Source organism: Novosphingobium sp. BL-52-GroH, from assembly GCF_044813085.1.
Classification (GTDB): Bacteria; Pseudomonadota; Alphaproteobacteria; order Sphingomonadales; family Sphingomonadaceae; genus Novosphingobium.
In genome coordinates this window covers 839,972-895,709 of the sequence record NZ_CP171152.1, presented here as the reverse complement: position 1 = coordinate 895,709, position 55,738 = coordinate 839,972, and the positions used below count along the sequence as shown (strand labels likewise).

The window sequence follows — 55,738 nt, the reverse complement described above, 5'->3', positions numbered from 1 at the left end:
GCTGTGGATGGCGATCCCGGTGATCGTCACGTTCTTCCTGGTCGATGGCGCCTACTTCGCCGCGAACGCCACCAAGGTGCCCGATGGCGGCTGGTTCCCGCTGCTGATCGGCGGCGTCGCCTTCACTTTGCTGACGACCTGGAACAAGGGGCGCCGCCTCATGCGCGACCGGATGACCGAGGCCGCGCTGCCGCTCAACGTCTTCGCCAAGAGCGCCCACGGCAGCGCCACCCGCGTTCCCGGCACGGCGATCTTCATGGCGTCGAGCAACATGGGCGTGCCCTCCGCGCTGCTGCACAACATCAAGCACAACAAGGTGTTGCACGAGCGGGTCGTGGTGCTGACGGTGGAAGTGCAGGACGGACCCTACGTCGAGCCGCAGGATCGCTTCACGGTGGTGGAACTGGGCCAGGGCTTCTACCGATTGACGCTGCGCTACGGTTTCATGGAAGAGACCGACATCCCCGCCGCGCTCGCCCATGCGCCGATGTGCGGCGGGCCGTTCGAGATGATGAAGACCAGCTTCTTCCTCTCGCGCCAGACGCTGGTGCCGTCCGAGAAGCCGGGCATGATGATCTGGCGCGAAAAGCTCTTCGCTTGGATGATGCGCAATGCGGCCAGCGCGATGGAGTTCTTCCGCCTGCCGACCAACCGCGTGGTCGAACTGGGCAGCCAGTTGGAGATCTGAGGTTGCGTACCGGCCGGGGGTCGGTGCGCGACGGACGAAAAGTAAAAGTGCTGTTAGAGAGGGGCGGAGACGGCCGGGAGACGGTTGCCCGGCGTCGCATTGGATCGTACGCGTTGGCCCGAGCCCGAGCCCGAGCCCGAGCGCGAGGGTACGAATGACTCCACCGTACTTCCAGCAGATCATGGATGGCGAGAGGCGTGCCATCATCGCCGAGATGACGGCGGCGACCGCGCATCAGCCGTTCGGCGCCGTGGTCGACATCGCTACCGTTCGCGACAAGCCCACGCTGTTCCGGGCCAGGCATCCGGTGAACCTGGAGGCCCTGGGCGATGGTTCGTTCGTTCAGGTGACGCCCACGATCGAGGCGAAAGTGCTCTGGGTGCGCACCGACAACGACAAGTACCGCGAAAGCTACGGGCAGTTTCTCGCGCTTTTTCATCCGGGCGGTCCGGGGGCCATCCCGTCAGACCTGCATGTGGACCATCTCTACAACCGCGAGCGCGCCAGGACTTTCGCGCTCAACTATATCCGGATGGGGCTGGTCCCCGGTTCGCCCAATACCTCGCACGGAGCTGGATACGAGAAGAAGCGGACCCACGGCGTAGGAAGGGTGGGGCGTGACCGATCGATCGACACCGTGATGATGCTCAAGGCGCTCGGTTTCCGTTCCCCGCCGATGCGCGGGACGGTTACGGGCGAGATGCGCGCTTTTGCGGCGTTGCTCGGGCCGCAGATCGGCATCGAACCCGGGCAACTGCTACAGGAAATCGCCAATCTCGTCGAGGTGGCGAACTTCGAGCCTTCCGACTGAGCCGTCGGCCCGCCTCAGTCGTGGGGCGGGTTCTCGATCAGTTCTTCCTTCGCCTCCTCGCCCATGCCGTGCTTGAGCACCATGGGTAGCTGCGAGAAGGTGAAGAGGAACGACAGCACCGTGAAGCCCCAGAGCTTGGCCTGCATCCAGGTGTCGAAGCTGACGGTATAGACCAGCGCCGTGTTCAGCACCGCGAGCACCAGGAAGAACCACGCCCAGTTGCGCGAAAGCTTCATCCAGCCTTCCTCGTTCAGCCCCTCGAAGGCGGACTGGAGCAGGTACTTGAGCATCGGCTTGCCTTTCAGCAGCCCGACGAACAGCACCACCGAGAACAGCAGGTAGACGGCGGTGGGCTTGATCTGGACGTAGAACGGATCGCGGAAGATCACGGTCAGCGCGCCGAAGCCAAGGATCAGCACCGTCGTCAGCCACAGCATCGGCGAGATGTGCCCCAGCCGCCATTTCGACACGGCCAGCGCGATCACGGTAGCGACCATGAAGGCCACCGTGCCCTTGATGACCGCGGTAACGGTGCCGACCATGTTGTTCTCGTCGGTCGGCGCGAAGTGGCGGTAGGCGAGGAAGAAGACGAGCAGGGGCCCGAAATCGACGACGAGATTGACCCAGGAACTCTTGGGCTTGCTCGGGGGCTTACTCGGGCTCGGGGCTTTAACCGTTTCAGTCATCACGCGATTCCGGCGATCACCCGCGCGAGCAGGTCGGGATTGAAGGGGCGCAGGTCGTCGATCTTCTCGCCCACGCCGATGGCGTGGATCGGCAAGCCGTACTGTTCGGCCGCCGCGACGAGGACGCCGCCGCGCGCGGTGCCGTCGAGCTTGGTCATGATGAGGCCGGAGACGCCGGCGACTTCCTTGAATATCTCGATCTGCGAGAGCGCGTTCTGGCCGTTGGTGGCATCGAGCACCAGTACCACGTCGTGCGGCGCCTCGGGGTTGAGACGGCCCAGGACGCGGCGGATCTTGGCCAGCTCGTCCATCAGCTCGCGCTTGTTCTGGAGGCGCCCGGCGGTGTCGACGATCAGCGCGTCGATGCCGGTGTCGGTCGCCGCCTTGACCGCGTCGAACACCACCGAGGCGGGATCGCCGCCCTCGGGGCCGGTAACGATGGGGATCGACAGGCGGTCGGCCCAGACCTTGAGCTGGCCGATCGCGGCGGCGCGGAAGGTGTCGCCCGCCGCCAGCATGACCGAATAGTCCTGCTCCTGGAACAGGTGCGCCAGCTTGGCGATGGTGGTGGTCTTGCCCGAACCGTTGACGCCGATCACCAGGATCACCTGCGGACGCGGGAAGGCGACCACGTCGAGCGGCTTGGCGACGGGGCGCAGGATCTCGGCGATCTCGCGCGCGACGACTTCCATGATCGCGCGCTCGTCGGCCCCCTGAGCACCTGCGCGCTCGAAGCGTTCGTCCGCGAGGCGGGCGCGGATGCGGGCGGCGGCGCGGGGCCCCAGGTCCGACATGATGAGCGCATCCTCGAGGTGGTCGAGCTGCGCGTCGGTCAGGCGGGTGGCGCCGACGATGCCGGCCAGGTTGCCGGCAAGCCGTTCCGAGGTCTTGCGAAAGCCTCCGAAGAGGCGCTCGGACCAGTCGTTGCCGGTTTCGGGAGCCCCCGCGTCGCTCTGGGGTCCGTCGGTACTCATGCTTCCAGTATTCCTTCGACTACCCTTGCGGGCGTAACGCTGACCAGCGTGCCGGGCTGCGTGTCCGGGGGCACGCGGACGGGGGCGAAGTCCGGGGCATGGCCGGTCCCGCCTCGCTCGGCGAGCACCCATAGCGGCTTGCCCAGATGCGCGGCAAGCCAGGATGCCCGCACTTTCGCGACAGTTTCGCGCAACTGCGATGCGCGCGCCCGGATCGCGGCATGTTCCACTTGCGGCATCCGCGCCGCCGGAGTGCCGGGGCGCGGCGAATAGGGAAAGACGTGGCCGTGGACGACGCCCAGTTCCTCGACGATCGAGAGGTTCGCGGCGTGGGCCGCCTCGTCCTCGGTCGGGAAGCCGGCGATGAGGTCGGCGCCGATGGCGATGTCCGGGCGGCGGGCGCGCAGGGCAGCCACCAGCGAAAGCGCGTCTGCGCGGCTGTGGCGGCGCTTCATGCGCTTAAGAACGAGGTCGTGGCCATGCTGGAGCGAGAGGTGGACGTGCGGCATGACCCGCGCCTCGCCGGCGAGCAGGTCGAACAGCGTCTCGTCCACCTCGGCGCCATCGATGGAGGAAAGACGCAGCCGCCCGAGGCCCCCGAAGTGCGCGAGGATCGCCTCGCACAGGGCGCCGAGGCGCGGTTCGCCCGGGAGGTCGCCGCCCCAGGACGTGAGGTCCACGCCGGTCAGTACGATCTCGCCCGCGCCCGCGTCGAGATGCAGGGCGACGTCGGCCAGCACTTGCGCCACGCTGCGCGAGCGGCTGGGGCCGCGTCCCTGCGGGATGACGCAGAACGTGCAGGCGTGGTCGCAGCCGTTCTGGACCTGGACGAAGCCGCGCGTGTGCCGGCGCGGGGCGGGTGCGGCCGTGGCGACCGGCACGTTCCAGGCACGCGGGTCGAGCTTGGCGGTATTGGCGATCAGGCCGTCGACCTCGGGCATCGCCGCCAGCGCCTCGCGCTCCACTTCGGCAGCGCAGCCGGTGACGAGCAGGCGCGCGTCGGGACGGGCCCTGCGGGCGCGGCGGATCGCCTGGCGGGTCTGACGCACCGCTTCGGCCGTGACGGCGCAGGAATTGATGACGACGAGGTCCTGCGCGTCCCCGAGCAGTCCGCGCAGGGTTTCGCTTTCGGCGAGGTTGAGCCGGCAGCCGAGGGAATGGACCTCGACGGTCAAGCGATGATCCCGAAGTCCGCCGGATCGAAGCTGCCGCGGAATGCCTCGGTGGCGGGGCCGGTCATGACGATCGCGCCGTCTTCACGCCACTCGATCACCAGCGGCCCGCCGGGCAGGGTGACGGTCACCCGCCGGTCGACGAGGCCGCGCTTCATCGCCCCGATCGCGGTGGCGCAGGCGCCCGTCCCGCAGGCGCGGGTAAGGCCGGCACCGCGCTCCCACACGCGCAGGGTCATCGCATCCCGTGCGGTCACGGCGGCGACGTTGACGTTGATGCGCTCGGGAAACAGCGGGTCGGTCTCGATCATCGGCCCCAGGCGCGCCATGTCGATGGCGTAGGGATCGGGCACGAAGAAGATGACGTGCGGATTGCCGACGTTGACCGCGATCGGATTGACCAGCTCTTCCCAGGCGACGGGCATCGCGTGGGTGTCCATCGCGTAGCCGAGCGGAATCGCGTCCCAGTCGAACCGGGGCCGGCCCATGTCGACGCTGATGCCAGCCTCGGCGGGGGTGGCGCTGAGCAGGCCGCCGAGCGTCTCGATCCGGGCAGGGCGGCCGTGCAGCAGCCCGACCGCGCGCGTGGCGTTGCCGCAGGCTTCCACCTCGCTGCCGTCGGCATTGAAGATGCGCATGCGAAAATCGGCGGTGTCGGACGGCTCGAGCAGGATGAGCTGGTCGCAGCCGATGCCGGTATGGCGATCGGCGAGCGCTGCGGCAAAGCCGGCGTCGATCGCGGGCAGGGGCCGCTCGCGCGCGTCGAGCACGACGAAATCGTTGCCCAGGCCATGCATCTTGGTGAATTCGATCCGCATGGCGCGCGATCTAGGAGTTGCGGGGGCCAAGGTCCAGTGTTGTCGTGAGAACGGGTCCAGCCCGTCGTCCCGGACTTGATCCGGGAGCGGGGTGTACCCTTGAGGCGAGACCCTGCCATGGGCCACGGCGGCGTGGCGCCCTGACGCCCGGGCGTGATGTGGACTCGGCCTCGCCCATGGTCCCGGATCAGGTCCGGGACGACGGGTTCAGGCTCTGCGTGCCTCGGTTTCCGGTTTGATCCCCTGGCCCGCATCCAGCCACTCGCCCAGTTCGCTGGCCGGGCGCGGGCGGCCGTAGAGGTAGCCCTGGCCGGTGATCTCGCCGTACTGGCGCAAGTGGTCGAGCACGTCCTGTGTCTCGATGCCCTCGGCGGTGACCGGCAGGTGCAGGCCCTGGCCGAGCGTGGCGACGGCGTGCACGATCGCGGCGCTGTCCTTGTCGTCGATCAGGCTGGAGACGAAGCTGCGGTCGATCTTGATGCGGTCGAAGGGCAACTGGCGCAGCTGGCCGATCGAGCTGTAGCCCGTGCCGAAATCGTCGAGGCTGACGCGGATGCCCTGGTTCTTCAGGCTGGCGATGAGAGTGCGGACTTGCGTGAGGTTCTCATGCAGGCAGCTTTCGGTGATCTCGACCTCCAGCCGCCCGGCCGGAAAGTTCGCCTCCACCAGCATGCGCAGCAGCTTTTGGGCGAACCACGGGTCGCGCAGTTGGATCGGCGAGATGTTGACTGCCAGCGTCAGGTGCGGGTCCCACAGCTTGGCATCTTCCAGCGCCTGCCCGATCACGCTGTGCGACAGATCGGCGATGGCGCCGATGTCCTCCGCGACGGGGATGAAGATGTCGGGCGCGACGATGCCGAACTGCGGCGAATCCCAGCGGGCGAGCATTTCGAAGCCGGTCAGCTCGCCGGTCCGCAAGTCCACCTGCTGCTCGTAGAAAGGCACGAACTCGCCGCGCGGGATGCCCTGGCGGATACCGTTCTCCAGTTCGGCGCGGAAGCGCATTTCATCGGCCATGTGCGGCTCGAACCAAGAGAAGCCGTTCCGGCCGCGGCGCTTGGAGTGGTACATCGCGATGTCCGCCATTTCCAGCAAGCCTTGCGCATGGGCATCGACCGAATGGAGGGCCGAATCGAGGCGGTCCGACCGCGCGAGGCCGATCGAGGCGGTCACCTCGATGCTGATTGCATTGACCCGGGCACTTTCACCGATGGCATGGACGAGGATCTGGGCGATCCGGTCGACGGCTTCGGGGCGCTGGCCTTCGAAAGGAAGGGCGACGGCGAACTCGTCGCCGCCGATCCGCCCGACGAGGGCGCTGGGCGGCAGACTGGCCGAGATGCGCGAGGCGCATTCGCACAGCAGCAGGTCGCCGACGGAGTGACCGTTGTGGTCGTTGACCTGCTTGAAGTTGTCGAGGTCGATCATCATCAACGCGACGGCGCCGCCCTGGTCGCCGAAGGTGTCGATCATCGCATCGAGACCGGCGTGGAAGCTGCGGCGGTTGAGGAAGCCGGTGAGCGGGTCGGTCTCGGCAAGGCGGCGGGCCGCGCGCTCGGCGGCCTTGCGCAACACGATCTCCTCGCAAAGCTGGCGATAGCGGCTCCAGCCGAAGATGATGATCGCGATGTTGAGCAGGAAGGCGACGAGGATGAAGGTGTCCGGCCTCCGGGGGCTGCCCGAAAGGGAACGCACCACGTCGGGGCCGATCTCGCTGCCGGTGGCGACGAACAGGATGATCGCGGCGGTGACGATGCCGAGCGCGACGATATCCACCGGGCCGCCCGCGTCGTCGTCGTCACTCCCGGAAATCTGAAAATTCGCTGCGTGCAAAGCAGTGCCCCCTTGGGGTGTCGTCCTAAGGGGGAACCACTAAGTAAACGCTCTGAAATATTGGTTAATGCACGGAAAGGGGCCGGGCGAGCCGGGGCCGATCCTACTTTTTCAGCCCGATCTCGCGCAGGCGCTCCTGCAGGTAGTCGTCGGCGGTGATGGTTTCGGGATAGCGGTCGGGGTTCGTCTCGCTCACGCATTCGGGCAGGGTGACGAAACGGAAGTCGCTGCGCAGATGCAGGAAGAAGGGCATCGAGTAGCGGCTGTGCCCCGCCCTCTCGCCTTCCGGGTTGCGCACGCGGTGGGTGGTGGAGGGTAGGACGTGGTTGGTCAGGCGCTGCAGCATGTCGCCGATGTTGACCACCACCGCGCCTTCGGGCGGTGCGATCGAGAGCCAGCGCCCGTCCTTGCCGAGCAGTTCGAGGCCCGCTTCCTGCGCGCCGAGCAGCAGGGTGATGAGGTTGATGTCCTCGTGCGCGCCGGCGCGGATGGCGCCACCGGCACCATCGCCGACGGGCGGATAGTGCAGCAGGCGCATGACCGAGTTGCCGTCGTCGATCGCGGGATCGAACCAGTGGGCATCGAGGCCGAGGTCGATGGCGATGGCGGAGAGGACCTTGGCGCCGGCCTCGTCGAACTGCGCGTAGAGTTCGGTGAAGGTCTCCCGGAAGCCGGGGATTTCGCTGGGCCAGACGTTGGGCGGCATCGAGGCGGCGAGCGGCGAATCGGCAGGAACGTCGCGGCCGACGTGCCAGAACTCCTTGAGGTCCTTCTCGCTCGCGCCCTTGGCGACTTCGGTGCGGAACGGCGTGTAGCCGCGCGCCCCGCCCTGGCCGGGGATGAAATACGTCTGCTTGGTCTCGACCGGGAGGGCGAAGAACTGCGCGGTCAGGTCCCACGCGCGGTCTATCAGGGACTGGTCGATGCCATGGTCGCGAATCATCGCGAACCCGAAGGTGCGGAAGCTCTCACCGAGGCGGGCGGGCAGGTCCGCGCGGTCGGCATCGAGGCTGAGGACGGGGATTTCGGCTAGGTCCATGGTAGTGCAGTCCGTGATGAATCGGTATGCCGCCCCTTTAAGGGCTTGCGGGCCGGACACGAAACGGAAAGGCGATCGATGGCGAAAAGCTACTGGCTGATGAAGTCCGAGCCCGACGCATATGGCTGGGACGATCTCGTGGCCGAGGGCGAGGGCACCTGGGACGGCGTGCGCAACCACCGCGCCGCCAACAACCTGCGCGCCATGCAGGTGGGTGACGAGGCGTTCTTCTACCATTCCAACATCGGCAAGGAGATCGTCGGCATCGCCACCATCAGCCAGGCGGGCCTCACCGATCCGAGCGATCCGGAAGGCAAATGGGCAGCGGTGAAGCTCAAGCCCGTGCGCAAGCTGAAGCGGCCGGTTACGCTCAAGGAGGTCAAGGCCGATCCGAAGCTGGCCGAGATGGAACTGGTGAAGTTCTCGCGCCTGTCGGTGGCGACGGTAACTCACGAGGAGTGGGATTACATCCTGACGCTGGCGGGTGGGTGATTCGCGAGCATCCGAAAGCCCCGGGGCGACGAACCGTTGCAACCTTTGGCGATGCTCTGGCGTTGGTATTGCTGAAGACGGCGGATGGTTTCGTCGCCGGAAAATCAAGGAGATAACGCCATGGGTAAGCTCAAGGATACCGTGAAGGGTCTCGCCAACGAAGTCGCCGGTAACGCCAAGCAGGTGGCCGGCGATGTCCGCAACGACCCGGCCCAGAAGGCCGAAGGCGTGGCCCAGGAGAAGAAGGGCGAGCTGCAACAGGCCGCCGGAAAGGTGAAGGGCGCCTTGGGCGACCGCGTCTGACCCTCGCATCCTGAAGATCAGGGCCGAAAACGATCAAGGGCTGCCTTCGGGCGGCCCTTTTTCGTTCGTTTTCCGCCGCTTGACAGGGGTTAAATGAACGATGGCGTCCCGTTTCGGGAAGTGTGGGATCACCCGCTTTACGGAATGGTAAACAAATCGTTAAGACGTGCATTATGCGAAGCATGACACGTCGCGCACTCGTCCTCACGCAGGAGTCGGCCAGGCACTGGTTCCGCCGCTCGCTGCCGCCCCACGTCCTCGCCGACCCGCTCCCCGCGGACGCGGAGAACGTCGAGGCCGAACGTCGGTGGCGCCTGAGTGGCGGGGACTGGCGGGGCTTCCTGTCGGCTTACTGCGCCAGCGTGGTCGCGATCGGGCTGTTCATCGCCTGAGATTGGCGCGGTAGCCCGCTCAGCCCGGGACCGCGGCCTTTTCGGCGCGAAACAGCAGGTGGCCGAGCCAGGCGGAGGCCAGGCAACTCAGCGAGACCACCAGCAGTTGTTGCGCCACGGCGACGCCCATGAAGGTCATCGCACCGGTGGCCAGCGAACCCACCACCATCGCGCCCGAATTGACTATGTTGTTCGCCGCGATCGTGCGTGCGGTCTGGCTCTTTTCCACGAAAGTGGTGAGGAACGCGTAAAGCGGCACCACGAACATGCCGCCGCACACCGCTATCCCTAGCAGCGTCAGCATCAACGGAACCGCCAGCGGCTGGACCACGAAAGTCGAGACGTCCATCATCACGTCCGGCCCGCTGTGCGGCGGCCAGATGCGGCAGACCTGCTGGAACGCGACGAGGAACGCGCCCATGCCGATCACCGAGATCGGCGACCAGCGCGCCGAGACGGTGCCCTTGAGCAGCGCGTTGATCGCCACCGACCCGAAGGCGACGCCGACCGAGAAGATCACCAGGAACAGGCTCGCCACTTCCTTGCTGGCGCGCAGCATGTTCTTGGCGAGCGGCGGGAACTGGATGAACAGCACGGTGCCGATCGCCCAGAAGAAGCTGATCGCGCAGATCGCCAGGAACACCCGGCGGTCCTTCATCGTCGTGCGCACCAGGTTCACCGAGGCGCGGATGAAGTGGTAGTCGAGCGGTTCGGGCTCGCACAGCGGCGGGGCGGGCGGGACCTGTCGGCCGGCGAAATAGCCGATGATCGAGACCGCGATGACGCCGATCGCGGCATGCTCGACCTCGATCCAGCCGGCGACGATAGTGCCGGCCAGCACTGCGATGTAGGTTCCCGCCTCGACGAGGCCGGTGCCCGAGAGGACTTCGCCGTCGCGCAAGTGCTGGGGCAGGATCGCGTACTTGATCGGCCCGAAGAAGGTGGAATGCACGCCCATCGCGAACAGCGCGAGCAGCATCAGCGGGATCGCCAGGCCCTCGATCGAGACGCCCTGCCAGGCGAGCGCCAGCCCGGCGCCGCCGACCAGCATGATGACGATCTCGCAGGCCTTGATGACCCGGATCAGCTTCGCCTTGTCGCGCATGTCTGCCAGTTGCCCGGCGAGCGCCGACAGCAGGAAGAACGGGATGATGAAGATCGCCGAGGCCAGCGCGCTGAAGCGGGCCTCCTGGGCTTCCGAATGATACACCTCGTAGACCACGAAAAGGATCATGGCGTTCTTGAACAGGTTGTCGTTGAACGCGCCGAGGAGCTGGGTGACGAACAGGGGCAGGAAGCGCCGGGCCCGGATGAGTTTGGTCGTCGTGGTCATGATCGGTAAAGTGCCGCCGGCCTCGCTCTTCTGGTCGCGGCGACACTTAATGCGGTGGGGCGGGGGCACAACCCCCGTTGGGCACTTTATTCCCGTCGCATTTGCGCGCTATGGCGTTGCAACGATGCTGACGCTCCCGAACATCCTCACCCTGTCCCGAATCTTTGCGGTGCCGCTGCTGGCCTTCCTGCTGTGGTGGCCCAAGTGGGAGTTCGGCTACGGGCTGGCCTTTGTCCTTTATTGTCTGATGGGCATCACCGACTATTTCGACGGCTATCTCGCCCGATCCAGCGGCACCGTTTCCAAGCTCGGCGTGTTCCTCGACCCCATCGCCGACAAGATCATGATCGCCGCGGTGATCCTGGTCCTGACCGCGCAGGGCATCCTGCGCGGTCCCTACGTGGGGGACGCGCATGTGATCGCAGGCCTGGTGATCCTGGTGCGCGAGATTGCGGTCTCGGGCCTGCGCGAGTTCCTGGGCGGATTGCAGGTCTCGGTTCCGGTAAGCCGCCTCGCCAAGTGGAAGACGACGTTCCAGCTCGTCTCGCTGGGGGCGCTGATCCTGGGCGCGGCGACGCCATGGTGGAACGTGTGGCTGGGCTCGCTGGAGATCAACGTCCCGCATACGGTGGGCCTGACGACGCTGTGGGCCGCCGCCGCGCTGACGCTGGTGACCGGCTGGGACTACCTGCGCGCCGGCGTCAAATACATGGATTGAACGCGCGACTCTTGCACTATTGTAAACGAGGCGTGCGATCCTAGCGCTTGGTTCCCGTCCTGCGCGGCCTAAGTCGCGGGCAGGGCGGGAGAGGGACAGCAGCAAGGAGCCGACCATCACCGCAACGTCCTGCACCATCACCGAGTCACCCGTTCGCGCTCCGGCCCCCACCATGGGCAAGGGCGTGGTTTTTGCGCTCGCTGCCGCTGCCGGCCTGACGGTCGCCAACATCTACTACAACCAGCCGATGCTCGGCCTGATGGAACGCGACCTCGCGGGCCGTGCAGTCACTTACGTGCCGACCGCGACGCAACTGGGCTATGCTGCGGGATTGCTCGTGCTGGTGCCGCTGGGCGATCTCGTCGAGCGCAAGCGGCTGATCGTGATGCAGTGCCTGGCGCTCACGTTCGCGCTGGCCCTCGTCGCCCTGGCGCCAAGCGCGGGCTTGGTCCTCGCCGCATCGCTCGGGGTCGGCCTGCTGGCCTCGGTGGCGCAGCAGATCGTTCCCTTCGCCGCCAACCTCGCACCCGACGAAAAGCGCGGCGCAGTGGTGGGCACGGTCATGGCCGGGCTGTTGTGCGGCATCCTGCTTAGCCGCACGCTGGCGGGCTTCGTCGCAGGCATGTTCGGCTGGCGCGAGATGTTCTGGCTGGCGGTGCCGCTGGCGCTCGCGACCGCGGGGCTGATGGCGCTGATGCTGCCGCGCAGCCGCCCGCAGGCGACAGGCATGACGTATGGCGGCCTGCTCGCCTCGCTCTGGGGCCTGTGGCGCGAGTTTCCGGCCTTGCGGCGGGCAACCTATATCCAGTGCTGCCAGTTCGGCGTCTTCAGCGTGTTCTGGACGATCCTCGCGCTGCGCCTGCAGGAGCCGCAGTTCGGCCTCGGCCCGGAAGCGGCAGGCCTGTTCGGGGTCCTGGGCGCGGCGGGCGTGCTCGCGGCGCCGATCGCCGGGCGAATCGCCGACCGTCGCGGCCCGGGCCGCGTCATCGTCCTGGCGAGCGTGCTGACGCTGGTGTCGTGGCTGGTGTTCGCGGTGTGGCAATCGATCGCCGGGCTGGTGGTCGGCGTGCTGGCGCTCGATTTCGCGGTCCAGGCGAGCCAGGTTTCGAACCAGAGCATCATCTACGCCCTGCGGCCCGAGGCGCGCTCGCGGATCAACACCGTCTACATGGCGATAATGTTCCTGGCCGGCGCGGCCAGTTCGGGCGCGGCGACGGCGGTGTGGCACGGCTGGGGCTGGAGCGGGGTGTCGGCGCTGGGCATCGGTATTTCGGCGCTCGGCCTGGCGCTGCAGGGGCTGGGGCGGCGTACAACGAGGTGACGTGCCCGACCGAGAGCCTAGGGATCGGGAAAAGGGCAGCGTTGCCGATGCGCCAAGCCGCCACGCGATCGCCGACGAGCCCCTGGCATACCTCTGACAGCGTGCCGCCGATCGCCTGTCCACCTGCCTGACAGACGGTGCCGGCATCATCGGACACGGCCTTGACTAGCCATGCCGGAGAACGCGGCGCGTTCCTTCTATCCCGCGCGCAACTCGTCCGCCAGCATCCGGAATTCCTCGGAGCGGGGTGAGTTCTTGCGCCAGACCAGAGCGATCTCGCGGTTGGCGTTGGGGGAGATGAGCGGGCGCGCGACGACGTTGGTGCCGTTGAGGATGCCGGCGTCCAGCGCCATCTCGGGCAGCATCGTGAGGCCCAGGCCATTGTCGACCATCTGCACCAGGGTGTGCAGCGAAGTGCCGATCATCGTCGCACTGGCGCGCAGTTCCGGGCGGTTGCAGGCGGCCAGGGCATGGTCCTTGAGGCAGTGGCCGTCCTCCAGCAGCAGCAGGCGGTTCTCGTCGATGAGGTCGGGGTGGACTTCGGCCGGAGGGTTGTGCGGATAGTCGCTGGGGAAGGCGACGAAGAAGGCGTCGAGTTCGATGGTCTCCTTCTCCACTTCGCCGGTGGCGTAGGGGAGCGCCAGCAAGACGCAGTCGGCGCGGCCGTGGTGGAGCGATTCGACCGCCGCCGCGCTGGGTTCCTCGCGCAGGAACAGCTTGAGGGCAGGGCGCTCACGCCGTAGGCGGGGCAGCATCCGGGGCAGCAGGAATGGCGCGATCGTGGGGATCACGCTCATGCGCAACTCGCCCGCGAGGGGCTTGCCGCTCGACTGCACGAGGTCGGACAGTTCCTCGGTCTCGCGCAGGATGCGGTGGGCCTTGGCGACCACCGAATTGCCCAGCGGGGTAAACCGAACCGCGCGCTTGGTGCGCTCTACCAGGGTTACGCCCAGCAGCGTCTCGAGATCGCGCAGGCCCGCCGACAGCGTCGACTGCGAGACGAAGCAGGCGTCGGCGGCGCGTCCGAAATGGCCATGCTCATGGAGCGAGACGAGATACTGGAGCTGCTTGAGCGTGGGCTGGTATACGGTCACGCGAGGGCTATCGCATGAACGGTAGGCTTGGCCAAGGATTTGCTGCCGTGCGCAGTTCGGGCCGAGGCTTCATGGAGCCGCGCCCCCCGTCATCCCGATCTGTCGAGCCGGGTCCCGGTCTTTGCCGGGATGACGGGGTGTAGAGGATCAGCCCTCGGGCGCGTCCTCGGTATCCGCTTCGACCGCCGCCGCCGCTTTCGCGGCGTCGTCAACATGGGTCATCTTCAGCTTGCCGTTCTCCACCGCGAAGGCGAGCTTGCCCTCGACGAGGTCGAGCGCGTCGCGGCCGAAGACCTCGTAGCGCCAGCCTTCCAGCAGGCTGAGGTTCTTGCGCACGCCGGCCGCCAGCAGTTCCAGCTCCTCGCTGCGGGCGAGCAGGCGCGAGGCGGCGTCGATCTCGCGGGCGCGGATCTTGAGCAGCAGCTTGAGCAGGTCGGCGACGAGCGCGCCTTCCTTGCCGAGCGGCGCCCCACGGGGGGCGCGGGGAGGCATTTCCTCGTCGGACATCGGCTCGGCCTTGGCGAGCACGTTCATCAGGCGACGTCCGATGTCATTGTCCTTCCAGCCCTGCGACAGGCCGCGCACCTTGGCGAGGTCGGCCTGGGTCTTGGGGGGGTGGCTGGCGATGTCGGCCAGCGTTTCGTCGCGGGCGATGCGGCCGCGCGGGATGTTCTTGCCCTGGGCCTCGACCTCGCGCCACTCGGAGATCGCCTTGAGGCGGCCGAGGACCTGCGGGTTGCGGCCTGGCGCCTTGATGCGCTTCCAGGCCTGGCCGGGGTCGTTGCGGTAGTGCTCGGGATCGGCCAGCTTCTCCATTTCCTGGTCCAGCCACTCGCCGCGCCGCGTCTTGATGAGGCGCTTGAGCATCTTGGGGAAGATCTTGGAGAGGTGGGTGACGTCGCCGATCGCATATTCGATCTGCCGGTCGGTGAGGGGGCGACGCGACCAGTCGGTAAAGCGCGCGCCCTTGTCGATCGTCAGGCCCTGCCAGGATTCTACGAGGTTGGAATAGCCGATCTGCTCGGACTGGCTGATCGCCATCATCGCGATCTGGGTGTCGAAGATCGGGTGCGGGGTGCGGCCCGTGAAGTTGAACACGATCTCGACGTCCTGGCCCCCGGCATGGAAGACCTTGAGGACATCCTCGTTGTCCGTCAGCAGGTCCCACAAGGGTTTCAGGTCGAGACCGGGCGCCAGCGGGTCGATCGCGGCGGCTTCCTCGGTATCGGCGATCTGCACCAGGCACAGTTCGGGCCAATAGGTGTTTTCGCGCATGAACTCGGTGTCGACGGCCACGAAATCGGATTTCGCGAGCCGCGCACACAAATCGGCGAGATCTTCGGTTTTTGTTATCAGCGGGTGAATTTTCATTGAATCGAGGCGTTACGCCTAACCGTCCGGGGGATCAACGCCCCGTGTTACCGTTTTGTCGCAGTTTATTTCCGGCGCAGGAGTCGCTGGACGAGGCCGCGCACCAGCCGGGGCTTTTCGTGGGCGGCCAGCAGGGCGATGCTTTCGGGCGTGACGAGGCGGCGGCGCAGTTGCGAGCCTGTGGTGTGGATGCCCGGCGGCGGCAGGTGCCAGGCCTCGGCATCGTCGCCCGGATCGGCGTCGGGTTCGGCGAGCTGGTATAGCTCGATCAGGGCGCCGAGAGGCGGTGCGGGTTCGGTCGGCACGGATATCGGGGCGTCGGCCCATTGCGGGCAAAGGGAGCGAACGACGTTCTCGTCCTGCGCGGCCGATACTTCGGGGAGAACTTCGTCCAGCTTGCGTGCCAGCATGTTTTGTCCTGCTCGTTCTTGCGCGTCGACCCTTGCCGCGCGAGCTTAGATGCCAATTGGTTTATTTGGCGTTACCACCGGCATCGTCATCGAGGTCCCGGGGCGAGCCCGGGGCGACGAAAACCACATCTGGAAATCACGCGGCCAGTCGACTAGGGGCCGGGACTATCCGAATTTCGTATTGAAGAGCACGCACCCGCCATGACCCATCCCTATCGCTCTCACACCTGCGGCGCGCTCGGCGCGGCCGAAGTCGGCCAGACCGTCCGCCTTTCGGGCTGGGTCCATCGCAAGCGCGATCACGGCGGCGTCCTGTTCGTCGACTTGCGCGACCACTACGGCGTCACCCAGGTCGTCACCGACAGCGACAGCCCGGCGCTCGCCGTCCTCGATTCGCTGCGCGCCGAGAGCGTGGTCACCATCGAGGGTACCGTGAAGGCCCGCAGCGCCGGCACCGTGAACCCCAACCTCGCCACCGGCGAGATCGAGGTCTACGCCCGCGCCGCCACGGTCATTTCCAAGGCCGAGGAACTGCCGATGCCGGTCGCCGGCGAGCAGGAATACCCCGAGGACATCCGCCTCAAGTACCGCTTCCTCGACTTGCGCCGCGACACCCTTCATGCCAACATCGTCAAGCGCACGAAGATCATCTCGGACATGCGCCGCCGCATGGAAGGCATCGGCTTCACCGAGTATTCGACGCCGATCCTCACCGCCTCCAGCCCCGAAGGCGCGCGCGACTTCCTGGTGCCCAGCCGCATCCACCCGGGCAAGTTCTATGCGCTGCCGCAGGCGCCGCAGCAGTACAAGCAACTCCTGATGGTCGCCGGCTTCGACCGCTATTTCCAGATCGCGCCGTGCTTCCGCGACGAGGACCCGCGCGCCGACCGCCTGCCGGGTGAGTTCTACCAGCTCGACCTCGAAATGAGCTTCGTCACCCAGGAGGAAATCTGGGAGACCATGGAGCCCGTGCTCCAGGCCGTGTTCGCCGGTTTCGCCGAGGGCAAGCCGGTGACGCCTGCCGGTGCGTTCCGCCGCATCCCGCACGCCCAGTCGATGCTGGACTACGGTTCCGACAAGCCGGACCTGCGCAACCCGCTGCTCATCAAGGACGTGACCGAGCACTTCGTCGAATCGGGCTTCGGCATCTTCGCCGGCATTGTCGGCAACGGCGGCACCATCCGCGCGATCCCGGCTCCGGGCGCAGGCGCGGGCAGCCGCAAGTTCTTCGACGAGATGAACAACTGGGCGCGCGCCGAGGGCCACTCGGGCCTGGGCTACATCAACATCAAGGACGGCGTCCCCGGCGGCCCGATCGCCAAGAACCATGGCGAGGAGAAGACCGCCGCGCTGATCGCCGCGCTGGGCCTGGGCCCCAACGACGGCGTGTTCTTCGCCGCCGGCAAGGAAGAGCAGGCCGCCAAGCTCGCGGGGCTGGCGCGTACCCGCGTCGCCGAGCAGCTCGACCTGATCGACAAGGACCGCTTCGAGCTGTGCTGGATCGTCGACTTCCCGTTCTACGAGTGGGACGAGGACAACAAGAAGGTCGACTTCGCGCACAACCCGTTCTCGATGCCGCAGGGCGGGATGGACGCGCTGGAGAACCAGGACCCGCTCACGATCAAGGCGTTCCAGTACGACCTCGTCTGCAACGGCTTCGAGATCGCCTCGGGTTCGATTCGCAACCAGAGCCCCGAGCTGATGGTGAAGGCCTTCGAGAAGGTCGGCCTGTCGAAGGCGGACGTCGAGGAGCGCTTCGGCGGCCTCTACCGCGCCTTCCAGTACGGCGCCCCGCCGCACGGCGGCATGGCGGCCGGCGTCGACCGCATCGTGATGCTCCTGTGCGGCGCGCAGAACTTGCGCGAAATCTCGCTGTTCCCGATGAACCAGCGCGCCGAGGACCTGCTCATGGGCGCTCCGACCCCGGCCGAGCACAAGCAGCTGCGCGAACTGCACATGCGGGTGGTCGAGCCGGTCAAGCCGACGGCGCCGGCAGCAGGCAAGGTGGTTGCCCCCGACGCTGGGTGAAGCTCCGTCGTCCCGGGGCACGCCCGGGACGACATTTGCGCTTACCATATCCTCCCCGTCGCTTCGCGACAGGGAGGAACTGGCGGGGCGCCTTCTACGTTTCCACTCCCATGCAACCGCAGATCTCCGTCATCACCCTCGGCGTTGCCAACGTCGCGCGCGCCACGACCTTCTACAGCGAGGGTTTCGGCTGGGAGCCCGTGTTCGGGAACGGCGAGGTCACCTTCTTCCAGATGAACGGCCTGGTCCTGGGCATCTGGGGCAAGGCCGACCTCGAAGCCGACATGAACCGGCCCTGCGCCCCGGCCGGCAGTTTTGCGCTGGCCCACAACGTCGAAAGTGCCGAGGCCGTGGATGCGGCGATCGCCCGTCTGGAGGCGGCCGGCGCGCGCACGCTTCGCCCTGCCGATGCACCGCCTCATGGTGGATATCGCGGATATATCGCCGATCCGGACGGCCATGCGTGGGAAATCGCTTGGAATCCCGCATGGACCGTGGATAAGGCCGGTCATGTGCGGTTTGGCGTGTAAGCCAAGCCCCTTGCCAGCGCGCCGCCCAGTCATTAGGGCGGCTGACGAGATATCAATCCTCCGATTTTTGAAGGGGTCTATACACATGAGCGATACCGCCGATCGGGTTAAGAAGATCGTCGTCGAGCACCTGGGCGTGGAAGCCGAGAAGGTTACCGAAGACGCCAGCTTCATCGACGATCTGGGCGCTGACTCGCTCGACATCGTCGAGCTGGTCATGGCCTTCGAGGAAGAGTTCGGCGTCGAAATCCCCGACGACGCGGCCGAGAAGATCAGCACCGTCTCCGATGCCATCAAGTACATCGAAGAGAACAAGGGCTGATTCCGGCCAGCGTACCTGACCCCCGCCCGGATGACGGGCGGCCGGGGCAGGGCGCATACTCGGATTGAAATCGACAGGCTCGACCTCTAAGGGGGCGGGCCTGTCGCCGTTTTCGGGCCCCTGCATTTTGGCCATGTAAGTTTAGGCCAACAGCTTTTCGGAGAGCATATGCGTCGCGTCGTCGTAACCGGACTTGGTCTCGTCACCCCTCTGGGTGGTGACGTCGAAACGACCTGGGCCAACATCCTTGCCGGCAAGTCCGGCGCCGGGCCGATCACCAAGTTCGATGCCTCGGACCAGAAGTGCCGCATCGCCGCCGAGGTGAAGCCGGCCGACCACGAGTATGGCTTCGATGCCAACAAGCGCGTCGACCACAAGGTGCAGCGCCAGGTCGATCCGTTCATCGTCTTCGGCATCGATGCCGCGGGCCAGGCGATCGAAGACGCCGGCCTCACCGAAATGGACGAGGAAACCCGCTACATGGCCGGTTGCTCGATCGGTTCGGGCATCGGCGGCCTGCCGGGCATCGAGAGCGAATCGCTGGTTCTGGCCGCGAAGGGCCCGAGCCGCGTCTCGCCGCACTTCGTCCACGGCCGCCTCATCAACCTGATCTCGGGCCAGGTCTCGATCAAGTACGGGCTGATGGGTCCGAACCACGCGGTCGTCACCGCCTGCTCGACCGGCGCCCACTCGATCGGCGACGCTGCGCGCATGATCAAGGACGGCGACGCCGACATCATGCTGGCGGGCGGCGCGGAAAGCACCATCTGCCCGATCGGCATCGCCGGCTTCGCGCAGGCCCGCGCTCTCTCGACCTCGTTCAACGACGAGCCCGAGAAGGCCAGCCGTCCCTACGACAAGGACCGCGACGGCTTCCTGATGGGTGAGGGCGCGGGCGTCGTCGTGCTCGAAGAGTACGAGCACGCCAAGGCGCGCGGTGCCAAGATCTACGCCGAGGTCATCGGCTACGGCCTGTCGGGCGACGCCTACCACGTCACCGCGCCGCACCCCGAAGGCTCGGGTGCCTACCGCTCGATGGCGATGGCGCTGCGCAAGGCGGGGCTGGAGCCCAAGGACATCGACTACATCAACGCCCACGGCACCTCGACGCCCCTGGGCGACGAGCTGGAGCTGGGCGCGGTGCGCCGCCTGTTCGGCGATGCCATCGACAACGTCTCGATGAGTTCGACGAAGTCGGCGATCGGCCACCTCCTGGGCGGCGCGGGCGCGGTGGAAGCGATCTTCTGCATCCTGGCCCTGCGCGACCAGATCGTGCCTCCGACGCTCAACCTCGACAACCCGAGCGACGGCTGCGTGGGCGTCGACCTCGTGCCGCACGTCGCCAAGAAGCGCGAAGTGCGCGCGGTGCTGAACAACAGCTTCGGCTTCGGCGGCACCAACGCCAGCCTGGTGCTGCGCAAGGTCGATTGAGGCAAATCCGATGATGTCCCGGCGTGGATGCGTTCTGGCAACGGTCCTTGGCCTGGCCATCGTCGGTGGCCTTTGGGCCTTCCTGGGCGGCTGGTACGGTTCCGGCCCGCTCGAGCAGGAGGCGCACTTCATCGTCCCCAATGGCGCCAGCCTGGCGACCGTGGCCGAACGGCTGGAGGCCAAGGGCGTGATCCGTTCGAGCACCGGGTTCGCGCTGCGGGCCCGGGTGTTCGGCGGCGGCGGGGGGATCAAGGCCGGCGAGTTCGCCATCCCCGCCCACGCCAGTGCGTCGCGCGTGCTGGCGATCATCTCCAGCGACGACGTCATCCGCCGCTTCGTGACGGTGCCCGAGGGCATGCCCTCGATCATGGTCTACGAGCGGCTGAAAGCGCAGGCCTCGCTGACCGGCGACGTGGCGTCGCCCGACGAGGGCTCGGTCCTGCCGGACAGCTACCCTTTCGAAACCGGCGAGACACGCGAGGCGGTCCTGCGCCGGATGCAGGCGGCGATGAGCCGCACGCTCAAGGAACTGTGGGCCAAGCGTGCCCCCGGGCTCGTGGTCAAGACGCCCGAGCAGGCGCTGATCCTCGCCTCGATTGTCGAGAAGGAGACCGGCAAGCCGTCGGAGCGCCGCATGGTCGCCGGGCTCTATTCGAACCGCCTGCGCACCGGCATGCTGCTCCAGGCAGACCCGACGATCATCTACCCGATCACCAAGGGCAAGCGTCTGGGCCGCCGAATCCTCCAGTCCGAGATCCAGGCGGTCAACGACTACAACACCTACACCATGGTCGGCCTGCCCAAGCACCCGATCACCAACCCGGGCCGCGAATCGATCGCCGCCGTGCTCGATCCGGCCAAGACCGACGCGCTCTACATGGTCGCGGACGGCACCGGCGGCCACGCGTTCGCCGGCACCCTGGAAGAGCACAACCGCAACGTCGCCAAGTGGTTCGCGATCCGCCGCCAGCGCGGCGAGCTGTAGGTAAACAAGACGTCGCTGCGGGGCGAGGGGGCATCAAGCCCGCGGGATCACGCTACTGCAGCATCCCGTCCGCTGCCTTGGCGCGGGCGTAGAGCAGCGAGGCGAGGGCGATCGCGAAGATCACCGCCGGGAAGATCGCGCTCGACCAGCCCTTTGCGGCCACCATGTCGAAGCCCAGGAAGCTCCAGCCGAACAGCACGACCACTCCGGCCAGCGAGAGCGCGAACAGCGCCCAAGCCGCCTTGCGCCGCATCAGCAGCAGCACGGCGCCCAGCGTGCCTCCGCCGACCGCCACGGCATAGGCTGCCCAGGCCCAGGCCGGCATAGAGTGGAGGGCGGCGGCGGTAACCGGGTCGGTGCCGGCAATGGCGTCGAGATCGGCGGTCGCCTGCATCAGGTAGGCGGCATCGCCGATCAGGTTCCACAGCAGGATCGCAGTGGCAATGATCCAGAATCTGCGCATGGCAGCGTCTCCCGTCCCGTTTATCGCGTTGCGATGAACTTTGCGGTGCCTCGGGCATTCTGGCAATCGGGACGAATTACCTCCCCCCAAATGCCCGTAGTACCGGAGGCACCATGCTCGAACGCCAGATACCCGACGTCATCCTGAAGACCCGCGTGCGCGACGATGCCATCGGCGGCGACAACCCGTTCCGTTGGCAGGATCTTCACGTGCGCGAAGAGTTCGCCGGCAGGAAGGTCGTGATCTTTTCGCTCCCCGGAGCGTTCACGCCCACGTGCAGCAACGAGCAATGCCCGGCCTTCGAATTGCTCTACGACGACTTGCGCGAGGCCGGGGTGGACGAGGTCTACTGCCTATCGGTCAACGACGCCTTCGTCATGTACCAGTGGGGGCGGCACCTGGGGCTGTCCAAGGTGCGGCTGCTGCCCGACGGCTCGGGCCATTTCACCCGCCGCATGGGCATGCTGATCGACAAGGAGCACCTCGGCTTCGGCCTTCGTTCGTGGCGCTATGCGATGATCGTGGACGACAACCGCGTAACCGGCTGGTTCGAGGAACCGGGCATCAACGACCTCGGCGTGGACGAGGACCCTTACGGCGTCTCGTCGCCGCAGAACGTGCTGGAGGCCTTGCGCGCGGCGTGAAGGCTCCGGCTGCCGGCTGGCCCTCTCGTGACTGGCCCACTCGTGACTGGATCGCGACGGGTCCGCGAAACCCTCGTGCGCCGCTGCTGGTCACGGCGGAGCTGCCCGACGACGTGCTTGCCTGGGCGGATGCCCTGCGCCGCGCCCATTACCCGCCGGACCGCAACCGCCTGCGCGCGCACGTCACGCTGTTCCATGCGCTTCCCCCCTCGGTGGAGGAGGAGCTGGTCGAGGTCCTGCGCACGCTTGCCAGAGCTGCGCCGCCGCCGGCCCGAATCGCAGCGCTGATGAAGCTCGGCACCGGCACGGCGCTAGCCGTCGATAGTCCGGCCATGGTTGATCTCCACGGCGCGATCGCCGAGCGCATGCACGGCCTCCTGACCCGCCAGGACGCGCAGCCCCTGCGCCTCCACGTCACGATCCAGAACAAGGTCACCACCCAGGCGGCGCGGGCTCTCCAGGCCGAACTGGGTGCACAACTGCGGCCGGTTTCGTTCCGCTTCCGCGGCTTTGGCCTCTATGCGTGGGAGGACGGCTTGTGGCGTCCGATCCGGGTCGTCCCCTTTCGCGGCTGAGGCTGCGTTTTGGGTGTTGACCGATGCCGGCCTCCCCCCTAAAGGACGCGGCCTGCACCGCAGCCACGGTGCACCAGATCGAGCCGCTTCTCACGAAGCGGCCTTGGTATGGCGGAGTAGCTCAGCTGGTTAGAGCAGCGGAATCATAATCCGCGTGTCGGGGGTTCGAGTCCCTCCTCCGCTACCACTTGTTTTTCGGCGTTTTTTCCGAAAAGTGAATTGAAGCGCGCAACGTGGTTGGGCGTTTGGTTGGGAGAGACTGCTCTCTCTTCGAGCTTTCGGATGGCAGCTTCGGCCAGCGCCGGGTCCCGGTGCATGTAGTGAGTGTCGAGGATCGTCCCGACTTCCTTAAGACTGTGACCAGTGATCGCCGCGATCTCGGGTACGGTGGCGCCAGCGACCGCGAGGCGCGTTACGGCGGTTCCTCGCAGGTCGTGAAATGTCACGCCGCTCGCACCCGACTTGATGCATGCCTTGCGCCACGATGCCCGGAAACCCGATTCGGTCCATGCAGTACCGCGCTCGGTCGCGAGGATGGTTGCGGGCAACGGTTTGCCTTCGTGCCTGGCCTCGCCGGCAATCTCGAGGAAGGGCTGCGCGACGATGCCGACCAGTCGCGACGCATCACGCTGGCCCTGCCGCAATCCTGGCGTGGCTCGATATGGACCGATCGATGGACCGGAACGGCCATCGCCGCGCCCCAGGGGGGCATTCTCCTCGATTCCAAGTGACAGCCGCACGGGCGAAACGGAAATTCCTGCGCCGCCGTGCGGTGGCGCATCATCCGGAAGGCCGGCCACTGAAAGGGGCGGCGGAAAGGCAGCGACCCCTGCCACGCAGGGTTGCCCGGCGCCGCCTGCTCCTGCCCGTCGGCGTTACCGAGGACGGGGCGGTCTGCCCGTCACCACGCCTTGCGCAGCAGCCGACCCGGCAGCGCGCCGGTGAACGTGCCGTGGCGATAGGTCGTCCGGCCAGACAGGATGGTCGCGTCATAGCCGATCGCGTCCTGCGTGAGACGACGTCCGCCTGCGGGAAGGTCATGGACGGCGCGTGGCGGTTCCAGGCGCAAATTGTCGTAGTCGATGACGTTGAGGTCGGCCTTGTATCCCGGCTTCAGGTAGCCGCGGCCGGTGAAGCCAGCGACGTCGGCGGTCCTGCCGCTGATCGCGTGGACGGCCTCGGCGATGGAGAGTTTGTCGCCCTGCCGGTCGCGGGTCCAGTAGCTCAGCATGTAGGTCTGCAGGCTGCCGTCGCAGATCGCGCCGAGGTGGGCACCGCCGTCGCCCAGGCCCAGAACCGTATCCTCGCGCCGGAGCATCGCGAATACGGTGTCGAGATTGCAGGCCGTGAAGTTGCGGGCGGGGAAATAGATGATCCCGCGGCCGTTGTCGGCCAGCATCACGTCGTAGGCGACTGCCGCGGCGGTCGTGCCGAGACGCTCGGCGATGCGGTCGAAGCGCCGGTGCTCGGTCGGTGAATATTCCGGCGGATTGCCCATTGCGTAGAACAGGTGGAAGTTGCGCGTGAATGCCAGGATGGGGTCGGTCATGTCCGGCGTCTCGGCGAGAATCCGGGCACGGACCTGCGGCGTCCTCATCGCCGCCACGCGGTCGGCCAGGGGCAGCAGCGCGATCGCCTGGTAGGCCGGGCATCCCATGAACGGGTGCAGCGACAGTTCCAGACCCATCAGAACGCCCACCGGGCGGCTGGTCACCTGGCCGTAGATATCGGCACCGCCGGCACGGGCCTGGGCGCAGGCCTCGGCGATCTCCAGCCAGCGGTCGGGCGCCTCGTTGTACTGGAGCAGCGGGAAGAATACCGTCTGCCGGCTCAGTTGCGCGATCCGCTCGAGCATCCGGAACTCGGAGGAAAAGCCGTTGCCGGTGTCGAACTCGGAAGCCGACATGAAAAGACCATTGCCGACGTCGCGCATGGCGAGGGCGATGGTCGTGAGTTCGTCTTCGCTGGCGGTCGTCACCGGCAACTGCGCGCCGTTGGCGGTGCGATGGCCGATGACGCGCGAGGTGCTGAAGCCGAAGGCGCCCGCCGCCATGCCCTCGCGCACGATCTCGGCCATCTGGCGCATGTCCTCGGCGCGCGCGGGTTCGCGGTCGATGGCGCGCTGCCCCATCACGAAGACCCGCACCGGAATGTGCGGCACCTGCGTGGCGAAATCGGCGTCCATGCGGCGCTTGTCCAGCGCGTCGAGATAGTCCGGGAAGCTTTCCCAGTTCCACGGCAGGCCTTCGCGCATGACGATGCCGGGAATGTCCTCGACGCCTTCCATCACGTCGATCATGGCATCGCGCTGATCGGCACGGCAGGGCGCGAAGCCGACCCCGCAATTGCCCATGAGCAGCGTCGTGACACCGTGGCCGGTCGACGGGGCGAACTGGTGGTCCCAAGTTACCTGTCCGTCGAAATGGGTGTGGATGTCGACGAAGCCGGGAGTGACGAGACGCCCCCGCGCGTCGATCTCCTCCCGGCCTGCGGCGATCCCCCGGCCGACCTGGATGATCCGGTCGCCGACCACGCCGACGTCGGCCTCGTAAAGATCGCCGCCGGTGCCGTCGGCCACCGTGCCGCCCCTAACGACGAGGTCAAAGTCGGCCATGGCTTACCCGATGCCGCCAAGTGCGGGAAGCGCCGGGCGCATCAGAAGTCGCCCGCGGTATGCAGCGCCGCCAGGTTGGACGGGCCGCCGTTGGACTTGATGAATTCCTCGTAGCTGGGGAAGGTCCCGGTGCGCAGGGCATCGGCCTCTGAAGACCAGGTCGTCGCGAAGCCCTTCTGGAACTGCGAGGTATCGTCCTTGCGACCGTCCTCGGACCAGATCAGGGGGACCATGCGACCCTGCGGCTTCTGTCCGGGCAGCATCTCGTCGAAGCTGATGCCCGCCATGTTGACGCATTCGGGGCGCGGGTCCCAGCGGATGTCGTCGCCCATGGGACGGACCGAGACGGCGATGCGCCAGTCGTCGGTGGGGTTGCCCGAGGAATAGTGGAGGACCCAGGGATTGATGAGCAGCGCGTCGCCGGGCTCCATGTCCCACGACAGGAACGTGTAGTCGGGATTGTTGCGGACGGCTTCCCCGTCCGGCACGTTCACCCGGTCGTCCGGCTTTATCATCTGGCGCGAATTGGCGGTGGAGTTCCAGTACTTCACGTCGTGGTTGTGGGTGCCGGCGATCACTTCCAGGCAGTTCGCCTTGACGATCGGCGTCAGCGGCATCCAGAACGAGGGGATCATCTTGCCCGTGACCGGCCAGCCGGAACGATCGTTGTGCCACACCGTCTTGGCGTCGCTTTGCGGAGCCTTGGCGAAGATCTGGTCGAACAGAAAGCGGATTTCCTTCGACTGCATGACGCGTCCGCAGGCCTCGCCCAGCGGCGAATTGAACACCAGTTCGCGGAACTCGGGGATCACGCGGGTCATGAAGTTGAAGGGGCGATGCGGCAGCAGGCCCATGTCCTCCCGGCCGATGGCTATCTTACGCGCGATCGGCAGGAGACTTTCGATCCAGTCCCTGTCGAAGACTTGCCGCAGGCAAACGACCCCATCCCGGTTGTAATCGTCGATATCTTGCTGGGATATTGGTCGCAGCGGACGCCTGTTCATGATGTAGTTCCTGCGTTGGTCGTTTTGACGAGCCTTCGTATGAATTGCGGCGCCGGGGGCGTTAAGGCGGCAGGGACTTATAACCTATCGAGACGGTCTGGGATGATCCCGACGGTCACCCCGTGTCATCGTCCTGCCATTGCAGCGATGAGGGGTGGCGATGAGCCGTGTCGGTCAGGCGGATGTGGACGATCTCGCGCGGATGATGTCCGCGATGCTGATGGAATTATGGATCACGCGCGACCGGCTGGCGGTCGTCGAGCGGTTGCTCGAGGAGAGGAACTGCCTGGAGCCGGGGGAAGTCGAAGAGTTCGTGCCCGCCGCCAGGTTCGAGCAGGATCTCGCCGCTCTGCGCGCCCGGATGATGGCGCATGTCCTGGGAGCGCCGCTGGCGGAGCGGGAGCAGGGGCTGGACCAGATCCTGGCGCGGGCCGGCCATGCTTGGCCCCGGCCGTCCGATGCGCAACGGGCCGGCGCATGACGGACGCACCCGGAAAGCTGACGTTCGCGGCGGGGCGCTCCAGCCTTGGCCAGTACGGACGGGCGGGCGTCGATGCCCTGGGCTCGATGCAGGTCTTCGCCTCCAGCGCGCTGCGCGATGCGGCGGAGCGGGCCTTCGACGCGGATGCGGACGGACGGGCGCTGCACGAAGGGCCGGCCGGCGATGCCGGCGCCGCCGAGATCATGGAGTGGGTCGAACGTGCGACGGAGGTGGCGAACCGGCACGGTTCCTATCGCTGGGAGCGGTTCTTCCAGGGTTATGTCGCGCGGGCGATCTACGACTTCGGCATACCCGCGGTAGAGGCGCGCCGGGACCACTTTCCCGTGCCGCCGGCCCCGGCGCAGGCCGATGCGGGGGAGGCGGCCGAAGGCGCCCCCGCGCTTCCCGACTACTTCGAGCGCGACTGGCACTTGCGGCCGGGCGGCTGGGATGCCTACGACCTGTATGGTCCGCACGGCCTTCACGTCATCGGTCCGATCTTCCGGCTGGGCGGGTTCGCTGCAGTGCCGGTCGGCGCCGAGATCGGTCGGCACCGGATCGACGTGGCATCACAGCTCCCGCGCCGCGACTACCGGAGGATATACGAGCCGGGCTGCGGCAACGCGACGACGTTGATCGCCTTGCGCTCGGTGTTCCCGGAGGCCGCGCTGGTGGGGTCGGACCTCTCGCTTGAGCAGTTGCGCGGCGCCCGGATGCTATTGCAACGCTTCGGCGTGGAAGCCGATCTCAGGCACCGGGACGCGACGTCCAGCGGCGAGGCGGATGGTTCGTTCGATGCCGTGGCCATTTTTGCGCTGAATCACGAGCTGCCGGTCGAGACCAGTATCGCGCTGTTCCGGGAAATGTACCGAATTCTGGCGCCCGGGGGCGATATCGTGATCTCCGACCCGCCACCCTTCCGCGCCGTCGGCCCGTTCCATGCGGCGCTGCTGCATTGGGATACGGCCAACCGGGGCGAGCCCTATTTCTCGGATGCGGGAGCCGCCGACTGGGCGCGCGAACTGGCGGCGATCGGTTTCGTCGACGTCGCCGCGCGCCCGCTCGGGCCTGCCTCCTACCCGTGGGTGACCATCGCCCGCAAGCCTGCCCGAGGACGGTAAAGGAAAAACAAGATGCTGAGATACAACGCGGACGCGCTGGGGTTTCGCGCCAAGCTTGGCGTGATCGGGCCGTCGACCAACACCATCGTCCAGCCCGATTTCGAGATGCTGCGCCCGGTGGGCGTGACCAACCACTACAGCCGCATCCCGGTGGAAAACGTCGAAGGCGTCACCGACGCCGCCTTCGTGGCGGCGACCAACGTGATCGGCGACAATACGCTGGAAGCGGTGAAGTGGGCGATGACGTGCGCGCCGGACCGGCTGGTCATGGGCATGTCGGCAGTGACCTTCTACGGCGGCATCGCGGGCGCTCAGGCATTCCGGCACCGGATGGAGGACTATGCCGGAATCGAGGCGACGATCGGGTCGCAGGCTCTGGCGGCGGCGCTGGGCGCCTTCGGCAACGTGCGCCGGGTGGCCTTCCTTTCGCCCTACTTCCCGAGCGCCAACAAGGCCGTGAAAGGGTTCCTCGAGGAAAGCGGCTTCGAGGTCGTGCGGGACCTCGCGCTGCAGCGTCCGAGCTGGCTGGCGATCGCCGAGACGGGCGAGCGCGAGGTGGTCGATGCGTTGAAGGCGATCGACGGCGACGACGTCGACGCACTGGTGCAGGTCGGCACCAACCTCTCGATGGTTCGCATAGCCGCTGCCGCCGAACTGTGGCTCGACAAGCCTGTCGTCGCGATCAACACGGCGACGTACTGGCACGCCTTGCGAGCACTCGGAATCGAGGACAAGATTTATGGCGCTGGCCGGCTATTGGAACGCCATTAGAAATGCGATCGAAAGGGCCCGCGGCCACGATCGGCCGGCATTCGGTGGGGCGCTCGCGGGCCTATAGGTAGGCTCGATAACATAGACAAGCGAAGCCGATAGGGAGCGGAGCCAGTGGTGATAGTCTGCCTTGCAAAGGGGCGGGCCTCACCATCGACGGGCATGACACGGGACGCTTCGATCCGGCGTCGGCCCTTTCGCCGATGCCTGCCGAAAAAGAACACGAGGGAAGAAGCCATATGTCGCTGGCATCGAGTAAATTGCCCTGGCGCACCATCGTCGGATGGGGCCTGGGCTCAACCTGCCTTGGCGCGACCAACTTCGCCAAGATCCTGGTCCTGGGGTTCCTCGTCGACTACGTGGGCATGGCCGCGGCCGCCGCCGCGGGGATCGTCGCCGTCTCGACGCTGGTGGACGTCTTCACCAACCCGATCATCGGTGGACTGAGCGACCGGGCAAGGAGCCCGTGGGGACGGCGCCTGCCGTTCATGTTCTTCGGGGCGCTGCTGCTCTGCTTCGCCTGGGCGCTGATCTTCAACGCGCCGGCGTCCCTGACCGGGAGCAGCCTGGTGGCCTACGTGGCCTTCGCGCTGGTGGTGTTCTCGATGGGCTACGGCGCGTTCGGCGTGCCCTACAACGCCATCCCGGCGGAGATCACCGACGATTACCATACCCGCACGCTGATGATGTCCGCGCGCTCGGTGTTCTCCACCATCGGCACGTCGGCCGGCGGTTTCCTGGCCCCCACGCTGATAGCCCATTTCGGCGGGGGACGCGCGGGCCATGCGGGGATGTCGCTCGTGATGGGCCTCTTTGTCTTCGTCACCGGCGTCGTGTGCGTGCTGCTGATCGGCCGCCAGCCCAACGTCGACACCGTCAACAAGCGCGTGTCGTTCCGCCGGCAGGTCGGCTCGATGCTCGAGAACCGGCACTTCGTCGTGCTGCTCGCCTCGCACCTGTTCGGCATGGTCGGGGTGATGATGATGAACGGCGGCGCGGTGTTCTACGTGCGCCGGGTGCTGGGCGGCGACGAGAAGTGGCTGGGCAGCTTCTTCCTCTATCTCAACGTCGTCATGTTCCTGTCGCTGCCGGTCTGTCTCTGGCTGGGCCGCAAGGTCGGCAAGCGCGACACGTTCATCATCGGTTCGATCGTCCTCAGCCTGGCGAGCTTCTCGTGGTACTGGGCGTCGCTGGACGAGCCATGGCTCATTTTCATGGCCAGGGTGATCGGGATCAGCTTCGGCTCCGCAGCGATGATCGTCATGAGTTCGGCGATGCTGCCGGACACGATCGAGTACGACACCCGCCGCACCGGCTTGCGCCGCGAGGGCGTCTACGCCGGGTTCTACACGACTGCGGAGAAGGCCAGCTCGGCCCTGGGCATGGCACTGGTGGGGATCGTGCTTTCGACCTTCGGCTACGTGCAGGCGGGCGGCGATACGCTGGTCCAGTCCCCCCGGGCACTGTTCGGGGTGGTCGCGGCGTTCGGCTTCGGCCCGGGCGTGACCATCTTCATCGGCGGCGTGCTGATGTTCTTCTACGGACTCGACGAAAAGGCACTGAAATCGGCGGTCCTCGACGAAGAAGGGGAGGCCGAACCGCGCGCGGCGCTCGACAAGGAGGTCTACGCATCATGATCGAGCAGATCGCGATCCATCCCGCCGGGGATACCATCACCTGCGATCACGACCTGATCGGCCGTTTCAAGGCCCTGCTGGGGGACGAGGCGGTCCTGCTGGGGGAGGCGGACCGGCGCTTCTTTTCGGAAGACGTGTACCAGCCGGGGGTGATGCCGCTGGCCGCGCTGCAGGCGTCGAGCGTCGAGGAAGTCCAGGGCATCGTCCGGCTCTGCGCCGAGCATGGCGTGGCGATCGTCCCGCGCGGTGGCGGCATGTCGTACACCGGCGGCTACCTGCCGGTCCGCCCGCGCAGCGTGAGCATCGACACGCGCGGCCTGGACCGGATCGTCGAGATCCGTCCCGACGACATGGTGGTCACCGTCGAAGCCGGATGCACCTGGAGCGAACTGCGCACGGCGCTGGCCGCGCACGGCTTGCGCACCCCGTACTGGGGGCCGGTCTCGGGCCATCACGCGACGGTGGGCGGGGCGATGAGCCAGAACTCGGCATTCTGGGGCGCGGTCCCGCACGGCACCGCTGCCGAGAACGTGCTGGGCATGGACGTCGTCCTCGCCGACGGCACGCTGCTGTCGACCGGCGCGCGCGGCGGCCTCGACGGCGATCCGGCCTTCTACCGGCACCACGGTCCCGAACTGACCGGCCTGTTCACCGGCGACTGCGGTGCCTTCGGCATCAAGGTGCGGGTGACGCTGCCGCTGATCGACGCGCCATCGCACCACGACGTCGCCTCGTTCGGCTTCGAGGACCCCTTTGCGCTGCTCGCCGCAGTGAGCGAGATGGGCCGGCGCGAGTTGATCTGCGAGGGGGCGATCTTCGACCAGGGCCAGCAGGACGCGCGCGTCAGCGAAGCGAACATTCCCTTGCGGCAGATGATGGCCACGTTCTGGTCGGTGCTCAAGCGCGACGGTGTCGGCGCGGCCCTTCGCATGGCGGCTGCCGGCCAGCGCTTCCTCAAGGGCGTCAGCGCCAGTGCGCACCTCACGATCGAGGGCCCCTCGCGCGAGGAAATCGAGCGCAAGCGCCGGGCCGTGGAGGCCATCGCGGCGAGGCAGGGCGGCTGGTCGATCGAACCGACGATCGCCCGCGCGCTCGCGGCCAATCCTTTCCCGATGCCCGACACGATGCTCTCGACCCTGCGCTTCGTGCCGGTGCACGGCCTCTTGCCGCATTCGCTGGCGCCGACGGTCTACCGCCAGGTGCTGGACCTGTTCGAGCATTACAAGGACGAGGCCGCCCTCCATGGCGTCAAGACCGGGGTGTTCAGCGTCCCGGTCGGCAACTCGATGATCCTCATCGAGCCGACGTGGCACTGGAGCAGCGCGTTCCTGGCCTCGCATCCACGCCTCTTCGGCAAGGCCGAAAGCGCAATGCCGGCGGTGGATGCGAACCCCGAGGGCGACGCGTTGGTCATGCGCATGCGTGCGGAGGTCACCACGCTGTTCCGCAGGGCCGGTGCGGTCAATTTCCAGATGGGCAAGCACTACCCGTTCCAGCAGTCGCGCCAACCGGCCAATCTGGACATCATCGCCGCGTTCAAGCAGCGGGTCGACCCGCAAGGCATCATGAACCCGGGCGCCCTTGGATTTGGAAACTGAGATGGATATTCGTCGTCACGTCGCCACCGTCGCCGGCCGGCAGGTGCATTACCGTCGCGCGGGCACCGGGCCGGTCGTCGTCCTGCTGCACCAGTCGCCGCGCTCATCGCTCGAGATGCTGCCGCTGCTGCGGCGCCTGGCGCAAAGCTACACGGTGATCGCGCCCGATACGCCCGGCAACGGCCTGTCGACGCCGCTTTCCATCGCCGCCCCGACGATGGGCGATTTCGCCGATGCGCTCGCCGCGTTCCTGACCGAGATCGGCGTCGGCAAGGCCTTGGTCTACGGCTTCCACACCGGCGCCATGTGTGCCTTCGAACTGGCGCGCCGGCATCCCGACCGCGTGGCCTGCGCCGTCGTCAACGGCTACGTCCACCCATCGGCCGAGGAGCGGGACGACCTGCTGGCCAACTACTTTGTCCCCTTCGTGCCGGACTGGAGCGGCGCGCACCTGGTCTGGGCGTGGGCGCGGATGCGCGAGCAGTACATCTTCTATCCCTGGTACAGGAAGTCCGACGCCGCGCGCATCGCGATACCGGAACCCAGCCTCGATACGGTGCAGGCCGACGTCCTGGACCTCCTCTGCGCCGGCGACCACTATCGCGGCCCCTACCGGGCGGCCTTCACCGGCGACCTGGACACGGCCGCCAGCGAGATAGAGGCGCCGACGCTCATCATGACGATGAAGCCGGACTGGCCGCTGCGGCCCCATCTCGCCCACATGGCGCCACCTTCGCCGTCCGTCACTGTGGCAGAGCCCGATACCATGGCAGAGGCGATGGCGCTGCTCGACGCGGCTTTCGCCGCACATCGCGCGGATGCCGACCTGTCGCCGGCGGTCGCGCCGACGCGCCCGCTCGGTGACGAGGGCTGGGCGCGCGTACTTGCCCTTGCCGGCGGCGACCTCTTCGTGCGGACCTGGGGCGAGGACACCGTGCGTCCACCACTGCTGCTGCTGCACGACGTCGGGCGTTCGTCCGCCGACATGGGCGATGTCGCGCCGACGTGGGCCCGGGACCGCAAGGTGATCGCGCTCGACCTCCCGGGGTGCGGGGATTCCGCCGATTTCGGCGGCGCCGTCACACCCGTGGCCCAGGCGGCTATCCTGCGCGAGGCGATCGCCATACTGGCGCCGGACGGTTTCGATCTTGTCGGCTTCGGCACCGCCGGGCCCGTGGCCATCGAGCTTGCGCTCGCCAGCCCCGATGGCCTGTCCCATGTCTATGCCGCGCGTCCCGAAGCGCCCAGGACGCCGATGCAGCCACCGGAAGCGGGCGGGCTGCACTTGTTCAAGGCGTGGCTCGCCGAGCGGCAGAAGATCCTGTTCGAGCCCGGCGGCTCCGACGGCCGTGACGAAGCGGCGCTCGACCCGGCGCGACTGCATCGGATCGTGCTGGATGCGCTCAAGGGCCAGGCGAGCGCCGCGGGCATCATCGCGGCTGCCGTCGGCCATGCCTTCGAAACGAGCGTCGAGGCCCTGGGTACGGTGCGCTTCTCGCGGCTGCCCGATAGCCCTGCCGCGAAACACGCGCTGTCGGCGCTGCTGTGCGAACTGGAGGCCGCCTGACGTCTCGATAGCCTATAGAGCGGGCAGCGGATTGCCGCGCCTTTGCGCTTTGGGCACATTTTCCATCAAGTGACGGACGAGGGGCACGGAGCCTCTCCGATAGAGGATCGTTCGATGCAAAATCGCCAGACACCGCACGCGGCCCTGCCCAGGCCGCTGCACGACGAAAACGCCCGGCAGGACTTCGTGATGAACTTTCGCCGCTACCTGTCGCGCAGCATCGCGCCGGGGGCCTTCGGCGCCTATCACAAGCGCGTCGAGCCGGCGCTGGAAGCCTCGCTCGGCCGCAAGCCGGAGACGGCCGACGAGATCCGGCCGGGCATGCTGCGGGATCCGATCTACCAGTTGTGGAGCGCGATGCAGCGCCAGAGCCAGGAGATGGTCTGGGATTCGGTCATCGACACGATCGAGCGGTCGCTGCCCGAAATGCAGGAGCAGGCGAGCAAGGGCGGTCCCCTCGGCTCGCTCCGCCTTGCAGGAGACGACTTCGAGATCCCGCGCTACCACAGCGTCTACGACATCCATCTCCAGCCCGGCGGCTACCATGGCGAAGTGGGGCGCGACGACGTGTCGGCGGGCCTGATCTACGACATGGGCGTGCCGATCTACAGCGTGGGCATGATGGGCAAGGAGAACGCGTCGACCGGGCAGACGATCGTCAACTATGTCCGCTCCGCCCACCCGGACTTCCGCCCCTTGCGCATCCTCGACCTCGGCTGCGCGATCGGCAATTCGACGCTGCCCTGGGCCCAGGCATTCCCCGAGGCCGAAGTCCACGGGATCGACGTCGGTGCCGGGTGCCTGCGCCACGCTCACGTGCGCGCCAACGCGCTCGGGGTGGAGGCCCATTTCAGCCAGCAGAACGCCGAGGCCATGGATTTCGCCGATGGCAGCTTCGACCTGATCGTCTCCGCGCTGCTGTTCCATGAAACGTCGCGGTCGGCAGTGCCGAACATCCTCAAGGAATGCGCGCGCCTGCTCGCTCCCGGCGGGATGATGGTGCACTTCGACGGCTTCCGCACCGAGGCGATCGATCCGCTGCGAGCCTTCTTCGGCGAATGGGAAATCTACAACAACAACGAGCGCTTCCTGCGCACCGTCCATCGCCTGGACTGGGTCGGCGAAGTGGCGGCGGCCGGTTTCGAGCGCGATCGCGTCGGCTACGAAAAGACGCCGTTCGTCTCGTTCGAGGCGATCACCAAGCCGGGCACCAAGGGCTACATGACCGGCTTCGGCGACGTTCCGTTGCTCGTCGCGTCGAAATCGCCTGCGCTCGCGGGAGGACAATGACCATGAACGACCAGACCCAGATCGCGCCCAGGATGCAGCGCACGCCCAAGGGCAAGAAGCCCGTCTACTTCGACGAGACGATCGACCGCCTGCTGTCGATGATCGTCGCGCTCACTGCGGAAGTGGCGGTGCTGCGCAGCCGGCTCGATACCGTCGAACAGTTGTCCGAGAAAGGCGGTGCCCTGAAGCAGCTCGAGATCGACACGTTCGAGCTGACGCCCGAGGACGTCGCGCGGCGCGCGGCCTGGACCGAGGCCTATCTCGGCCGGGTGATGAAGGGCGTGGCCGACGACATCGAGCGCATGTCCGACAATCCCGCCGATGCCAGCGACCTGTTCGAAGGTGCCCACACGCTGTCCTGACGCCGCCAACGTCTTGCCCGTCCACAGATATCCGAAAGTGCACTCCATGCCGGCCGCCGAAACCACGCTCGAACTGCCCTATGACCTGACGCGCGCGACGAGCGCGTTCCTGCGCGCCGACGCGCCGCTGTTCATCGGCGGGGAGTGGCTGCGGCCGGCGCGATGCGAGCGTATCCCGGTGATCGACCCGGCGACGGGGCTGCAGGTCGGCACCGCGCTGGCGGGTGGGGAGGAGCACGTCGACGCTGCCGTGGCCGCCGCGCGCGAAGCGTTCGACAAGGGGCCCTGGCCGCGCATGTCTGCCGCTGCGCGCCGGGCCATCCTCAACAAGCTGGCCGATCTCATCGAAGCGGATGCCCGGCGGATCGCCGAAGTCGAGGTGCTCGACAACGGCATGGCGCTGGCGGGCGCGCTCGGCATGGCGGCGGGCGCTGCCGAGCTGTTCCGCTACTATGCCGGCTGGATCGGCAAGGTCGCGGGCGAGAACCTGAGCGTCGACAGCTGGGACCCGTCGGCCGAAGTCACCGCCTATACCCGGCGCGAGCCGCTGGGCGTGGCCGGGCTGATCCTGCCCTGGAACTTCCCCTTCGTGATCGCGGCCATGAAGCTGGCGCCCGCCCTCGCAGCCGGGTGCACGGTGGTCCTCAAGCCCGCCGAGCAGACACCGCTGGCGGCGCTGATCCTGGGCGAGCTGGCGCAGCAGGCGGGGCTGCCCGATGGCGTGCTCAACATCGTCAACGGCCATGGCGAGGTCGTCGGCGCGCGGCTGGCGGCGCATCCGCAAGTCGACAAGATTTCCTTCACCGGCTCCACCGAAGTCGGCCGCGCGATCATCGCGGCGGCATCCGGCAACATGAAGAAGGTCTCGCTCGAACTGGGCGGCAAGGCGCCTTTCATCGTCTTGCCCGATGCCGACCTGGAGAAGGCGGCGCAAGCGCTGATCCGTGCGGCATTCGGCAATCAGGGCCAGAACTGCACTTGCGCCAGCCGCATCCTCGTGCACGAAAGCGTGGCGGCCCCCTTCGAGGAGCGCGTGGTCGAGCTGATCGGTGCAATGGCCGTGGGTCCGGGCTTCGAGGCCGGGAACGACCTGGGCCCGCTGATTTCGGCCGAGCACCGTGACAAGGTGCTGTCCTACGTCGCCGTCGCCAAGGCGGAAGGCGCGGCGGTCGCCATCGGCGGGGCGGCGCTCGACCGGCCCGGCAACTTCATGGAGCCCACGCTGATAACCGGCGCGCGCGGGAACATGCGGGTGATGCAGGAGGAGATCTTCGGCCCGGTGACGTGCCTCCAGACCTTCGCGGACCTCGATGTCGATGCCATCGCCGCGCTCGCCAACGCCACCGACTACGGCCTCGTCGCCAGCGTGTGGACGCGTGACCTGGCGACCGCGCACAAGCTGGGCGCGCGGATCAAGGCCGGCACGGTCAGCATCAACGGCCATGGCCATCCGGGGATCAACGCGCCGTTCGGCGGCTACAAGCAATCGGGCTGGGGGCGCGAGTTCGGCCGCGCGGCCATGGAAGGCTACCTGGAGACCAAGACCGTCGCGGTCAACGCCTGATCCCGCGGCCGAGGAGACGATGATGGACTTTCAGCTCAAGCAGCGTGGCCGGGCGGCGATGGACTTCGAGGTTGCTGTCGCCAAGGCGGGCGGGCGGGCGATGCAGGCCGCCGAGGCGGAGATGGCAGGGATCGGGCTGGGCCCGGACCTGCTCCCCGAGGACATGGAAGAACGTCACCGCGTGATCGACGAGGCGATGGCCGGATCGAGCCCGTTTCGCCTTCGCGCACTGCTTGCCGAATACAGCGCGCGCAACCACGGCCTCGCGGCGCTCGACGCCTTCGCGGAAATCCGGGACGAGGTTGCCCCCGCGCTGACTTCGGCGGCCGAGGGGCCGACGACGATCGACTATCGCGAAGGCTTCGAGCCGCCCGAATACTGGGCCCGAAGCTGGTTCCATCGCAGCCACGGAGGCTGGGACGCGGTACCGGAAAACGGCTTCGTCCACGGCGAACTGATCCACCGCAAGTTCGTCTCGAAGATTTTCGCCGGCGACATCTACGCCAATCGCCGCGTGGTGGCGCGCGAAGCGGCCGACCGCGCCTACGATCGCATCCTCGAACTCGGAACCTCGTCCGGCCACTATACCGTGGCCCTGTCCGAGGTGTTTCCCGAGGCCGAGATCTGGGGCATCGACCCTTCGCCCGCGATGCTCGAGCAGGCACGCCGGGTGGGTAACGAACGCGGGCTGGACTGGAAGCTGTTCGTCGGCGTGGGCGAGGATACCGGGTTCGAGGACGCAAGCTTCGACATGGTCACGGCCTATGCCATCCATCACGAGCTGCCGACGGCAATCGTCGACGCCGTCTTCGCCGAGGCCCATCGCCTGCTGCGCCCCGGCGGCACCGTGCTGATCGCCGACGTGCCGCGCTATGCCGACATCGACAGGCTGGCGTCCTGGCGTTTCGACTGGGCAGCCCGCTATGGCGGCGAGCCCTTCTGGCGGGAATCGGCGATGATCGACTTCGCCGCGCACGCCGAAGGTGCCGGCTTCGTCGAGGTGCGCTCGGGTACCGTCGCGCCTTACGCCAACCCCTATTTCGTGATCGGCAGGAAGCCGCGATGAACCAGCCGCTCATTACCGACCCGCCCGAACGGCGCATCCTGGGCCTCGAGCACGTCGACGCCCTAGGCCAGGCGGTTCTCGCACTGACGCGCGAACTGTGGATCGTGACCGACCGCATGACGGTCCTGGAACGGCTGCTCGAGGACATGGGGCTGCCCGCCGGCGCCGTCGACGGGTATCAGCCCGACGAGGCGACCGAGCAGCTTCTGGCCGAACGGCGCGACAGGTTGATGCAGGTGGTCACGCAAGCCTTCGGGTAAACGCGGCGATGCCCCTCGACAGCGCGGTTTCTTGGAGTATCCCACCGATCCGAGCGGTCGCTCGTCGAGCGCCGGCACCGGAACGTTGTGAGAAGGAAACGGGCGTGGAATTACGGCAGTTGCGGCAGTTTCTGGCGGTCATCAAGCATGGCAGCATCAACCGCGCCGCGGCGGCGCTGAACCTGACCCAGCCGTCCCTTTCGCACAGCATCAAGGCGCTGGAACGCTCGGTCGGCGCGCAGTTGCTCATTCGCGGCGGCGGCGGCATCCGCCCGACCGAGATCGGCGTCGTCTTCATCCGCTACGCCAAGAACATCCTGCGCGAGGCTGAGAAGGCCCAGGCCGAAGTCTCGATGATGCGCGGCGGCGGCGTAGGCAAGCTGTCGATCGGCACGCTGTCAGTGTTCATCCCGCGCTTCATGCCCAAGGTCGTCTCGGCGTTCATGGAGACGTCCGCCGACATCGTCGTCGATGCCTTCACCTTCACCTACAACAGCGGGCAGGTGTTCAACGACATCCTCAGTTCCGAATGGGACCTCGCGCTGACGCTGATGGGGGAGGACTTCGATCCGCCGCCGGAAATCCGCGTCCAGGCGCTCGGCGACTATCCCAGCAGCGTCTACTGCTCGCCGTCGCACCCGCTCGCCGGCCAGCGCGACGTGTCGCTGGACCAGCTTGCCGCGGCCCATTGGGTCGTGACCAACGTCGGTTCGGCGGAGAACATGCTGCGCCACAAGTTCGCCGAGCGCGAGCACGAGGCGCTGATCCGCATGCGCGTCAATTCGATGAACTTCGCCATCGCTGCGGCCCGTTCCAGCGGCTTGCTGTGCATCGCTCCCGACGAGGCCGTGGCCGACGAGATCCGCGACGGCCGGCTGGTCCGGGTCGACCAGTCGACCATCGCCCCGACCGCGCAGATCGCGCTGCTGCATTCCAACCTGTCGGAGCGGACCGCGGCGATGCGGCAGTTCATGTCATGCTGCGCGTCGCATGCCGCTACGCTGAAGGCGTGAGGCGAGGGGCCCGGTCGTCGAGGCGGCTGGGCGTCGCCCACGACAGCAGGCAGGCGAGGCCGCACAGCAGAGCGCTCGTCAGGAACAGGCCGTTGAACGCCTGTGCATAGGCGGTGGCGATCGCCGGCGATATCTCCAGCGCGGCGCCTTCGATGACGACCAGCGCATGCGAGCCGGCCGGCAACAGGGCGTCCAGCCTGGCATTGAGCATGGAGCCCGCGAGGGCGACGCCGGCGGCGCCCGCGAGCGTGTTCATGAAGGTCATCGCGGCCGTGGCGATGCCGAGCTGTTCGGCCGGGATACGGCTCTGCACGACGATGACGAGAGTAGGCATGCACAGTCCGCCGCCGAAGCCTGTGATCGCGAGGCAGATTTCGAACGGCACGATCAGGCTCTGGCCCGGATCGATCCGCGACATCAGGAAGAAGCCGGCGGAGACGATCCCGCATCCGACCATGAGGGGCAGCCGCGCGTGCGCCGTCCGGGCGATCAGCCGGCCGGTCAAGGTTGCGCCGGCGATGTTGCCCAGGACGAGAGGAACGATCAGCGCGCCGGCAACCGATGCCGGCTGGCCCATCGCGACCTGGAAGTAGAGCGGGAGGTAGACGCTCGTTCCGTAGAACCCCGCGCCGATCGCGCAACTGATGAGCAAAGCCTGGTAGAACCCTTTGGCGCGCAGCATCGTCATCGGAAAGATGGGCGCCGTCGCGACGCGCTGCCAAACGCAGAACGTCGTCGCGAGGGCGGCGGTCGCGGCCGCGAGCCACAGCATGATCGGCGCGCTCCAGGGATGGCGGGTGCCGCCCCAGGTCAACAGCAGCATCAGCAGTACCGTCGTTACGCCCAGGATCAGCGTCCCGGCATAGTCGAACGGCTGGCGCGGCGAGAGCGGCTCGTGCGAGCGGTAGTGGCGGCGGATCAGTTCGAGCACCAGCAGGCCCAGCGGGAGGTTGACCAGGAACACCGAACGCCAGCCGTAGAGCGTGGTCAGAAAGCCACCGACTGCCGGCCCCAGAATGCTGCACAAGCCGAACACGGTCACGAACAATCCCTGGTAGCGGGCGCGTTCCAGAGGGCCGATGAAGTGGCCGATCGCGGCGGTGGGCAAAGTTGCCAGTCCGCCGGCGCCGATGCCCTGCAGGCCCCGCGACAGGATCAGCATCTCCATCGAGTTCGATATGCCGCTGAGCAGCGAGCCGGCGATGAAGATCAGGATCGCGATCGACAGGAGCTTCTTCTTGCCCATCTCGTCGCCCAGTTTGCCGTAGATCGGGATGGATACCCCTTGCGCGATCATGAAGGTCGAGATGGTCCACGACAGGTTCTCGATGCCGCCAAGTTCCGCGCCGATCTGCGGCATCGCCGCCGACACGATCGAGCGTTCGAACGCTCCGAGCGCCGTCGCCAGCAGCAGCGCGAACAGCACAAGGCGGAATTCGGATTGCGATGGGGCCGCGTCCGCGCCGAGAGCGTCGGCGGGATCGGGCAGGGGCGGGCAGGCGCTTTTCGTCATGGGCTGCGAACTTTCTATGTCGCATTCCTGATCGAGCGCCTCGCTGTCGAAGCACAGGTGGGTCGTTTGGATAGGTTATAGGCTGGGTGGTCGCGTGGGGCATTAGGGGGCGGGCATCGATGGTGTCCGTGATGGCGCGTTTCCGGGCCGCAAACTTGGCCGGGGCTGCAATCGCGTCGGGGGCCATCTGCCCGACCAACGCGATCTGGCTGCCCGACTATAGGTTATAGGATTTGTGTCGATATCAGGCCGCGCGAATCTATTTAACAATCGTCCCAAGCCGACCAGCCGTATCCACGGCGCGGCCACCAATTTCTGAATAAACATAAGATCTGAAGATTGCCGAAGAATGGCAATTCGATAAATCGCATAAGAATTATAATAGAAAATAAAAATGTAAGCAGGACGGGCGGACATTCTACGGAGGGTAAAATGGGGATTTTCGGTAATCGTAGTTTTAGGTTTACGATTTTTTCCGGTGTGTCGTTTGCGGCTCTTGCAGCAGTTCAACCTGCTTATGCGCAGGATTCCACGCCGGAAGCGGTTCAGAAGTCGTCGATGGATGGGGACATCATCGTATCCGCCCGCAAGCGCGACGAAACCCTGCACGACGTACCGCTGACGATCAGCGTCGTCGGCGCGGACAAGATCGAGAGCCTTGGCCTGCGCGACATGAAGGACCTGTCGGCCTTCACCCCGGGGCTCTACATCACGCCGCTGGCAACCGACCGTGCGGACCGTTCGAAGATTGAACTGCGGTTCCGCGGCCTCAGCACGGAATCGGGCGCGCCGCTGGCGACCCTGTTCGTCGACGGCATGCCGGTATCGTCCGGCCAGACGTCGGGCCTTGACGACGTGGAGCGCGTGGAAGTCATCAAGGGGCCCCAGAGCGCCTACTTCGGACGCGCCACCTTCTCGGGCGCGGTCAACGTCATCACCAAGAAGCCGTCGCTCACCGACTGGGCGGGCAAGGTATCGGGCGAGATCGGCAGCTACGGCCTGCATGACGTTTCGGCCTCGGTCGATGCTCCGATCATCCCCGGCATCATGGCCATCCGCCTGACCGCGCGAGACTACGGGACGGACGGCCAGTATCGCAACAACGCCGGCCTTACCGCCACGGAGGCAGGCACCTCGTATGCCCAGCGCCTGGGCGCCCAGAGCACGCGGTCCTATACTGCGGCGCTCTATGCCGAACCGGCTGCCGGTCTGCGCGTCCGTGGCCGCTTCAACTACTGGACCGACAAGGACGGCCCGGCAGCGAGCATCCAGGTGGGCATGGAAGGGCACAATTGCGACCTGGGTGGCACGCTTACGTATTACTGCGGCAAGATCAGCAAGCCCGCCAACTCGCAGATCGGATACGATACCGCGATCTCGCCGCTCGTGCGCCAGTACCTGATCGAGAACGCGATGGGTGCGGACCTTCCGTTCAAGACGTCGTTCCTGAAGAGCGCCGGGCTCGAGCGGCGCGCCTATCAGGGCGGGCTCTCGGTCGACTACGACGTCGCCAAGGACATCACCTTCACCGCCCAGGGGTCCTACCACAGCAACGAGTACATCGCGATCACCGGCGTCGGCCGCGACGTCACGAAGTTCGCCGCAAACCCGCTCTACGGAACCGCGGCGAATACCCCGGAACTGCAAGTCTGGCAGATCCTGCTCGAGAACGACAACCGCGACTACAGTTTCGAATCGCGCCTCGCCTCGACCGGGGACGGCCCGCTGAACTGGCTGGTGGGCGCGAGTTACATGGACGAAGAGTCCATCACCGGAAACAGCTACTACGCGCCTTACGGGTTCATCCAGTTCGCGGACGGCTATACCCGCACCGCCAAGACCCGCACGACCGGCCTGTTCGGCTCGCTGTCCTATGAGATCCTCGAAGCTCTGAAACTGAGCGTCGAGGGGCGTTATCAATGGGCCAAGGCGATCTCGCTGCCGCCGACGGGGGCGAACCTGGAGGCGACGTACAAGCGCTTCCTGCCGCGCGTGATCCTGAACTACGAGCCGACGGACGACCTCAACTTCTACCTCAACTACGCGAAGGGCAACCGCCCCGGATCGTTCAACGCGACGATCGCGGCCCTGACGGCGGCGCAGAAGGAGGAAGTCTATCGCCAGACCGGCGCGAGCGTCGCCGTGAAGGAGGAACTGCTCACCAACTACGAGGCCGGCGTGAAGGCGCGGTTCCTCGACGGGCGCCTCAATCTTTCCGCGGCCGTCTACAAGATGAAGTGGGAAAACCAGGGCACTCGGGCCACGGCCGTGCTGATTACGCCGGAAACCTCGGCCGGTGTCACGCAGGTCCAGGTGACGTCCAACGTGGGCGCCAGCGATTTGTGGGGTGTCGAGATGGAAGGCGCGTTCCGCGTCTCCGACGCGCTGACCTTTACCGGCACTTTCAACATCGCCGATTCCAAGGTCACCAACTACAACTGCACCTACTGCGTCGCCATTACCGGCACCAACAACGTGAACGGCAACCGCATCCCGCGCAATCCCAAGTATGCCGGAACGTTCGCGGTGGACTACAAGGTTCCGGTCTACGGCGACTACGACTTCTTCGCTCACGGCGATTTCGTCTACCAGGGGCGCAAGTACGAGTCCGAGTTGAACCTTGCCTATACCGGCGCGTCCAAGCGCGTGAACTTGCGGGCCGGCGTCGAGAACGAGAAGATCCGTATCGAAGCCTACGTCCGTAACCTGTTCAAGGACGAGACGATCGACAACGTCAATCGCTACTCTGCCGATCTTCTCGACCTTTCCAACTACTTCGCCCACTCCGCCATGGCGATCGCGCTGCCGGAAAAGCGGTCGATCGGCTTGCGCGCATCCTATCGGTTCTGACCGGCCGAACATGACCAGCGGGGCCGGCATGACCAATGCCCGGCCCCGTTTCCCTATCTTCGAGGAACACGCACGATGATGACGCTGGCGCTCGCAATGGGCATCACCGAGCGCGCATTCGCCCATGCGCTGGAAAAGGGCTCCAAGCCGCTGACGATCGCCGTCGTCGACAACGGCGGAGTCCCCGTCGCCCTGCAGCGGCAGGACGGGTCGGGCACGTCCCGCGCGAAACTGTCGTTCGAGAAGGCGGAGGCGGCGCTGGCGCTCGGAATGCCGACGAGTGCCCTGGCCAGCTATTTCAAGGTTGCGCCCGACATGCATGCGCTCTTGCGCGAGGCCACCGGCAAGACGCTCCTGCCACTGGCCGGCGGTGTCCTCGTCAAGGATGCGCAGCAGCGTACGATCGGTGCGGTGGGTATTTCCGGCGGCTCGCTCGACGAGGAGGAGCGCTTCGTCATCGACGCGATCCGATCGCTGGGCCTGTTGTCCGACCCGCCCCACGGCGATGCCGCGTAAGAGATACCGGACTGCACCTGCAAGGGAGAATACCATGACCGACAGGACCTATCGCCGGCGTGCTTCGCTGCTGGGAGCGGCCCTGTCGGCCGTGCTGGTTCCGGCGGCGGCCCTGGCGGGCGAAACGAACGCGGCGGCCGACTACGATGCCGTCCGCGATCTCCTGTGGGAGAAGGAGCAGGCCATCTATGCGGGCAGGGGACGTGGCGACGTTGGCCCGTACATCGAGAGCACCTCGCAACACTACGTGTCGTGGCCGCCCACCGTGGCACTGCCTTTCAGCTATGACGACCTTGCGGCGGTGGCCGGAAAGCCGGTGCAGCCGTCGCGCGAGAAGCTCGAGATGGTCTATCGGCACATGGCGCTTTCGGGCGACACCGCGGTCATCTACTATGCGACCCACATGACCGTAAGTGCCGACGGTACGCCCGTCGACCGCCGCTATCACGTCACCCACACCTGGGTCTGCGAGAACGGCGCCTGGCGCGTGCTCGGGGGCATGGCGCGGCAGGTCGAGAAATGACCGGCCGCACCGGCACTCGTCAGACGACGGCGCAGACCGTCTTCCATTCCAGATAGTTGTCCAGGGCCGCGAGCCCGCTGTCGCGGCCGTATCCCGATTGCTTGACGCCGCCGATCGGCAGGCTGGGATCGTACATGGCGTGGCAGTTGATCCACACCGTCCCGGCCTGGATCTGCCGCGAGAGCCGGTGGGCGCTGGACAGCGACTGCGTCCATACGCTGGCGGCAAGGCCGTAGGGACTGTCGTTGGCGGCCTCGACCACGGCTTCGATGTCCTCGTAGGGCTGGACGACCAGGACCGGGCCGAAGATTTCCTCGCGCACGACATCCATGTTCGGCGTGACATTGCCGATGACGGTCGGGGAAATGAACGTTCCGAACGCTCCCCGCCGCTCGCCGCCCGCGACGATGTCGGCGCCCGAGGAGCGCGCCGCCGCGATGAAGCCCTCGACCCGCGTGGCCTGCTGGACGGAGACCAGCGGGCCCATCTGCGTGCCCGGGTTCAGGCCGTGGCCGAGTTGCAGCGCCTGCGCATGGTCGGAAAGGCCGGCCATGACCCGATCGTAGATCGAGGCATGGACATAGGCCCGTGATCCCGCCACGCAGACCTGGCCGGCGTTGAAGAAGATCGCGTTGGCGGCGCCCGCGATGGCGAGGTCGAGATCGGCGTCGGGCAGGATGACGACGGGCGACTTGCCGCCCAGTTCCAGCGTGATGCGCTTTAGATTACCCCTGGAGGCATCGACGATCGCCCGGCCGGTCTGGGTGGAGCCGGTGAAAGCGATCTTGTCGACGCCCGGGTGCGCGGCGAGGGCTGCCCCGGACACGGCGCCGCGTCCCGTGACGATATTGAGCACGCCTGCGGGCAGGCCCGCCTGCATCATCAGTTCGCCAAGCCGCAATGCCGTGACGGACGTATCCTCGGCGGGCTTGAGGACCACCGTGCAGCCGGCCGCCAGCGCCGGTGCGAGCTTCATCGCTGTGAGCACCAGCGGCGAGTTCCAGGGAACGATCGCGGCCACCACTCCGACAGGTTCGCGCAGCGTCCAGGCCGCGATCTGCTTGCCCGCCGGCTGGTAGGTGATCGACGGCGTTACCGTCCGGCCCTCGATCGCCATGGCCTGCCCGGCGAAGAAGCGGAACTGCGCGACGGCGCCGGGGATTTCCGCCCAGCGCCCGACGTGAAGCGGCTTGCCCTGGTCGAGCGTTTCCAGTTCGGCGAGTTCGTCGATGTGGGCGTCGATCAGGTCGGCGATGCGGTTCAGTATGGCCGCGCGTGCGGCCGGCACGGTTTGCGACCATGCGGGAAAGGCCCTGCGTGCCGCGGCCACGGCGTCATCGACGTCCGCGGGCGAGGCGTCGGCGATCGTCGCGATCGTCCGGCCGGTGGCGGGGTCGCGGGTTTCCAGCGTGTTCCCGCCAGAGGATTGCTGCCAGGCGCCGTCGATCAGCATACCCAGGACCGCCGGTGTGTCGAACAGCGCCTGCGCGCCCGCAGTAACGGGACGGACGGCGTCCAGAATGGTGGTCATGGCTGGGTTTCCTGCGAATGGACTGGCGCGCCGGGACAGGCTGTCGGCAGGGCCGAAAGCCGTCCGGGCGTTGTCCCAGAGACATCATTTGCGCGGCCCGTCGCTAGGGCGCCGGGGTCTATAATGTGTCGACGGTATTTATATCCATCGGCAAGAACGCAGGCTCGAAGTCTGCTTGGCCCGAAAGATTCTCAGTGCAGCTTGAGGCGGGGGCGGACGATGCGGTTGACGTGGCTGACCGCGATCAGCGCCGATCCCTTGATCCAGCCATGGATCGCCAGCAGATGCATGCGGTAGAGCGACAGGTAGATGAAACGCGCCATGCGCCCTTCCACCGCCATGCGCCCGCCGACGAGGTTGCCCATCAGGGTGCCCACCGTCGAGAAGCGGCTGAGCGAGACCAGCGAGCCGTGGTCCTTGTACACGAAATCGACCGGCGGCTTGCCCGTCATCAGCCGCTTGAGATTGGCGAAGGCGGTGGCGGCCATCTGGTGCGCTGCCTGCGCGCGCGGGGGCACGGGCCTTTCGTTCTGCGGCAGCTTGCAGAACGCGCAGTCGCCGATCGCGAAAATGCGGTCGTCCGACGTGCTCTGGAGCGAGGGGCGGACAACGACCTGTCCCGAGCGGGCCAGTTCGAGTCCGTCGAGCCCCTCGGCGATGGGCTTGGCCTTCACGCCCGCGGCCCAGACCTGCAGGTCGGCGTCGATGCGGTCCCCCGAGCGCATGACCATGCCTTCGGGCGTCGATTCCACCACGGGCGTGTCGACGAGCACACGCACGCCCAGCGTCTCGAGTTCCGACTGCGCCGCGGCCGCCAGCCTGTCGGGAAGCTGAGGCAGGATGCGCGGGCCGGCTTCGATCAGCGTCACTTCCATGCGGCCGCGGTCGAAGACTTCCAGTCCGTAATAACCCAGCGCGTCGGCCGCGTTGAACAGTTCGGCCGCCAGTTCCACCCCGGTGGCGCCCGCGCCGACGATCGCGATCCTGACCCGCGCATCGCTCTGGAGGTCGTCCGTCATCGTGCGCGACACGCGCAGGCACTGGTTCAGCAACTGGTCCCGGAACCGGTCGGCCTGGCCGCGGCTGTCGAGGAAGAAGCAGTTCTCGGCGACGCCGGGGGTGCCGAAATCGTTGGTCACCGATCCGAACGCGAGGACGAGATAGTCGTAGCGGATCTCGTGGGCGGCGATGATCTCGCGGCCCTTTTCGTCGTTGATCGGGGCCAGCCTGACGCGGCGGTTGGTCCGGTCGATGCCGGCGAGCGATCCGTAGAAGTATCGGTAGCCCCAGCGGTGGCAGTGGCTGCGATAGCCTACTTCATCCATGTTGGCGTCGAGCGACCCGGTCGCCACTTCGTGCAGCAGCGGCTTCCAGATATGCGTGCGGTTGCAGTCCACCATGATGATGTCGTGGTTCTTGCGACCGTAGTGCGAGCCCAGCTTCGCCGCCAGTTCGAGGCCTGCGGCGCCGCCGCCGATGATGACGATCTGTGTCTTGCCCGGGGTCGACATAATTCTCTTTCCCAAGTTGGGGTCGTGCGGTTTTACCGAGATTGGCGAGCGCGCCATTGTGCGAGTTTTAGCGAAACCCGGCAAGCGTTCCGGCCTCGCCGGGCGGTGCAAATTGGGGCGGGACGGTTGCGCAATGAACGGGTGAGGGCGCCGTTGCCGGTGGCCCGCACCGTCTTCGGTGTCGTCAGTTCGCGGGCAGGCTCTTGCGCGCCTCCAGCGCCTCCCGCATCTTCGCCACGTCGGACTCCGCCACCGGCCTGGCGGCATTGCCCCAGGTGTTGCGCACGTAGTCGAGCGTTTCGGCGATCTGCCGGTCGTCCATCTTCCACGCGAACGAGGGCATGCCCGCGCCGGTCGGCTTGTGTCGGGTCGAGGCGGCCCTGCCGCCCACGAGCATGACCTGGATCAGGCTGGCCGCGTCGTCGGACTGGAGGCCCTGGTTGCCGGCAAAGGGCGGGACCATGTCGCCCATGCCCTCGCCGCGAACGCCGTGGCAGGCGGAGCAATTGACCTCGTAGCGCAGCGCTCCCAGCTTCATGGCAGGAGTGCCGGCCGGGATGGGGGCGGGGCGCGGCTTGTCCGATGCCGGCAGCGACTTGAGGTACACGGCCATCGCCTTGAGATCGTCGTCCGAAAGGTACTGCAGCGAATGTTCGACGGCCTCTGCCATCGGGCCGGCGGCGATGGCGGTGCTGTCGCCACCGGTCTTGAGATATTCGGCGATGTCCCCGGCGGAGCTGCGGCCGAGGCCCACATGCTCGTTGCCGGTGAGGTCGGGCGCGTACCAGTAGCCGGTGCGGGCGCCCTGGAGGTACAGGCTCGCCTTCTCGGCTCCGAGCAGGTTGCGCGGGCTGTGGCAGGCCGAGCAGTGGCCGGCGCCATCGACGAGGTAGCGCCCGCGCTCCCACCGGGCGGACCGGCCCGGCGTCGGGGCGAGGGGGGCGCCATCGTAGAACAGCAGGTCCCAGCCGGCCATCGCCAGGCGGATGCTGAACGGGAAGATCATACCGCCGTTCTCGTCGACCGTGTTCGAGACCGGCTGGACCGTGGACATGTAGGCCCACAGGTCGTGCATGTCGGCGTCGGTCAGCTTGGCGTAGGCGGTATAGGGCATGGCCGGATAGAGGAAGCCCTTCGATCCGCGGCCATGGCGCACCGCGTCGAAGAAGTCCCGCTCGGTCATCGCGCCGATGCCTGTCTCGCGGTCCGGGGTGATGTTGGAGGACAGGATCGTCCCGAAGTCCGTGTCGAAGCGGTAGCCGCCGGCGAACTCGCCCTTGGCCCCGTTGTGGCAGGCGGCGCAGTCGGCGGCGCGCATGACGTATTCGCCGCGCCGGATCGCGGCCTGGTCGGTGACCTTGGCGTCCGCAAGCGCGACCTTGTCGTCCGCCACGTTCGAGCGGGACGTGTCCAGTGCATGGCTGCCCCAGATGCCGGTGCCGACGGCTGCGACCAGGACGGCCGCGCTGGCGCCGAGCGCGATGCGTTTCCAGTTCTTCATCGATCGGCCTCAGGCAAGCGGTGCGGGATTGCGGACGTAAGTCTGGTGGATGGCCTGGGCGGTGCGGATCGCCAGGGCGCCGACGGTCCCGGTCGGGTTGTAGCCTGCGTTGTTGGGGAAGGCAGACGCACCGACGACGAACAGGTTGTGCGCGTCCCAGCTCTGCAGCCACGGATTGACTGCGGAACTGGCGGGATCGTCGCCCATCACCGCACCGCCGATCACGTGGTCGGAGGCGATGACGGCGGTGGAGAAGGGCTTGTCGGCGAAGTTGAAGCCGGAAACGTGCGCTGCGCCCATCTCGCGCGCGATCTCGACCGCGCGATCCATGGTGAACTTGGCCATGTTGCGGTCGCTTTGCGCATAGTCGTAGGTCAGGCGCAGCAGTGGCACGCCGAACTTGTCGCGATAGGTCGGATCGAGGTCGAGCGTCGCCGTCCTGGTGGGCATCGAGCAGCCCTGGTTGAAGATCGTCCCGTAGTTGCGATAGTACTTCGAGTAGGCCTTCTTGAAGCCGGTGCCCCAGCGCGGCGAGCCCGGCGGCAGGTTGTTGGCCTTGCCGATCGGGGCGCCGTCGCGGGCGAGGGTGAGGATGCCGGCGCCGCCGATGAAGTCCAGCTTCGAATGGTCGAAGTTGTCGCCGTTGTAGTCGTCGATCTGCGAGCCCAGGCCGCCGGTGCCGATGAACGGGTTGATGTGCTCGTCCTCGAACCACATGTCGGTGCCCGAGACGGTCTGGAAGCTGAAGTTGCGCCCGATCGTGCCTTCGCCGGTACGCGGATCGAAGGTCTTGCCGATCTGCGAATGGAGCAGGATGCGCACGTTGTCGACCTGGAACGCGGTGAGGCACACGACGTCGGCCGGCTGTTCCCATTCCCGGCCGTGCTCGTCGACGAAAGTGACGCCGGTGACGGTCTTGCCGTCGGCCGCCTTGTTCACCCGGGTGACGCAGGACTTGGTGATGACCTTGAAGTTGGGACGGCGCACCAGCACCGGGAAGATGCAGGCCTGCGGGCTCGACTTGGAGAAGTTGCCGCAGCCGTAGGCAAGGCAGAAGCCGCAGTAGGTGCAGGCGCCCATGCTGACGCCCAGCGGATTGGTGTAGGGCTGCGAGATGTTGGCGCACGGGATGGTGAAGGGGTGCAGGCCCATGTCCGTGGTGGCCTTGTTGAACAGCTCCATCATCCGCAGCGTCTTGAGCTTGGGCGTGGGGTACTCGCGGCTGCGCGGACCCTCGAAGACGTTGCCGCCCGGCCTGATCTCGCCCTTGATGTTGCCCGCCTGCCCGGAGATCCCGGCGATGCGTTCCCACTGGTCGTAGAAGGGCTCCAGTTCGTCATACGTGACGCCCCAGTCCTGGAGCTGCATGTCGCCGTCCTCGGCCTTGGCGCGGCCGTAGCGTTCGATGGTCCTGGAACGGACCTGGAAATCCCACGGCGAAAAGCGCCAGGCCATGCCCGCCCAGTGGAAGCCGGCTCCGCCGACGCCGCGGCCCATCTCGTAGATGCCATAGTCGCGCAAGGGCGCCGCGACCTGGTCGGCGCGGTTGCGGAAAGTCACCGTATTGTCGCGCGGCGGAGCGAGCAGTTCCTTGCGCTGGCCCCAGCGCAGCTCGTCGGGGTCGACCGCGGGGGGCGTGTGGGTGGAGGTGTCGATCCAGGGGCCGCGGTCGATCGCGACGACGTTGAGGCCGGCGCGGGTCAGTTCCTCCGCCATGAGGGAGCCGGACCAGCCGAGCCCGACCACTACCACGTCCGCCTTGGGGCGCTTGCTTGCCATGTATGTCTGCCTTGCTTGATGTCGTCGCCGAAGGGCCCCCAGGGGGAAGGGGCGAGGGGAAGGAGCCGGGCCTTCAGTCCTTGGGGATCAGGCTGACGGGTTCGAGCCCGAGGTCCTCGCCCGTCCGGTCGGCATAGAGGCGATAGTCGTAGCGGGCGCCGGGGAAGCCGATCATCTTCCAGCCGGCCATGTCCTTGTTGCCGCCGTACATCGGGTCGGCGAAGTAGCCTTCGCGCACGTTGGCGAGCATCAGCTCGAAGAAGGCGCGGGTGTTCACTTCGGGCGCCAGTTCCACGGAGCCGTCGTCCATGCCCGCGAGGATGGCGTCCTGCGCTTCCGGTTCGAGGTCGGCGAACGAGGCCTTGTGAGTACGCTGGGCGTAGGCTTCGAGCGCCCGCAGCCCGGTCTCGTACCGTTCGCGCGGGGTGGCGATGAACTGCGGCTTCTGCATCAGGGCATCCTCGCCGGGTGCCTTGGGCCCGGAGCGGTAGAGGGACGCGCCCTGGCCGAAGGTGCCGGCGAGCTGGGCATCGAGGAAGTCGACGCAGCCCGCCTGGGTGGCCGAGGGGCCGTGCTCGTCCGCGGGGATCAGCCGGTCGAAGGCGGCCGATACGGTGCGCCGGTCGATCTCGCGGGTAAGGACCTGGGGCGCACCGACCTTGGCGGGGGTCGGCACGAAGGCCTGGTCGAGCGCCATGTCGTGCGGGAAACCCTCCATCTCGTTGGCGAGGAGCTTCGCCGCCGGGACCGCGGTGATCGCGGCGCCGAGCGAGGACAGGATTTGCCTTCGTTTCATCGAATCAGCCCTTTGCATCAACCCGTGCGAGCGACCTTGCGCAGCCGATCCGGCGCAAGGGCGAGCTGCCTCGCCCCGCGGGCGAAGGCCGGCGGGGAGAAGCAATCCGTTTGCGACGGGCGTCATGTGCTGTGGATCGAGCCTGCCCCGCGCGAGGGGCGACGGCCTTGCCGGCTGCGGATGGCGCCTGCTCGTGAAGAGGCGCTCCGCATTCGGAAAAGCTGGCGGAAATCCAACGGTCGTCCGAAATCTTGTGCTTGTAGCTGCCCCTTATTTTCACGCCCATCGGGTGACAAGCAGCTTTCACGGGAATGCGTCAGATAATGAAAGAATCTCTCATTTTGGAAGACTCCCGATGCCGCCAGCAGGTCAGAACGTGATGGAAGTACGCGCGCCCACGATCACCGCGTTCGGATTGGCGGCGATGCCGCCGGGATGCCGGATCCATTGCACGTCCGGGCGAAACTGCAGGAAGCTGGTCACCTGGAAACCGTAATAGAGTTCGACCGCATTCTCGCCGGTGCCGGGCGGCAGCACCGCATGGCCCAGTGCCAGGCTTTCGCGGCGGTAGTCGGCCAGCCGGGAGTTCAGGTGGTTGTAGCTGACCGCGAGGCCCACCTGGTCTTTCGGCCGGCCGGGGAAGGGGCCGGTGTAGACCAGCCCCGAGGCAAAGGTCTGGTCGACGGAGCTGGTCCGCCGGTCTGCGAGGGTGGCGTTGAAGAAGGCGGTCAGGCTGCGTGCGTCCCCGGCGCGTCCGGTGGGTACTTTGGCGACGAGGCTGACGTAGCCGCCATAGGAACCTCCGCGTTGCAGGTAGGCCAGCCCGGTCGCCGCAGCCGGATCGCGGTTGGCGTCGAGATAGACGTCGTTGCGCGACGCGGTGCTGCGCCAGCCGCCGAGCTTGACGGTGGCCTCGCCGCGAGAGCCCAGGCGCGGGGTCCAGCCGAATTCGAACGGGACCAGCGTGCCCGTTCCGCCGGAAGGGTCGAGCGTGGAGACCAGGCCGCGCTTCAGGTTCGTGGGGTTCACCTGATAGGCACCGGCCTTCACGTAGCTGTGGGCGCCGGTCTTCAGCTCGGCGATCGCACCCCATTGGCCGATCGGGTAGTTGTACCAGTAGTCCGACACGATGTTGCCGACCTGGTTGCCGCAGTACGACAGGTTGATAAAGTTGCAGTCGAAAGCCTCGAAGTCGCTGCCCGGGTTGACCCGGCCGACCCGGATCGACAGGCGGTCGCCCAGGAGCCGCTGGTCGAGCCAGAACTGCGAAAGACGCGTGACGTTGCCGCGGCCGAAGATCTCCTGCGGTCCCAGCAGGGAGCCGATGCCGGCGCCGCTGTTGATGCTCCTGCCATCGCGGTGCGAGACCGAAACGAGGATAGAGGCACCGTCCCAGCCGACCAGCCGCGCCATGTCGGCCTGCCCGGTGAAGGAGAGCTGGCCTGCATGATAGACCTTGTCGTTGTCTCCGCCCTTGGCCGCGACGAGGTCTTCGGACGTGTAGTTGACGTCGAAATCGAAGCCGTCGCGCTTCAGGTCCTGCTTCCAGGAGCGATAGCCCGATAGCAGACCGGTATCCGCCCCGCCTGCCTTGGCCGATGGGCTTTCGCCGGTCGCGTCGGCGGCCGGCACGGCTCGCTCGTCGTCATCCGGTTGGGCCGATGCCGGGAGAGGCAGGCACAGCAGCAGGGCGGGCCATGCAAGCAGGAGGGGAAGCCGTCGCCCGGGCGCGACTCCGGATCGGACGAAGGCTGGGAGAACTGGTGTCATGGAGTGATATCCGGTGCGATCTTGAGGCGGCGGCCGCCGCGAAGCAGATTTGGCGGCCTTTTCCGGCTCCGGCGCTGGCTATCAAGCTTCTCTGACATTATCTTTCATATTGTCGCCTGGTTCACTGCAGTTTATGAGACGTATTATGAAAGATTCTGAGGGTCGCTCCGGGCCTCGCGCCACCATCGTCGATCTTGCCAATGCCGCCGGAGTGAGCATTTCGACGGTCGACCGGGTGCTCAACGGCCGTGATCCGGTCCGACAGGTGACGGCGGACCGGGTGCTCGAAGCGGCCGAGCGTATCGGCTTTCGCGGCGTCGCCGCCATTCGCCATCGCGTGGCGAATTCGCGGCCGGTGGGACGCCTGGGCTTCCTGCTCCAGTTGCGCGGGCAGCAGGAGTATCGCCTCTGGGGAGAACTGCTCGCCGACGCGACGCGCGCCAGCACGATCGTGCACGGCCGCCCCGTCGTGCGTTTCCTGGAGGACCTCTCGCCCGAGAACGTGGTCGACAACCTGATGACGCTCAGCCGCGAGGTGGATGCGGTGGCGCTCGTCGCCGCCGACCATCCCAAGATCAATCACGCCGTCGACATGCTCGCGGCCGACGGCGTGCCCGTCTTTACGCTTGTCTCGGACCTGAGCGGCAGGGGCGTCGCGGGCCATGTCGGGATCGACGACCTCAAGAAGGGGCGTACCGCGGGGTGGTTCGTCAAGGGCCTCGCCGGCGACCTGCGGCAGGTGGCGGTGCTGGTTGGCAGCCCCCGCTACAAGAGCCAGGACCTCGCCGAGGCCGGCTTCCGAACATACTTGCGCGAACATGCCCCGAGCGTCCAACTGGTCCAGACCGAAGCGACGTTCGAGGAGGATGACCGGGCCTTCGCGATCACTGGCAGGCTCCTGCGCGACGTGCCGGATCTATCGGGGATCTACGTTGCCGGCGGTGGCATCGGCGGGGTGATCGCCGCCTTGCGCAAGCGGGAGGGCGCCGGCCCGCGCCCGATCGTGGTCGTCAACGAACTCACGGACGAGACGCGCGCGGCGCTGGCCGACGGGGTGATCCAGGTCGTGCTGTCGCATCCCGCCGAGCGCATGGCGCGCACTGCCGTCGAGGTCATGGCACGGGCGCTCGTGGCCCGGTTCGAAGGCGGTCGCCAGCAGCACTTCCTGCCCTTCGAAATCTTCACTGCCGAGAACATCTGATCCCCGGGACGGCGGGCAGGCGCGGCGGTGCGCCGGGCCTGCCCGTGGGATCACATCTTGACGCGGACGGTCACGCCGTAAGTGCGCGGGTTGCCCGGGTAGCCCTGGATGATGCCGGTCGACTTGGTGTAGCCCAGCAGGTTGATGAAGTAGGCCTTGTTGAACAGGTTCTCGGTCCAGAGCTGAACGTCTAGGCGCCCCTTGTCGAGCAGGGTTCCCACGCGTGCGCTGGCGAGGGCGTAGCCCTTGATCTCGGCCGAGGGATCGAGCGTGATCGTGGTGTTCTGCTTCGAGCGCCAGTTGACGTCGAACAGTCCGTAGACCTGGGTGCTGTCGTTGATCGGTACGGTGTAGTCGACGGTGAAGTCCGCAGTCCACTTGGGCGCCCAGGCGACCTGGCGGCCCGTCAGGTCGCAGGTCAGCGCGGTCGACTGCGCGGGGCAGACCGAGTTGTGGAACGAGGAGTAGATCGCCTTGTTGTAGCCCACGAAGCCCTTGGTGTGCAGGCCTTCGAACAGCCAGGTCTGCAGTTCGGCCTCGACGCCCTTCGAGGTCAGCGAGCCGACGTTCGAGAGAAACTTGAGCGCGGTGTTGCCCACGCCGATCGCCTGGTTGGCCTGATAGTCCTTCACCTTGGTGTGGAAGGCGGTGACGTTGAGCATGACCTTGTTGTCGAAGAAGGTGCTCTTGATGCCGGCTTCGAAGTTGTCGGCGGTCTCGCCCTTGACGGTCTGCTGCGCACCCACCGCGATCGCTTGCGCGTCGGTGACGGGCAGCAGGTTGAAGCCGGCCGACTTGTTGCCGCGCGCGTACTTGGCATAGAGGAAGATGTGCGGCGTCACCTTGTAGTTGATGCCTGCTTCGCCCGAGAGCGCGCTGTCCTTGAGGCTGGTGTCGACATGGCCGAGCTGGGCGTTGGCGCCTGCCGCCGACATCGCGTTGATCTGCGCGGTGTTGAGGTTGCCCGGGTTTGAGACGACGGCGCCGTCATAGATTTCCGAGCGGCGCTCCCAGGTCTGGCGCAGGCCGACGTCGATCGAGAGGTTGCGCGCCGCATCCGGGTGCCAGGTGACGTTGCCGAACAGCGCTTCGGTGTCGGTGTGGAACACTGCCTGGCTGGCGATGCCGAAGCCGTCGACGCGCGCCGAGTAGGCCCCTTGCGCCCAGGTCTTGCCGCCGGTGGCCGGGAAGGCGGTGGCGCTCGGGTTGGCGGCCCAGATGTTGTACTGCGGCCCGAACTCGACGCGCGAGTCCACCTGCAGGCGTTGGCGGCTCAGGAAGCCGCCCAGCGTCGCTTCGACCGGCTGGTCGGCGGGTGTCGACCAGCGCAGTTCCTGGCTGAACTGGTGCTCCTTGTTGCACGAGCCGTAGTCGGTGATCGCGTCGAGCTGGGTGTAGTCGTTGTCGTTGTTGGTGAAGCACTCCCACTCCTGGTAGGCCGTGATCGACGTGAAGGTGCCGATGCC

53 protein-coding genes and 1 tRNA gene (2 of these 54 cut by a window edge) are annotated in these 55,738 nt (G+C 66.9%); 32 read left to right on the top strand and 22 right to left on the bottom strand.

Features of this window, described 5'->3' with window-relative positions:
• Together ACFFDA_RS16860 and ACFFDA_RS16855 are read left to right on the top strand one after the other, a co-directional pair.
• A protein-coding gene (locus ACFFDA_RS16860; protein WP_404481947.1) for a potassium transporter Kup crosses the window boundary here: on the top strand, positions 1–688 show its end. The gene continues 1,301 nt to the left of window position 1, outside the view; 688 of the gene's 1,989 nt are visible here — the last part of the coding sequence; its start codon lies beyond the left edge, outside the window; it ends in the stop codon at positions 686–688.
• Positions 689–842: 154 nt separating this feature from the next.
• Positions 843–1,499, top strand: coding sequence for a hypothetical protein (locus ACFFDA_RS16855; protein ID WP_404481946.1), 657 nt, complete (start codon positions 843–845; stop codon positions 1,497–1,499).
• Between the two features lie 14 nt (positions 1,500–1,513).
• Here ACFFDA_RS16855 and ACFFDA_RS16850 read toward each other — a convergent pair whose 3' ends face one another.
• From ACFFDA_RS16850 to ACFFDA_RS16825, 6 genes are all read right to left on the bottom strand, one after another.
• Positions 1,514–2,185 (bottom strand): inner membrane-spanning protein YciB, encoded by a 672-nt coding sequence (locus ACFFDA_RS16850; RefSeq protein WP_404481945.1) that lies wholly within the window; start codon positions 2,183–2,185, stop codon positions 1,514–1,516.
• The gene (gene ftsY / locus ACFFDA_RS16845; protein ID WP_404481944.1) at positions 2,185–3,159 is read right to left on the bottom strand and encodes a signal recognition particle-docking protein FtsY; all 975 of its coding nucleotides are present in this window, start codon (positions 3,157–3,159) and stop codon (positions 2,185–2,187) included. The genes ACFFDA_RS16850 and ftsY overlap by 1 nt, the downstream gene beginning before the upstream one ends.
• Entirely contained in the window at positions 3,156–4,334 is a 1,179-nt protein-coding gene (locus ACFFDA_RS16840) for a MiaB/RimO family radical SAM methylthiotransferase (protein ID WP_404481943.1), read from the bottom strand. The genes ftsY and ACFFDA_RS16840 overlap by 4 nt, the downstream gene beginning before the upstream one ends.
• Positions 4,331–5,149, bottom strand: coding sequence for a diaminopimelate epimerase (gene dapF, locus ACFFDA_RS16835; RefSeq protein ID WP_404481942.1), 819 nt, complete (start codon positions 5,147–5,149; stop codon positions 4,331–4,333). The genes ACFFDA_RS16840 and dapF overlap by 4 nt, the downstream gene beginning before the upstream one ends.
• 207 nt (positions 5,150–5,356) lie before the next feature.
• Complete coding sequence (locus tag ACFFDA_RS16830) at positions 5,357–6,982, bottom strand: putative bifunctional diguanylate cyclase/phosphodiesterase (protein WP_404481941.1); 1,626 nt, start codon at positions 6,980–6,982, stop codon at positions 5,357–5,359.
• A gap of 103 nt (positions 6,983–7,085) precedes the next feature.
• The gene (locus ACFFDA_RS16825) at positions 7,086–8,021 is read right to left on the bottom strand and encodes an isopenicillin N synthase family dioxygenase (protein WP_404481940.1); all 936 of its coding nucleotides are present in this window, start codon (positions 8,019–8,021) and stop codon (positions 7,086–7,088) included.
• 78 nt (positions 8,022–8,099) lie between these two features.
• Between ACFFDA_RS16825 and ACFFDA_RS16820 the strand changes: the two genes are divergently transcribed.
• From ACFFDA_RS16820 to ACFFDA_RS16810, 3 genes are all read left to right on the top strand, one after another.
• A complete protein-coding gene (locus ACFFDA_RS16820; protein ID WP_404481939.1) occupies positions 8,100–8,513 on the top strand; it encodes an EVE domain-containing protein in 414 nt (137 codons plus the stop codon).
• Positions 8,514–8,633: 120 nt separating this feature from the next.
• On the top strand, positions 8,634–8,816 hold the full coding sequence (locus tag ACFFDA_RS16815) for a CsbD family protein (RefSeq protein ID WP_404481938.1): 183 nt from the start codon (positions 8,634–8,636) through the stop codon (positions 8,814–8,816).
• 182 nt (positions 8,817–8,998) lie between these two features.
• Positions 8,999–9,208, top strand: a complete 210-nt coding sequence (locus ACFFDA_RS16810; protein WP_404481937.1) for a hypothetical protein — start codon at positions 8,999–9,001, stop codon at positions 9,206–9,208.
• Positions 9,209–9,227: 19 nt separating this feature from the next.
• Here ACFFDA_RS16810 and ACFFDA_RS16805 read toward each other — a convergent pair whose 3' ends face one another.
• Positions 9,228–10,541: an MFS transporter gene (locus ACFFDA_RS16805; RefSeq protein ID WP_404481936.1), complete on the bottom strand. Its 1,314-nt coding sequence runs from the start codon at positions 10,539–10,541 to the stop codon at positions 9,228–9,230.
• Positions 10,542–10,665: 124 nt separating this feature from the next.
• Here ACFFDA_RS16805 and pgsA point away from each other — a divergent pair, with 124 nt between their 5' ends.
• Positions 10,666–11,259 carry a CDP-diacylglycerol--glycerol-3-phosphate 3-phosphatidyltransferase gene (pgsA, locus tag ACFFDA_RS16800; protein WP_404481935.1) on the top strand — a complete coding sequence of 198 codons (594 nt, stop codon included), beginning with the start codon at positions 10,666–10,668 and terminating at the stop codon, positions 11,257–11,259.
• Between the two features lie 172 nt (positions 11,260–11,431).
• On the top strand, positions 11,432–12,580 hold the full coding sequence (locus tag ACFFDA_RS16795) for an MFS transporter (protein WP_404481934.1): 1,149 nt from the start codon (positions 11,432–11,434) through the stop codon (positions 12,578–12,580).
• A gap of 197 nt (positions 12,581–12,777) precedes the next feature.
• Here ACFFDA_RS16795 and ACFFDA_RS16790 read toward each other — a convergent pair whose 3' ends face one another.
• The 3 genes from ACFFDA_RS16790 to ACFFDA_RS16780 all read right to left on the bottom strand — a co-directional run bounded on the left by ACFFDA_RS16790 (position 12,778) and on the right by ACFFDA_RS16780 (position 15,455).
• Positions 12,778–13,674: a hydrogen peroxide-inducible genes activator gene (locus ACFFDA_RS16790; protein ID WP_404481933.1), complete on the bottom strand. Its 897-nt coding sequence runs from the start codon at positions 13,672–13,674 to the stop codon at positions 12,778–12,780.
• 147 nt (positions 13,675–13,821) lie between these two features.
• Positions 13,822–15,045 carry a ribonuclease D gene (rnd, locus tag ACFFDA_RS16785; protein ID WP_404481932.1) on the bottom strand — a complete coding sequence of 408 codons (1,224 nt, stop codon included), beginning with the start codon at positions 15,043–15,045 and terminating at the stop codon, positions 13,822–13,824.
• A gap of 65 nt (positions 15,046–15,110) precedes the next feature.
• Positions 15,111–15,455, bottom strand: coding sequence for a hypothetical protein (locus ACFFDA_RS16780; RefSeq protein ID WP_404481930.1), 345 nt, complete (start codon positions 15,453–15,455; stop codon positions 15,111–15,113).
• A gap of 201 nt (positions 15,456–15,656) precedes the next feature.
• Here ACFFDA_RS16780 and aspS point away from each other — a divergent pair, with 201 nt between their 5' ends.
• From aspS to mltG, 5 genes are all read left to right on the top strand, one after another.
• Positions 15,657–17,483: an aspartate--tRNA ligase gene (gene aspS / locus ACFFDA_RS16775; protein ID WP_404481929.1), complete on the top strand. Its 1,827-nt coding sequence runs from the start codon at positions 15,657–15,659 to the stop codon at positions 17,481–17,483.
• A gap of 110 nt (positions 17,484–17,593) precedes the next feature.
• On the top strand, positions 17,594–18,013 hold the full coding sequence (locus tag ACFFDA_RS16770) for a VOC family protein (protein WP_404481928.1): 420 nt from the start codon (positions 17,594–17,596) through the stop codon (positions 18,011–18,013).
• 85 nt (positions 18,014–18,098) lie between these two features.
• A complete protein-coding gene (locus tag ACFFDA_RS16765) occupies positions 18,099–18,335 on the top strand; it encodes an acyl carrier protein (protein ID WP_007679564.1) in 237 nt (78 codons plus the stop codon).
• A 168-nt stretch (positions 18,336–18,503) separates the two neighbouring features.
• On the top strand, positions 18,504–19,766 hold the full coding sequence (gene fabF, locus ACFFDA_RS16760; protein WP_404481927.1) for a beta-ketoacyl-ACP synthase II: 1,263 nt from the start codon (positions 18,504–18,506) through the stop codon (positions 19,764–19,766).
• A gap of 10 nt (positions 19,767–19,776) precedes the next feature.
• The gene (gene mltG, locus ACFFDA_RS16755) at positions 19,777–20,751 is read left to right on the top strand and encodes an endolytic transglycosylase MltG (RefSeq protein WP_404481926.1); all 975 of its coding nucleotides are present in this window, start codon (positions 19,777–19,779) and stop codon (positions 20,749–20,751) included.
• Between the two features lie 52 nt (positions 20,752–20,803).
• Here mltG and ACFFDA_RS16750 read toward each other — a convergent pair whose 3' ends face one another.
• On the bottom strand, positions 20,804–21,214 hold the full coding sequence (locus tag ACFFDA_RS16750; protein ID WP_404481925.1) for a sugar transporter: 411 nt from the start codon (positions 21,212–21,214) through the stop codon (positions 20,804–20,806).
• 113 nt (positions 21,215–21,327) lie between these two features.
• Here ACFFDA_RS16750 and ACFFDA_RS16745 point away from each other — a divergent pair, with 113 nt between their 5' ends.
• The 3 genes from ACFFDA_RS16745 (at position 21,328) to ACFFDA_RS16735 (ending at position 22,620) form a co-directional block, all read left to right on the top strand.
• Positions 21,328–21,858 carry a peroxiredoxin gene (locus tag ACFFDA_RS16745; protein WP_404481924.1) on the top strand — a complete coding sequence of 177 codons (531 nt, stop codon included), beginning with the start codon at positions 21,328–21,330 and terminating at the stop codon, positions 21,856–21,858.
• Positions 21,855–22,433, top strand: coding sequence for a 2'-5' RNA ligase family protein (locus tag ACFFDA_RS16740; RefSeq protein WP_404481923.1), 579 nt, complete (start codon positions 21,855–21,857; stop codon positions 22,431–22,433). Before ACFFDA_RS16745 ends, ACFFDA_RS16740 begins: the two co-directional genes overlap by 4 nt.
• Positions 22,434–22,543: 110 nt before the next feature.
• A tRNA-Met gene (locus ACFFDA_RS16735) sits at positions 22,544–22,620 on the top strand.
• Here the strand turns inward: ACFFDA_RS16735 and ACFFDA_RS16730 are convergent.
• Complete coding sequence (locus tag ACFFDA_RS16730; RefSeq protein ID WP_404482773.1) at positions 22,577–22,981, bottom strand: tyrosine-type recombinase/integrase; 405 nt, start codon at positions 22,979–22,981, stop codon at positions 22,577–22,579. The genes ACFFDA_RS16735 and ACFFDA_RS16730 overlap by 44 nt on opposite strands.
• Before the next feature lie 12 nt (positions 22,982–22,993).
• Here ACFFDA_RS16730 and ACFFDA_RS16725 point away from each other — a divergent pair, with 12 nt between their 5' ends.
• The gene (locus ACFFDA_RS16725) at positions 22,994–23,164 is read left to right on the top strand and encodes a hypothetical protein (protein WP_404481922.1); all 171 of its coding nucleotides are present in this window, start codon (positions 22,994–22,996) and stop codon (positions 23,162–23,164) included.
• Between the two features lie 170 nt (positions 23,165–23,334).
• Here ACFFDA_RS16725 and ACFFDA_RS16720 read toward each other — a convergent pair whose 3' ends face one another.
• Both ACFFDA_RS16720 and ACFFDA_RS16715 read right to left on the bottom strand, forming a co-directional pair.
• A complete protein-coding gene (locus ACFFDA_RS16720; RefSeq protein WP_404481921.1) occupies positions 23,335–25,047 on the bottom strand; it encodes an amidohydrolase family protein in 1,713 nt (570 codons plus the stop codon).
• Positions 25,048–25,088: 41 nt separating this feature from the next.
• Positions 25,089–26,051, bottom strand: a complete 963-nt coding sequence (locus tag ACFFDA_RS16715; protein WP_404481919.1) for a phytanoyl-CoA dioxygenase family protein — start codon at positions 26,049–26,051, stop codon at positions 25,089–25,091.
• A gap of 160 nt (positions 26,052–26,211) precedes the next feature.
• Here ACFFDA_RS16715 and ACFFDA_RS16710 point away from each other — a divergent pair, with 160 nt between their 5' ends.
• The 12 genes from ACFFDA_RS16710 (at position 26,212) to ACFFDA_RS16655 (ending at position 38,781) form a co-directional block, all read left to right on the top strand.
• Positions 26,212–26,532: a hypothetical protein gene (locus ACFFDA_RS16710; RefSeq protein WP_404481917.1), complete on the top strand. Its 321-nt coding sequence runs from the start codon at positions 26,212–26,214 to the stop codon at positions 26,530–26,532.
• Entirely contained in the window at positions 26,529–27,653 is a 1,125-nt protein-coding gene (locus ACFFDA_RS16705; RefSeq protein ID WP_404481915.1) for a class I SAM-dependent methyltransferase, read from the top strand. Before ACFFDA_RS16710 ends, ACFFDA_RS16705 begins: the two co-directional genes overlap by 4 nt.
• Before the next feature lie 12 nt (positions 27,654–27,665).
• On the top strand, positions 27,666–28,424 hold the full coding sequence (locus ACFFDA_RS16700) for an arylmalonate decarboxylase (protein ID WP_404481913.1): 759 nt from the start codon (positions 27,666–27,668) through the stop codon (positions 28,422–28,424).
• 239 nt (positions 28,425–28,663) lie between these two features.
• Positions 28,664–30,061, top strand: coding sequence for an MFS transporter (locus ACFFDA_RS16695; RefSeq protein ID WP_404481911.1), 1,398 nt, complete (start codon positions 28,664–28,666; stop codon positions 30,059–30,061).
• Entirely contained in the window at positions 30,058–31,659 is a 1,602-nt protein-coding gene (locus tag ACFFDA_RS16690) for an FAD-binding oxidoreductase (protein ID WP_404481909.1), read from the top strand. Before ACFFDA_RS16695 ends, ACFFDA_RS16690 begins: the two co-directional genes overlap by 4 nt.
• A gap of 1 nt (position 31,660) precedes the next feature.
• Complete coding sequence (locus tag ACFFDA_RS16685; protein WP_404481907.1) at positions 31,661–33,226, top strand: alpha/beta fold hydrolase; 1,566 nt, start codon at positions 31,661–31,663, stop codon at positions 33,224–33,226.
• A gap of 114 nt (positions 33,227–33,340) precedes the next feature.
• Entirely contained in the window at positions 33,341–34,516 is a 1,176-nt protein-coding gene (locus ACFFDA_RS16680; protein WP_404481905.1) for a class I SAM-dependent methyltransferase, read from the top strand.
• 2 nt (positions 34,517–34,518) lie between these two features.
• Positions 34,519–34,878, top strand: coding sequence for a hypothetical protein (locus tag ACFFDA_RS16675; RefSeq protein WP_404481903.1), 360 nt, complete (start codon positions 34,519–34,521; stop codon positions 34,876–34,878).
• Positions 34,879–34,924: 46 nt separating this feature from the next.
• Positions 34,925–36,442: an aldehyde dehydrogenase family protein gene (locus ACFFDA_RS16670; RefSeq protein WP_404481901.1), complete on the top strand. Its 1,518-nt coding sequence runs from the start codon at positions 34,925–34,927 to the stop codon at positions 36,440–36,442.
• A gap of 19 nt (positions 36,443–36,461) precedes the next feature.
• Positions 36,462–37,508 carry a class I SAM-dependent methyltransferase gene (locus tag ACFFDA_RS16665; RefSeq protein WP_404481899.1) on the top strand — a complete coding sequence of 349 codons (1,047 nt, stop codon included), beginning with the start codon at positions 36,462–36,464 and terminating at the stop codon, positions 37,506–37,508.
• Positions 37,505–37,768 carry a hypothetical protein gene (locus ACFFDA_RS16660; RefSeq protein ID WP_404481897.1) on the top strand — a complete coding sequence of 88 codons (264 nt, stop codon included), beginning with the start codon at positions 37,505–37,507 and terminating at the stop codon, positions 37,766–37,768. The genes ACFFDA_RS16665 and ACFFDA_RS16660 overlap by 4 nt, the downstream gene beginning before the upstream one ends.
• Before the next feature lie 104 nt (positions 37,769–37,872).
• Positions 37,873–38,781, top strand: a complete 909-nt coding sequence (locus ACFFDA_RS16655; protein WP_404481895.1) for a LysR family transcriptional regulator — start codon at positions 37,873–37,875, stop codon at positions 38,779–38,781.
• Here ACFFDA_RS16655 and ACFFDA_RS16650 read toward each other — a convergent pair.
• On the bottom strand, positions 38,765–40,294 hold the full coding sequence (locus ACFFDA_RS16650) for an MFS transporter (RefSeq protein ID WP_404481893.1): 1,530 nt from the start codon (positions 40,292–40,294) through the stop codon (positions 38,765–38,767). The genes ACFFDA_RS16655 and ACFFDA_RS16650 overlap by 17 nt on opposite strands.
• A gap of 558 nt (positions 40,295–40,852) precedes the next feature.
• Here ACFFDA_RS16650 and ACFFDA_RS16645 point away from each other — a divergent pair.
• The 3 genes from ACFFDA_RS16645 to ACFFDA_RS16635 all read left to right on the top strand — a co-directional run bounded on the left by ACFFDA_RS16645 (position 40,853) and on the right by ACFFDA_RS16635 (position 44,183).
• On the top strand, positions 40,853–43,144 hold the full coding sequence (locus ACFFDA_RS16645) for a TonB-dependent receptor (protein ID WP_404481891.1): 2,292 nt from the start codon (positions 40,853–40,855) through the stop codon (positions 43,142–43,144).
• A gap of 75 nt (positions 43,145–43,219) precedes the next feature.
• Complete coding sequence (locus ACFFDA_RS16640; protein WP_404481889.1) at positions 43,220–43,660, top strand: heme-binding protein; 441 nt, start codon at positions 43,220–43,222, stop codon at positions 43,658–43,660.
• A 34-nt stretch (positions 43,661–43,694) separates the two neighbouring features.
• Positions 43,695–44,183, top strand: coding sequence for a nuclear transport factor 2 family protein (locus ACFFDA_RS16635; protein WP_404481887.1), 489 nt, complete (start codon positions 43,695–43,697; stop codon positions 44,181–44,183).
• A gap of 19 nt (positions 44,184–44,202) precedes the next feature.
• On the opposite strand, the gene ACFFDA_RS16630 is transcribed toward ACFFDA_RS16635, so the two are convergent.
• From ACFFDA_RS16630 to ACFFDA_RS16605, 6 genes are all read right to left on the bottom strand, one after another.
• Complete coding sequence (locus ACFFDA_RS16630) at positions 44,203–45,714, bottom strand: aldehyde dehydrogenase family protein (protein WP_404481886.1); 1,512 nt, start codon at positions 45,712–45,714, stop codon at positions 44,203–44,205.
• A gap of 191 nt (positions 45,715–45,905) precedes the next feature.
• A complete protein-coding gene (locus ACFFDA_RS16625) occupies positions 45,906–47,225 on the bottom strand; it encodes an NAD(P)/FAD-dependent oxidoreductase (RefSeq protein ID WP_404481884.1) in 1,320 nt (439 codons plus the stop codon).
• Between the two features lie 184 nt (positions 47,226–47,409).
• Entirely contained in the window at positions 47,410–48,726 is a 1,317-nt protein-coding gene (locus ACFFDA_RS16620) for a c-type cytochrome (protein WP_404481883.1), read from the bottom strand.
• A gap of 9 nt (positions 48,727–48,735) precedes the next feature.
• Positions 48,736–50,505 carry a GMC family oxidoreductase gene (locus tag ACFFDA_RS16615; RefSeq protein ID WP_404481881.1) on the bottom strand — a complete coding sequence of 590 codons (1,770 nt, stop codon included), beginning with the start codon at positions 50,503–50,505 and terminating at the stop codon, positions 48,736–48,738.
• A gap of 73 nt (positions 50,506–50,578) precedes the next feature.
• Positions 50,579–51,301, bottom strand: coding sequence for a gluconate 2-dehydrogenase subunit 3 family protein (locus ACFFDA_RS16610; RefSeq protein ID WP_404481880.1), 723 nt, complete (start codon positions 51,299–51,301; stop codon positions 50,579–50,581).
• Positions 51,302–51,670: 369 nt separating this feature from the next.
• On the bottom strand, positions 51,671–52,933 hold the full coding sequence (locus tag ACFFDA_RS16605) for a carbohydrate porin (protein WP_404481878.1): 1,263 nt from the start codon (positions 52,931–52,933) through the stop codon (positions 51,671–51,673).
• A 283-nt stretch (positions 52,934–53,216) separates the two neighbouring features.
• Here ACFFDA_RS16605 and ACFFDA_RS16600 point away from each other — a divergent pair, with 283 nt between their 5' ends.
• A complete protein-coding gene (locus ACFFDA_RS16600) occupies positions 53,217–54,272 on the top strand; it encodes a LacI family DNA-binding transcriptional regulator (RefSeq protein ID WP_404481877.1) in 1,056 nt (351 codons plus the stop codon).
• A gap of 50 nt (positions 54,273–54,322) precedes the next feature.
• Here ACFFDA_RS16600 and ACFFDA_RS16595 read toward each other — a convergent pair whose 3' ends face one another.
• Positions 54,323–55,738, bottom strand: partial view of a TonB-dependent receptor gene (locus tag ACFFDA_RS16595; RefSeq protein WP_404481875.1) — the 3' portion only. 981 nt of this gene lie beyond the right edge of the window; the window shows 1,416 of its 2,397 coding nt (coding positions 982–2,397); its start codon lies beyond the right edge, outside the window; it ends in the stop codon at positions 54,323–54,325.

What these genes read in the sequence shown, in the direction of transcription:
- ACFFDA_RS16855 (WP_404481946.1), top strand. Translation starts at nt 843, where the DNA reads ATGACTCCACCGTACTTCCAGCAGATCATGGATGGCGAGAGGCGTGCC.
- ACFFDA_RS16850 (WP_404481945.1), bottom strand. Translation starts at nt 2,185, where the DNA reads ATGACTGAAACGGTTAAAGCCCCGAGCCCGAGTAAGCCCCCGAGCAAG.
- ftsY (WP_404481944.1), bottom strand. Translation starts at nt 3,159, where the DNA reads ATGAGTACCGACGGACCCCAGAGCGACGCGGGGGCTCCCGAAACCGGC.
- dapF (WP_404481942.1), bottom strand. Translation starts at nt 5,149, where the DNA reads ATGCGGATCGAATTCACCAAGATGCATGGCCTGGGCAACGATTTCGTC.
- ACFFDA_RS16825 (WP_404481940.1), bottom strand. Translation starts at nt 8,021, where the DNA reads ATGGACCTAGCCGAAATCCCCGTCCTCAGCCTCGATGCCGACCGCGCG.
- ACFFDA_RS16820 (WP_404481939.1), top strand. Translation starts at nt 8,100, where the DNA reads ATGGCGAAAAGCTACTGGCTGATGAAGTCCGAGCCCGACGCATATGGC.
- ACFFDA_RS16815 (WP_404481938.1), top strand. Translation starts at nt 8,634, where the DNA reads ATGGGTAAGCTCAAGGATACCGTGAAGGGTCTCGCCAACGAAGTCGCC.
- ACFFDA_RS16810 (WP_404481937.1), top strand. Translation starts at nt 8,999, where the DNA reads ATGACACGTCGCGCACTCGTCCTCACGCAGGAGTCGGCCAGGCACTGG.
- ACFFDA_RS16805 (WP_404481936.1), bottom strand. Translation starts at nt 10,541, where the DNA reads ATGACCACGACGACCAAACTCATCCGGGCCCGGCGCTTCCTGCCCCTG.
- pgsA (WP_404481935.1), top strand. Translation starts at nt 10,666, where the DNA reads ATGCTGACGCTCCCGAACATCCTCACCCTGTCCCGAATCTTTGCGGTG.
- ACFFDA_RS16795 (WP_404481934.1), top strand. Translation starts at nt 11,432, where the DNA reads ATGGGCAAGGGCGTGGTTTTTGCGCTCGCTGCCGCTGCCGGCCTGACG.
- rnd (WP_404481932.1), bottom strand. Translation starts at nt 15,045, where the DNA reads ATGAAAATTCACCCGCTGATAACAAAAACCGAAGATCTCGCCGATTTG.
- ACFFDA_RS16780 (WP_404481930.1), bottom strand. Translation starts at nt 15,455, where the DNA reads ATGCTGGCACGCAAGCTGGACGAAGTTCTCCCCGAAGTATCGGCCGCG.
- aspS (WP_404481929.1), top strand. Translation starts at nt 15,657, where the DNA reads ATGACCCATCCCTATCGCTCTCACACCTGCGGCGCGCTCGGCGCGGCC.
- ACFFDA_RS16770 (WP_404481928.1), top strand. Translation starts at nt 17,594, where the DNA reads ATGCAACCGCAGATCTCCGTCATCACCCTCGGCGTTGCCAACGTCGCG.
- ACFFDA_RS16765 (WP_007679564.1), top strand. Translation starts at nt 18,099, where the DNA reads ATGAGCGATACCGCCGATCGGGTTAAGAAGATCGTCGTCGAGCACCTG.
- fabF (WP_404481927.1), top strand. Translation starts at nt 18,504, where the DNA reads ATGCGTCGCGTCGTCGTAACCGGACTTGGTCTCGTCACCCCTCTGGGT.
- mltG (WP_404481926.1), top strand. Translation starts at nt 19,777, where the DNA reads ATGATGTCCCGGCGTGGATGCGTTCTGGCAACGGTCCTTGGCCTGGCC.
- ACFFDA_RS16750 (WP_404481925.1), bottom strand. Translation starts at nt 21,214, where the DNA reads ATGCGCAGATTCTGGATCATTGCCACTGCGATCCTGCTGTGGAACCTG.
- ACFFDA_RS16745 (WP_404481924.1), top strand. Translation starts at nt 21,328, where the DNA reads ATGCTCGAACGCCAGATACCCGACGTCATCCTGAAGACCCGCGTGCGC.
- ACFFDA_RS16720 (WP_404481921.1), bottom strand. Translation starts at nt 25,047, where the DNA reads ATGGCCGACTTTGACCTCGTCGTTAGGGGCGGCACGGTGGCCGACGGC.
- ACFFDA_RS16715 (WP_404481919.1), bottom strand. Translation starts at nt 26,051, where the DNA reads ATGAACAGGCGTCCGCTGCGACCAATATCCCAGCAAGATATCGACGAT.
- ACFFDA_RS16710 (WP_404481917.1), top strand. Translation starts at nt 26,212, where the DNA reads ATGAGCCGTGTCGGTCAGGCGGATGTGGACGATCTCGCGCGGATGATG.
- ACFFDA_RS16705 (WP_404481915.1), top strand. Translation starts at nt 26,529, where the DNA reads ATGACGGACGCACCCGGAAAGCTGACGTTCGCGGCGGGGCGCTCCAGC.
- ACFFDA_RS16700 (WP_404481913.1), top strand. Translation starts at nt 27,666, where the DNA reads ATGCTGAGATACAACGCGGACGCGCTGGGGTTTCGCGCCAAGCTTGGC.
- ACFFDA_RS16695 (WP_404481911.1), top strand. Translation starts at nt 28,664, where the DNA reads ATGTCGCTGGCATCGAGTAAATTGCCCTGGCGCACCATCGTCGGATGG.
- ACFFDA_RS16690 (WP_404481909.1), top strand. Translation starts at nt 30,058, where the DNA reads ATGATCGAGCAGATCGCGATCCATCCCGCCGGGGATACCATCACCTGC.
- ACFFDA_RS16685 (WP_404481907.1), top strand. Translation starts at nt 31,661, where the DNA reads ATGGATATTCGTCGTCACGTCGCCACCGTCGCCGGCCGGCAGGTGCAT.
- ACFFDA_RS16680 (WP_404481905.1), top strand. Translation starts at nt 33,341, where the DNA reads ATGCAAAATCGCCAGACACCGCACGCGGCCCTGCCCAGGCCGCTGCAC.
- ACFFDA_RS16675 (WP_404481903.1), top strand. Translation starts at nt 34,519, where the DNA reads ATGAACGACCAGACCCAGATCGCGCCCAGGATGCAGCGCACGCCCAAG.
- ACFFDA_RS16670 (WP_404481901.1), top strand. Translation starts at nt 34,925, where the DNA reads ATGCCGGCCGCCGAAACCACGCTCGAACTGCCCTATGACCTGACGCGC.
- ACFFDA_RS16665 (WP_404481899.1), top strand. Translation starts at nt 36,462, where the DNA reads ATGATGGACTTTCAGCTCAAGCAGCGTGGCCGGGCGGCGATGGACTTC.
- ACFFDA_RS16660 (WP_404481897.1), top strand. Translation starts at nt 37,505, where the DNA reads ATGAACCAGCCGCTCATTACCGACCCGCCCGAACGGCGCATCCTGGGC.
- ACFFDA_RS16650 (WP_404481893.1), bottom strand. Translation starts at nt 40,294, where the DNA reads ATGACGAAAAGCGCCTGCCCGCCCCTGCCCGATCCCGCCGACGCTCTC.
- ACFFDA_RS16645 (WP_404481891.1), top strand. Translation starts at nt 40,853, where the DNA reads ATGGATGGGGACATCATCGTATCCGCCCGCAAGCGCGACGAAACCCTG.
- ACFFDA_RS16640 (WP_404481889.1), top strand. Translation starts at nt 43,220, where the DNA reads ATGATGACGCTGGCGCTCGCAATGGGCATCACCGAGCGCGCATTCGCC.
- ACFFDA_RS16635 (WP_404481887.1), top strand. Translation starts at nt 43,695, where the DNA reads ATGACCGACAGGACCTATCGCCGGCGTGCTTCGCTGCTGGGAGCGGCC.
- ACFFDA_RS16630 (WP_404481886.1), bottom strand. Translation starts at nt 45,714, where the DNA reads ATGACCACCATTCTGGACGCCGTCCGTCCCGTTACTGCGGGCGCGCAG.
- ACFFDA_RS16625 (WP_404481884.1), bottom strand. Translation starts at nt 47,225, where the DNA reads ATGTCGACCCCGGGCAAGACACAGATCGTCATCATCGGCGGCGGCGCC.
- ACFFDA_RS16620 (WP_404481883.1), bottom strand. Translation starts at nt 48,726, where the DNA reads ATGAAGAACTGGAAACGCATCGCGCTCGGCGCCAGCGCGGCCGTCCTG.
- ACFFDA_RS16615 (WP_404481881.1), bottom strand. Translation starts at nt 50,505, where the DNA reads ATGGCAAGCAAGCGCCCCAAGGCGGACGTGGTAGTGGTCGGGCTCGGC.
- ACFFDA_RS16610 (WP_404481880.1), bottom strand. Translation starts at nt 51,301, where the DNA reads ATGAAACGAAGGCAAATCCTGTCCTCGCTCGGCGCCGCGATCACCGCG.
- ACFFDA_RS16600 (WP_404481877.1), top strand. Translation starts at nt 53,217, where the DNA reads ATGAAAGATTCTGAGGGTCGCTCCGGGCCTCGCGCCACCATCGTCGAT.